The sequence below is a fragment of the Clostridium sp. 1001283B150225_161107_B6 genome (assembly GCF_015556325.1).
Taxonomy (GTDB): domain Bacteria; phylum Bacillota; class Clostridia; order Lachnospirales; family Lachnospiraceae; genus Enterocloster.
Window position 1 is genome coordinate 57,192 of sequence record NZ_JADNMD010000015.1, and the last position, 56,926, is coordinate 114,117.

The following is a 56,926-nucleotide window of genomic DNA, read 5'->3' on the forward strand; positions in this document are numbered from 1 at the left end:
GACGGTAAGGGCCGTGTGCTGATCCCCAAGGCGCTGCGGGATGCGGCGAAGATGGAATACGGCGATATTGTGCGGCTTGGCCTTGCGGATGGAAAAGTGACGGTACGCAAGGTGGATATCGTGGAGGCGGGCGACCAGTCCCCGGAGGCGGTGGAGGCCTATGTGCGGGCGGCATTCAAATCCATGCCGGACACTACCAGGCTGGAGCTGATCGGCGAACTGAGCGCCCTGCTCCAGAGGAAGGAGTGACAATACCATGAAAACTTTTTCTGCACAGGACTGTGATCAGACCGGCTTTGCTTTTTCACTGAAAGGAAAGGTTGTCGTCCTGTCCCAAACCGTGCTGCCCGAAGATCATCCGGGGCAGCTTTTCTTTTGCACGGGCGGGAATGGGGCGAATGCCAATCCCATGGGCCGTTCTGTGTTTCTGGTGTCCTTATCCACCGGGGAGCCATGCCGGTTTTTCCGCAGTGATGTGGTAGGGACGCTGAGGCCGGGGCTTTTGCCCGATGACGCCAGGCTCCAGCTCTCCCAGATCCGCCCTTCCGGGGCGCTGGATCTTTCCACCCACGAACCCCAGTATTCCGGCTACAGTTTTTTGGAGGATGGCCGGTATGCGGCGGGGGTCTGGCTGTGTAGCCCGCAGGAGGTCAGGGACTATGTGGAGATGCAGAAGCCTTACCAGCATAGGGTGCTGATCTGCGACCGGGATGATTTTGCTGTGATGGAGGTCATAAACGGGCAGATGATTTATCCAGACAAACAGGCGCTGGAGGAATTGAAAAGCGGGCAGGAATTGGACGGGGCGGAGGGAATGAAGATGACATAAGTCTGACAGTACAAAAACCAGAAGGAGAAATATGAAGCATTATGAAAGGGTTGACTCGGCTCTAAGGCAGGCTGAAAAGACAATCAGGATGGCGCTGGAGGCCACCTGCGATTCAGAGGCAGAAAAGGCTGCCTTAAAAGAATCCTTAGAGCTGATAAAGCAGGCGAGAAAAGCATGCCAGATGGCACAAAAAGAATCCATACAGTCATTTTTTACACAAGGGATGAACATGCAGTAGAGAGTACTAACCAACTATGCGGGATACGGGGCGGCTGCCAGCCCCGCCTGCATCCATAACCTTGACGGGAAGGGGTGAAATCCCATGAAACCAATCTATATCGAAAACGGCATCATTGTTTACTACGGCAGCCGGGTGGGCCGTGTGGCAGATGGCTGTGCCGTGGCAGACCCCATGTTTCAGGGGGCGGAGCTGAACGATTTTCTTACAAAGCAGCGGGGCATCCGGGAGGTCAGATGGAAAGAGGGGATGTTCGACCGGCTGATGAGTGGTTCCGGAAATATCCGTGAGGTGCAGGCATTGAAAGACTGCCGTGTCTGGCAGCTTAAACCGGAGGTGGATATCCGCATGAAATTCATCAGCTACGATGAGCTGTGCCGGGACTTCGGACCGCCTGACCCAGCCAATTACCAGAAGGTGTTTGACGGCGCGGTGGAAACCAACGATTTAGAGGCGCTCTACACCAAATTCAACCTCGACCATCCGGCCAGCTATACCGGACACTCCCTCTCCATGAGCGATGTGCTGGAGCTGTACGATGAAACCGGCAGCACCTTTCACTACGTTGACCGTTTTGGCTTTAAGCAGGTGTCGTTTGAGCAGCCCGGCCAGCAGATGGCGCACACCCAGACCATGCAGCTCTAAGCAGACGGGATTCACGGTCTGCTTTTTATGCTGAATAGACACAGAAAGGACGCTTTTCCAATGAAAAAGCAGAACAAAAGGAGGAACCAATACCATGCCAACACTGGATATCCGAATCACTTCCATGTACCCGCCCGGACAACAGGGCGGGACAAGGGCCTATGCCTCGGCAACCATCGACGGATGCTTTGCCGTCCGGGGAATCAAAATTGTCGAGGGCGGTAGGGACGGCCTGTTTGTTTCTATGCCCAGCCGCAAAACACAGGATGGTTACAAGGAGGTCTGCTTCCCTGTGACCGCAGAGTTCCGGGAGCAGCTCCACAGCGCTGTGCTGGATGCCTATCAGCAGGCAATCACGATGGCGCAGGCAACGCCCGCCCCGCAGGCTGCACAGGAACAGGCAGCACCCGCACCCGGTCAGCAGATGGCCGGAATGTAACTGTCCACCCCACGATCAAAATCTAAAATTTAAGGAGGAAAATCAAAATGAAGAAGATCAAGAATCAGGTCATGAAATTCCGTACTGCTGTCACAATGAAAGCCTTGCAGGCAAAGGGCAAGCTGATGGAAACCTCCGGCGAGGGCTACGTTGACACGGCTGTGAAAATATTGATAGCTGTGGTGCTGGGGGCGCTGTTGCTGGCGGGTCTTTATGCATTATTCAACGAGCAAGTCATGCCCACCCTTACCCGTCGTATTCAGGAAATGTTCAACTATGCCGGTTAATCCGGCAGTCCTGGTAAGTGAGGCGGCTGCGGCATTCACTCCCATGCTTCTGCCAGTGCAGGCGGCGCTGCTGTTCTCCCTGATGTTGGCGGTTTCCCTTTGGGATATCCGCTGCCGGGAGATTCCTGACGGGCTGCAGGCTGCCATTGGGGCGCTGATATTTCTGCGCTTTTCCCCTGCAAACCTGCTGGGTATTCTGGCGGCGATGCCTTATCTGGTGGTGGCGCTGTTTTGCAGGCGGGGCGGCATCGGAGGCGGGGATATTAAGCTGGCGGCGGCCACAGGCATGGTGCTGGGACTGCCGGCCAGCCTGATGGCCTCCCTGCTGGGGCTTGCCGTTTTTGTGGTTTATGGCACGGTCTGTTCCTGTATCAGACGGCTCTGCGGACAGGGGGAGCGCATCCCCCTGCCGGTAGGGCCGTTCCTTGCGGCTGGTACACTGGCCGCCTATTGTATGAAGATTGGAGGATTTATCCTATGAAAAAGAAATTCATCATTACCCTCTGCACCGCTGTTCCCGTGGCCGTTCTGGCTGCCTTTTTCTGCCGTCGCCGCAAGAAGTATCCGGCGCAGTAACCAATCCGGGCGGGCTTTGATTTGGGGTCTGCCCCTCACTTTGAAAATAAGGAGGACAATCGTTTATGAGTTTTCTGAAAAATAGAACTGTCATCGGGGTAATCTGTATCATCCTGTCCCTTGTGATCTGCTTTGCCGTTACGCCGCTGTTTAACCAGAGCATCAGCGAAAAGGCGGAAATTGTCCGTGTGGTCAAGGCAGTCAAAACCGGTGAGGAAATCACCGCTGATAAGGTGAAAACCGTAGAGGTGGGCGGCTACAACTTGCCGGAGGATGTGGTAAAGAGCCTGGATACTGTCGTGGGCAGGTTTGCCTCCGCAGACCTCGTCCCCGGCGATTACATCATCGCATCCAAAATCGCGGACGAACCTGCCGCCGAAAATGCCTATCTGTACAGTCTGACAGGGGAAAAACAGGCGATTTCCGTTTCGGTGAAAGCCTTTGCCAACGGTCTTTCCGGTAAGCTGCAGAGCGGGGATATCGTTTCAGTCATTGCACCGGACTATAAAAAGCAGGGCGCAACGGTCATTCCTGCCGAGCTGCAGTATGTAGAGGTCATCGCTGTTACAGCCACCAGTGGCTATGATGCCAATACCGGAGAACAGGACGAGGACAGTGAAAAGGAGCTTCCCGGAACCGTTACACTTTTGGTTACTCCAGAGCAGAGCAAAGTCCTTGCGGAGCTGGAAGCAGACGGCAAGCTGCACCTCTCCCTTGCCTATCGCGGCGATGCAGCGAACAGCGTGAAATTCATTGAAGCGCAGGAAGCCGTGCTGACAGAGCTGTATCCGCCTGTTGAGGAAGAAACAACTCAGACTGAACCGGAAGCACAGCCGGAAACTACGGAAACGGAGGCGTCTGACCCTGCTGAACCTACTGCAGAAAGTGAGGTGGAATAAGCCTTGAATTTTCTGAAAAACAGTATTTTCCATCGAAACGCAGGGGAAGATGTGCAGGAGCAGGAACCGGAAAATGATAATCAGGTGTTGGCGGTCTGGGGCAGCCCCGGCTCCGGGAAAACGGTGACGGCGGTTAAGCTGGCGGTGCGCCTTGCCATGCAAAAGCGAGATGTGGCTCTTCTGCTGTGTGACATGAACACCCCCATGCTTCCCTGCATCTGTCCACCGGGGGAACTGGAGGAAGAACATTCCCTTGGCAGTGTTCTTGCAGCCAGCCATGTGTCGGAATCCCTTGTGCGCCATAACTGTATCACGCATAAAAAATTCCGACACCTGACCATTCTTGGAATGCGGAAGGGTGAGAACGAGTACACCTATCCGGTTTATGAGCGCCAGCAGGCCGAGGAACTGCTGAACTGTCTGCGCAGCATTGCGCCCTATATCATCATTGATTGCAGCAGCCATATTGCAAACGATATTCTTTCCGCCATTGCACTGATGGAATCGGATGCGGTGCTGCGGCTGGTGAACTGTGACCTGAAAAGCATCAGCTACCTGTCCAGTCAGCTTCCGTTGCTGAAAGAAAATCAATGGGATGCGGAAAAGCAGTACAAGGTAGCCAGCAATGTGCGTCCCAATGAAGCCAGCGACCATATTGAGCAGGTGCTGGGCAGTGTGACCTTTCAGCTTCCCCATTCAGAGGAAGTGGCGGCGCAGGTTCTGGAGGGAAATCTCATGAAGGAATTGAGCCTGAAAGACAGCCGTGGCTATCGTAAAACGCTGGAATCCATCACAAAGGAGGTGTTCGGATGTTAGGAGAAAAGCGCAGCAAATCCGCATTCTATGGGGATTCTGTGGATGCTGTTCCGGAAGAAATCCCTGTGCCGGAACAGAAAAAAGCAGAGTCCGCAGCGGAAAAGTTTACTGATTTGCAATTCGGCCCGAACTATCCTTCCCCGGATAGATGGCAGCCACCGGAGCCGGAAGAAGCTGTTTTGTTGTCGGAATCGGAACCAGCCATGCAGGAATCCCACGCACCGGCAAGGGCGAAAGCCCTCCGAACCCATGACCTGTTCTTTGCTGCCGGAGATACTCATCGTGATTTCACCTCGGTACTGCGGGAGGTGCAGGCGTACCTTTCCAAAGAGTACAGTAATCTGGTCACCGGGGATGGCAGCGAAGAAGTCAAAGCACAGATTCGCCGCTATGCAGGGAAATACATTCAGGATCACCGCATCGCTGTGGAGGGCATGTCCACCGATGAGCTGATTGGCGGCATTTATTCTGAGATGGCTGAGTTCGGCTTTCTCACCAAGTATATCTACGGCGAGGGCATTGAAGAAATTGATGTCAACGCATGGGATGATGTGGAGGTGCAGTATTCGGGCGGCGTTACCAAAAAGCTGACTGAACACTTTGACAGCCCGGAACACGCCATCAATGTGGTGCGCCGAATGCTTCATGTCTCCGGTATGGTACTGGATGATGCCAGTCCAAGCGTGCTTGGCCATTTAAGTAAGAACATCCGCATTGCGGTGTTGAAATCACCCATCGTGGATGAAGATGTGGGTGTGGCGGCGTCCATCCGAATCGTCAATCCCCAGAGCATGAAAAAAGAGGACTTTGTGAACGGCGGTACTGCCACCGGCGAAATGCTGGATTTTCTTTCGGAGTGCATTCGCTATGGTATATCCGTGTGCGTGGCAGGCGCGACCAGCTCCGGTAAAACCACTCTGCTGGGGTGGCTCTTAACCACAATTCCGGACAGTAAGCGCATTTACACCATCGAAAACGGTTCCCGTGAGCTGGCTTTGGTGCGCAGACGGGATGGTCAGGTGGTCAATTCGGTCATCCATACTCTGACACGCGATAGCGAGCATGAGCGCCAGCGGGTGGATCAGATTGCGCTGCTGGATATGGCGCTGCGTTTTAATCCGGATGTGATTGTAGTCGGTGAGATGCGCGGCCCGGAAGCCAATGCAGCACAGGAGGCAGCCAGAACCGGTGTGGCAGTGGTGACCACCATCCACTCCATGAGCTGCGATGCAACATACCGCCGTATGGTTTCTCTCTGCAAACGAGCTATTGATATGAGCGATGAAACACTGATGGGATTTGTGACCGAAGCGTACCCAATCGTGGCTTTCTGTAAACAGCTTGAGAACAAAGACCGCCGTTTGATGGAAATCATGGAATGTGAGATTCTGCCAGACGGCACAAGAAAGTTCCGTCCGCTGTTTCAGTATCAGATTTCGGAAAACCGCATTGAAAACGGCAAATTCATCATCACCGGCGAACATCGGCAGGTCAGCCCCATCTCGGACAGCCTCGCCCGCCGCCTGATGGAAAACGGAATGCCGCAGGATCTGTTGAAAAAACTCTGCGCGCCGCAGGGAAAGGAGGAAAAAACTGCATGACTGTAATACAACTGTTAGCCTGCGCCGGATTGATTGTCGGCGCATTTCTGCTGCTCGGACTGAAGCCGGTGGAATTTACGGACAACCTGTTCGCATTTCTGCTTCGTCCCAAGGGCAGCATTCGAGAAGATATCAAGTCCTCCACCGGGCGAAAAAAGGTTGGCCCGCTGCGCAGAGAAATCCGGGAAGCGCAGGATGTGCTGGAAATGACCGGACGCAGCAGCCGCTTTTCTTTGGTGTGTGCGGCGTCCCTTGCCATGTTTTGCATGGGCGGTTCCATCGCTATTTTACTGGGCAACTTTTTCATGGCTCCGGTACTGGCGGTAGGTTTTATGTTCCTGCCGTTCTGGTATGTGAAGCTGACGGCAAACCACTATAAGCGTGATATCGCTTCCGAGCTGGAAACAGCTCTGTCTGTTGTGACAACCGCCTACCTGCGTACCGAAGATATTGTGACAGCAGTGGAGGAAAACATCGCCTATCTGAATCCGCCCGTTTCCAAGGTGTTCAAGGACTTTTTGATGCAGATCAAGCTGGTGAATCCTGATGTGGAAGCTGCCATCAAAGCAATGCGCAGCCGGATCGACAATGAGGTGTTCCGCGAATGGTGCGATGCCATCTGCGACTGTCAGCACGACCGAAGCCTGAAAACCACCCTGACACCCATTGTGGCAAAGCTCTCCGATATGCGTAATGTGAACGCAGAGCTGGAATATATGATTGCCGAGCCGCGCAAGGAATTCCTCATCATGGTTATCTTTGTCATCGGCAATATCCCGCTGATGTATCTGCTGAATAAGGACTGGTATCATGTGTTGATGCACACGCCGTTGGGACAGGTGATTCTGGCCATCACAGCGGCGGTCATCTTTGTGTCAGCGGGCTTTGTCGTTAAGCTGACTCGTCCCATTGAGTACAGGAGGTGAGCGCCATGACGGGACTATTGTTTTTATTTGGGCTGTTTCTGGCAAGCGGCCTGTTCTTTTTGGCTGCCTCCTTCCTGAAACTTCCTACCATCGGTGCAGCCAAAGCCATGCTTGGAACGGTCAGACAGGACAAAAAGAGTACCAAAACCATCGAAACCTATCTGATGACCGTGTCGGTGCGGCTGGCCAAGTATATCCACATGGACGAATACAAGCGCAGCAGAGTCAACAATGTGTTGCAGGCCAGCGGCATGAATCTAACCCCGGAGGTCTATCAGGCATACGCCTTTGTCAAAGCCGGAGCTATTCTTCTGGGCGTTATTCCTTGTGTGTTTCTATTGCCGCTATTGTCGCCGGTTGTTGTCATTCTGGCTGTACTCATGTACTTCAAGGAGAGCCAGAAAGCCGATGAGCGTCTGAAAGCAAAGAGAGATGAAATTGAGGGTGAGCTGTCTCGTCTGGTTGCAACCATCGAACAGGAACTGAAAGCCAGCCGCAATGTCATCGGGATGCTGGAACGGTTTAAGGGAAACGCTGGCCCGGCTTTGACAGGCGAACTGGATGTGCTTCTGGCCGATATGCGTTCCTCCAACTATGAGGCGGCGCTTACACGTTTTGAAGCAAGGCTCAATTCCCCCATGCTGTCCGATGCGGTGCGCGGCCTGATTGGTGTGCTGCGCGGCGATGACAGTGCGGTATATTTTCAGATGCTGGCGCACGATTTCAAGCAGTTGGAGCTGCAGCGACTGAAAGCCAAGGCACAGAAAATCCCGCCGAAGATTCGGGTATTCTCGTTTGCCATGCTGATGTGTTTTCTGATTACCTACCTGGCAATCATCTGCTATGTGGCAGTGACCAGCCTGGGCGGGATGTTTTAATGGGGGGGGGGGGTGGCCATGTGATGAAACGGATCGGACAGGTCCTAAAAGAAAAACGGGCGGAAGGATACGTGGACATCGTGGTGCTGGTGCTGTGCGCGGTGCTGGTACTGGCGCTGGCTGTCAGGGTGCTTCCGGTGTTCATTGCCAAACAGCAGCTCGATACCTTTGCCACGGAGCTGATGCGGGAAGCGGAGATATCCGGGCGGATTGATACGGAGACGGACCGACGCGCCGCCATCCTCCAGGAGAAAACCGGTTTGACTCCGGATATTTCGTGGTCGGCAGACGGCAGGGTCCAGCTGAATGAGAAAATGACGGTCACCCTGACCCTGCGCCGGGAAATCGGGCTGTTTGGCGGATTTGGCTCCTTTCCGGTCACCCTGCGGGCGCAGTCGGTGGGAAAATCGGAGGTTTATTGGAAGTGAGGTGGATGCCTTTGGCGAAAAAGATAAGATGGCTGTTAAAGGACAGGCAGGGAGCGTCGTTCCCTTTCATGATTGCCGTCACGCTGTCGCTGGTCATCATTTTCTGCGGTGTCAGCGAGTATTTCCGGCTCCAGGTTATTGCGGCTGGGGTAAAGGAAGCGGTGGAGGATGCCGTCATCTCCGCCGTGAACGATAACTACGCCGGGGTCTACCATGGTGTGCGGGAGGGATATTCCGGGGGTTATATGCCGGACGGAGAGGAAGGATGGGAAATGGCGGTCAGTGAGGGAGATATCTATGCATATCTGGACAGCGTCATCGGCACGGAACCTGCCGGCGGCAGGCGCGTCAAGTATGCAGGGGATTCCGGCCGTGTGGTGGAATATGTGGTGGATGGTCTGGACGTGACGATCCGCAATGCGCCGCTGGCTCCCTCCGACCCGCAGAATGCCCAGCGTTTCGAGGCAGACGCGGTAATTCGGCTGGAGGCGCCGGTGCGGTTTGGCGGCAGGCTTCTTCCCTCCATGCACATCACCTTAAAGGTGCAGGCCGGATATATCGAGGTGTTTTGAGAAACTTAGGGAAGAAACAGGGAAATCGCTGGACTTTGGGAAATTTATATAGTATGTTGTGAGCAAAACCAGGCGGAAGCTCCCACCCAACAAGGAGGAATGCAATATGAAAATGACAGAGAAAACAAAGAAAATGCTTGCAATCGGCTGTGGCGCGGTCATCTGCATCGGGCTGGTGGCAGCCATCAGTATGCAGTTTGGAAATCCCCCTGCCGGCGAGGATACGCTCCCGCGGGAAAGTTCCACGGCCAACGAAGCCGTGATTGCTCCAAGCAGGAATATAGAAGAAACCGAACAATCAGATAAGGAAGAATCACTGGTCATCCAGCCGGATACGGAGCCAGCAGGCAGTACGGAACCGAGCCAGCCTGTGGACAGCCGCCCGGCCCAGACGGATCAGACAGAGCAGGCAATCCAGCCGGAAGTTACAAAACCGGAGGAGCCGGAGCAAGCGGCCAGAACAGATCCGGCACAGAAACCGGATGGGACGAAAGTAGAAACTCCGCCGGAACCGGTGGCGCATGAAGAAGTGGTAAAACCACAGGAAACGGAAGCTGCTGCAGGACAGCCACAGGGTGGAGAAACGAGGGACGGTCAGGTGTATCTGCCGGGGTTTGGCTGGGTGCCAATTACCGGAACAACGGAAATTTTTGCGGAAGATATGTATGAGAATGGAAATAAGATTGGAGATATGGGAAATTAGATGAAGCATGATAAAGAAAAAATGAAAGCTGCAGAGTTGGCATGGTCTTTGGACTGTGCCTTTTCTTTTGGGGAAGGAGGCAGTGTTTGAAGCGGATAGGAATTCTTCTGGCGGCGATACTCTTGCTGTGTGGAGCGCTGTGTCAAACGGCGTATGCTATTGGCGAGGGGAATGTGGACAATGGCGGCGGCAGCATGGGAGAGGGAACCAGCTCCAACTTTTGGTCTGCCGGTAATGAGGGAGTAAGGGTAACTGTGGTTCGGGCTTCGGATCATACGCCAGTAACTGCGCCCATCGACCTGACCAATAAAAATCCAGCTATTCAAGTACATTTTGTTAAAACGTGCAAGCTGGAATATAGCAGTGGGGCGGGATTAACGCCATCTGCCTCAGACTATATTTTTGTGAGACCGACGCAGGCGCTGCCCAAGATCCTAAGCTCCAAAAGCCTGGGAATGGCAAGCATTGCGGAGATCAAAAGCTATTTTACAGACGAGCAGGTGGTGCGCAGTATCGCAAATATAACCGGCGTGGAGTTTGAGGTACTGGTAAATGGGGAATACCGGCTTTTGCTGGAACCGGTCATTTATGTGACCTTTCAGGATACCAGGCTTGCCATGACGGCCACGGAGGCAGCCCTGTATGACGAGGTAACAGGCGGTGCGGTCCGCGCGCGGCTCCCAACCGTCGCGTTCCAGAACCTGCCCCTTTCCATGTTTCTGGAGGTGGCGGATTTAGGCTATCCGGTATGGAACGGACCCACCTCCGGCGTCCGCTCCAATCATGAGGTAAAGACAGCCCTGGGGCTTGGGGTGGTGCGGTTTCATGAAGCGCCGCCGGAAGAACCGGAGGTCAGCGTCTATGATTATGAATACCGCGCCAATACAGAGGTCATCACGGCAGTCCGCGTCAGCGGCGGCCAGAGCGACCCGGATCATCCCGTATCCGTGACCTTTAATGTCAATGGACGCAGCTATCGGGTAAATCATGTCTATTACCCGGAAGGCGACAGCCAGCTTGCGTGGATCCGCTGGACAACGCCGGATACGCCGCAGGAGATGACCATCACAGTCCGTGTCCGCGGAGGAGGTTCGGCGGAGAAGGGAACCATTCGGGTCAACATCGTGGATCTGGATGAAAATCCGCCGCCTGACCCTAACGCAGATGACCGTAACTATGGATTTGTCCGACCGTCCGTACCCGGCAATGCACAGGTTACTTCCGCAAGCTGGGGTGTGTGGCGTCCCTGGTGGTATGCCTACTGGGTATGGCACAGTGGAGATGACGACGATGATGGCTACTGGTGCGACCATGGCTGGTGGGAGTTCGACTTTGACCGTTACTCCGCCAGCCTCAGCGGCTCCATGACCATCACGCCAGATGAGAAATCCCCCACAGCCAGCGGAAAGACGCTGAAGTCCGGTTATGGAATTGCGGAAAAGGTTACCACCCATGTCAGCACTAACCAAAGCTCTGCCGTAACGGCAGCGCAGAATGCAGTCACCTACTTTCCGGAATTTCAGTATCAGGGCTTCTGGCGGCTGCTGGAACGAATGGGCGGAGGTTATGACATGACCCACGAATTTAAACAGAACCGTTACAGCACCTACAACCGGCGCACCCACTTCACGCCCATCTGGTATCCGGACGGCAGCTACACCCCCTATACCTGGCTCATCGACTGCTGGACGCCTGCGGGGATGCTTTCCATGAACCTTACCGATTCGGTAACAATCAGCGGGAACCTGTGGAGCGACTGGCATATCGCGCCGCAGAAACCGGAGTAAGGAGGGATTCCCAATGGCTTATGAACGAATTGCAAGGCCGCAAGGGCCACTGTACCATTACACTGCCCGCAGCCATCTGGACGGCATCCTGCAGGACGGGAGAATCCGCCGCATGGGCGATACGGAATGCTGGTTCTGCACGTCGCTTGCGGATACACTCACGCTGATGCAAAGCACCGTAATGATGGAGGGGAAACCTTATTACGGGCTGGGCGGCGTTCTGAAACATTATCCTGCCTTTGTGCCGGAGGATTATGTGATTCTCAAACTGGAACCCCGCTACCAGAGCGGAGAATGGGTACGCTGGAATCAGGAACTGCCTGCCGATGCACCGCCAGAGCTGTTGGAGGCCGGGAGAAGGTTCAGTAACCTGAAGGCCGGATACCGGGGCGATCTGAAGTTCCGGGAACATCCGGAAATCATCGAGGTGGCTCCGCTGCTGTTGGAGCAGAAGCACCGGCAGAACCTCACTATGTAACAATTCAACATCAGAAAAAGAACAAGGACTGCAAGGCCGTGATACCGGTTTTGTGGCCTTTTCTTTTTCCAACCTCAAAACGAAGGGAGAAACCAAATGAAAATGAAACGGATTGCCATGCTTTTCTGTGCGTCTGCACTGACCGCCTGCCTGCTCTGTGTTCCGGCCTATGCCGCCTCCGGCGATGTGGCAGGGGCGATTGAGGGAACGTGGACGACGGCATCCCAGCAGATTAAGACGGTGGTGGACAATGTGGTGTTCCCCGCCATTGACCTGATCCTCGCCGTGTTTTTCTTCGCCAAGCTGGGTACGGCGTATTTTGACTACCGCAAGCACGGGCAGTTTGAGTGGGCAGCTCCCGCCATCCTGTTCGCCTGCCTGGTGTTCACCCTGACTGCCCCGCTCTATGTGTGGCAGATCCTTGGGATGTAAGGGAGGAAACGCAATGGGATGCTTGCGGCGGACGGTTCCAGACTGGAGCTGTTTTCTAAAACGGAGCCGGAAGCAGATTTATCCCGTAAGCAAATGGAAGAAAACACAGGGATGCATATGGGGTAAAAGGACGGAAGGAGAAAATACAATGACTTTTTTTGAACAGGAGCTTCACAAACTTTTTGACCGGAACGAGGTGCTATCGGATGTCCGCATTGTGGGCAACACCTGCTACGGCAGGCTGACCGACAGCATCCGGGTAAAAGCGAGTTTCCAGACCGGCATGATTGCAAATCAGTATGACCGCCTGAAGGTAACCCTCCTCAACCGGAACGAGGGGACAATCGACAGCCTGGTGGTGCGTTTCAAGGATTTATGGGGCATAAAAGCCACCGACAATCCAAACTTCCGGGAGGGCGTCAGCCCCCATATCTGGGATGGATACGGGAAAGCATGCTGGTATGTGTATCAGCCACGCAAGGCGGATTACCAGAGGCTCGCCGAGGCGGTGGACACCTACCTGTCGGTATTTCAGGAGCCTGCGCAGGAGCGGCAGATGGGGCAGAAGATGGGCTGACTGTGTTTCTTTTGCAGGATTTACAACTGTGATGCGTATTTTTCCGCCTCCATTACTACTCAGAGAGGGAGTGAGCGTAAAGCGTGTTTATATGGGATTTCGTCGCCGAAACCGTACTGGGGCAGATCATCGACTGGATCTATGGCCAGATTGTAGGGTTCCTCGGCGACTTTTTTATGCAGATGGGCAATATGGGCGCCGACCTGTTCGAGATGAGCTGGGTGCAGTCCATCGTGCTGTTTTTTTCTTATCTGGCCTGGGCGCTGTATGCCACCGGGCTGGTGGTGTCCGCCTTTGAATGCGGCATCGAATACCAGACCGGACGGGGCAGCATCAGGGAAAGCGCCTTAAACGCCATCAAAGGGTTTATGGCGGTCAGCCTGTTTACTGTGGTCCCGGTGGAGCTTTATAAGCTCTGCGTTTCCCTGCAGGGCAGCTTTACCGCCGGCATCACCGGTTTAGGCGAGGACTTCGGGACGGTGGCCTCCGGCATTATTACCTCGCTGCAGGATGCCGGGACATGGGAGCAGGCAGCGGCCGCCGGGGCGTTTGGAGGGCTGACCAGCATTACAAGCCCCATCCTGATGATTTTTATTCTGATCCTCATGGGCTATGCCATCATCAAGGTGTTTTTCGCCAACCTGAAACGGGGCGGCATCCTGCTGATCCAGATTGCGGTGGGCAGTTTGTATATGTTCAGCGTCCCCCGTGGATATCTGGACGGCTTTATCAGTTGGTGCAAGCAGGTCATTGGCCTGTGCCTGACCACTTTTTTACAGGCGACCATCCTGATTGCCGGGCTGATGGTGGTCAAGGACCATGCCCTGCTGGGGCTTGGCCTGATGCTGTCCGCCGGGGAAATCCCCCGTATTGCCGGACAGTTCGGTCTGGACACCGGCACCCGTGCCAACGTGATGGGAGCCGTGTATGCGGCGCAGGGAGCGGTCAACCTGACCAGAACCATTGTACAGGCAGTCGCAAAATAAGAAAGAGGCGGTGATTAAATGAGAAGCAGTAAACGGGAGAATACAGTATCCTCCTGCGCCGGGGATGCAGAGATGTCAGAATCGCGGCAGGGCATGGTGATGCGATGCTGACGGTGGGCAGCCTGTTCGACGGGATTGGAGGCTTCCCGCTGGCGGCAGTCCATAATGGGGTCACGCCCCTGTGGGCAAGCGAGATTGAACCGTTTCCCATAGCGGTGACCAAAATCAGGTTCCCTGATATGCGCCATGTGGGGGACATCACAAAACTGGACGGCGGGAAACTGCCCCCTGTGGATGTGATCTGCGGCGGCTCGCCCTGCCAGGATTTATCCGTGGCCGGGAAACGTCAGGGGCTTGCGGGAGAACGCTCCGGCCTGTTCATGGAACAGGTAAGAATCGTAAAAGAAATGAGGGATGCGGATGAGCGGAGAAATGTACCAGCTCACCTTGTTCGACCTCGATACATGGTGTGGGAAAACGTCCCTGGAGCATTCTCCTCGGCAGACGGCGAGGATTTCCGGGCGGTCCTCGAAGAAATTGTCCGCGTTAAGGATGGCTCCTGTCATGTTCCTCGACCTGACTCCGGGCGCTGGGAATCTGCTGGGGGAATCGTTCTGGGAGATGAGTTCAGCCTGGCTTGGAGAGTCATCGACGCTCAATACTGGGGAGTCGCCCAGCGCCGCCGTCGTATCTTCCTTGTCGCAGATTTTGGAGGACTCACCGCGCCTGAAATACTATTTAAGCAGGACAGCCTGTTTGGGAATCCTGCGGAGGTCGGAAAAGAGGGGCAAGGAACTGCCGCCCCAGCTCAGGGAGGCGCTGATGCTGCAGGCGGGAATCATGACATAACAGCAGAAAAAGAAACAAGGGATATCTTTGCATTTCATATCAACCAGAGGGAGGAAACCATTGACCTGGGCGGCGTTTCCGGCGCATTGCTGGCAACCCGCAATATGCAGATGCAGACGTTTATTACAGAGAAGGAAGCAAAACCGCTGCTGTGCCTGAATGATCAGGGCGGCAGCGTGATGGCATGTTCTGATGATGTGTCAGGGACGCTCCGGGCGCAGGGGCATGGGCATCAGCCGTTGGTGTTCGACAACCATGGGCAGGATGCCAGGTTTTCAGGACCAGTCAGGGCATCGCAAACCGTGTCCGCCGGTTTTGGGATGGGCGGCAACAATCAGCCCCTGGTGCTTGCCACCCAGCAGGGCGGCGCAGAACTTGGGGTCGGGGTCTGCCCTGCGATCACGGCATCTGCGGGGATGAGCGGCAACAATCAGCCCGTCCTGTTTGAAAACCACGGGATTGACGCCCGCTACACCGGCCCCCACCCGGTCGCGCCGACGATGTCCGCCCGGTACGGCACTGGCGGAAACAATGTGCCGCTGGTTGGAAAGGCCGTTGCCTTTAGCCTGGACTCCAAGGAATCTAACAGCATGAAATCCGCCAATCCGTATTCGGGATGCCGGGAAACAGAGGTTGCCAGGACAATCGACACGGCCAACCCGGATCCCAGCAAGAATCAGGGAGGGATTGCTATCCTGCAGGAGAGCTTCTGTATTGCGGGAAATATTATTGACCGCCAGCCGGAAAACGGCGGCAACGGGTGCGGTTATCAGACAGACATTGCGTACACGCTGACGGGCATGGACCGCCATGCCGTGTTTTCCCGCCAGAGAAGCGATGAATTTCTGGAAAATGAAGTATCCGCGACTCAGAGCGCCAGGCAGCACAAAGACGCCACGGACTTAATCAGCCAGCCCTACCAGCAGGTCGTCGGAGCGCTGTGCATGGATGACGGCAAGGGGATCAATAATCAGCATGTGGGGCAGGATAAATGCATCGTGGAAAACCGGAACCTGATCCGCCGCCTGACTCCGCTGGAATGTGAGCGGCTCCAGGGATTGCCCGATGGCTGGACAGACATCCCCGGCGCATCGGACAGCGCCCGCTATAAGGCGCTGGGCAACAGCGTGGCAATCCCATGCGTGGACTTCGTCCTGCGTGGCATTGCTTATTTTTTACGCAAAATCAGGGGGGAATAGCCTGATTTTTCTATAACATTGGTACATCTGCTTTACCTTGGCAGAAATCCTTGTTGGGTATCGTCATAGCTTTTTCCTGCCGGTGCCGATATACTTGGCTTGTAAAAAATCAGCGAAAGGAGTATGCCGCGTGGAAAAACGAAAAAATCTCTGTGCCATGATTCCGGAATCCCTGCATATGCAGGTACGGACAGAGCAGGAAAGACTGGAGCTGACACTGCCGCAGTATGTGGAAATGGTACTGAAGGAACATTTTGAGATGGGAGGAAAGGCGATGGATGGAAAGACAAGGACACTGGCGTTCCAGGTATCGGAGGAACTGTTCGGACGGCTCAAGGAGCATCTGAAAAAACAGGGTCTGAGCCAGAAAGATTTTGTGGTCAGCCTGATTGAACAGGCGCTGGCAGAAGCGGAAACGGCTCATGCCGGAAAGGAAGATGAGCAGAAATAACCGGTTATCATGAAACCGCCGAGGCGCTGGAAGTCCGGCGGTTTCTCTTTGGAGGTGAGCATTTGTGTATATTTACCCTGACAATTTAAAGTCCAAAGCTACCCTGTGGCTCTGGCAGCTCAAGGATATCGGCATCATCGGCGTGTGTGGGGTGATTTCGATTCTGGCACTGACGCAGGCGGGATTCCTCCCGCCCATTGTCCTGACGGCGCTGTTTGCCTTTCTGACAATCCGCTTTGAGGACACCAGCATTCTGGACTTTATCAAATATGCCTGCGGGTTCTTTTTCACCCGCCAGCAGTTCTACGAATGGAGGATGACGCGATGAGCAAAAAAGCGGAAAAAAATAAAGCAGAAAAGAACAAGGCCCGTGAGAAAGCCTCCACCCGCCAGCTCATCGGGGCGAGGGCGGTGACAGAATACAGCCTCGTCACCCACGGACAGGGGGAACTGGTGTATTTTATCGTCAAGCCCTCCAACATCTCGGTACTGTCCGAGGCCAGCGTGGGGGCAAGGATCTATGCCCTGATGACGGTGCTGAAGGGTGTGGCGGAAATCGAGATGCTGTGCTTAAACAGCCGGGAGAGCTTCGAGGACAACAAGCGGTTTTTGCGCTCCCGCATGGATAAGGAGGATAACCCGGTGGTGCGAAAGCTCCTTGAAAAAGACCAGACCCACCTTGACCGGATACAGGTGCAGATGGCGACCGCCCGCGAATTCCTGATTCTCATCCGCCTGAAGGACGAAAAGGAGTCTGAGGTGTTCCCCTACCTTTCCCGTATCGAAAAGTCCCTCAAGGAACAGGGATTTTCCGTAAAACGGGCCGACCGGGAGGATATCAAGCGCATTCTGGCTGTGTATTATGAGCAGAATGTGACCACGGAGAAGTTTGAGGACTTCGATGGGGAGCGGTGGATCATCTCGGAGGATTAATGGGAAGATTAACGATTAACGGAATGGATATCCTGCCGCTGAAAGCCCTACTTTTTTTCGCTCCGATGTGGTATAATGTGAACACTTGGCGAGGTGCTTTCGAGCCATGGTATACTTTAAGAAGCAAATCGAGAGGATGGTGACGCTGTGGATGTGTTAGAGAAGGTGGACTGCTTTCAAACGGAAATCAACGCTTTACGCCCGCTGCAGGGCGAAATGCTGGAACAGATAAAGGACTATTACCGGATTGGGCTGACGTGGACGTCCAACGCGCTGGAGGGGAACTCCCTGACGGAGAGTGAGACAAAGGTGCTTTTGGAGGACGGCCTGACTGTGGGCGGGAGGCCGCTGCGGGATATGCTGGAGGCGGTGGATCACGCGAGAGCCTACGATTTCATGTTCTCCCTGCTGGGGAGCCGCCGCATTGATGAGCTGGCGGTTCTGGGCATGCACGAGCTGTTCTACCGGAACATCGAGCCGGAGTATGCGGGGCGGTACCGGGATATGAAAGTGATCATTACCGGCTCCCACTATCCGACCACGGCTCCGGAGAAATTGGAGCGTGAAATGAACCGCCTGTTTGAATGGGCGGCGCAGGAGCGAGACAAACTCCATCCGGTGGAATTTGCCGCCGAGCTTCATAAGCGTTTCGTGTTTATCCATCCCTTCAAAGACGGCAACGGCAGGGTGGCCCGCCTGCTGATGAACCTGGCGCTGATACAGGACGGCTACCTTCCGGCTGTGATTCCGCCGGTTCTGCGCATGGATTACATCTCCCTGCTGGAACGGGCGCACCGGGACAGCCATGATTTTATAGAGTTTATCGCGGAGCGGGAACTGGAATCCCAAAAGGAAATCCTGCGCCTGTTTCAAATCCCGTTTCCCAAGCCGGGACAGGGACCGGCCGGCATGGAATTAAAATAAAACAGAAAAAAGAAAACGGCAATGCGTCGGATGCAGAAATGTGTCCGGCGCTTTCTTTCTGCCAAAAATCAAAGGAGGTTACCCATTGAAGCGAACAAAAATCGCCGCACAGGCGCCAGTGGAGGATGTGCGTATTCAGGAGTTTCTGGATATGATTGCACCCTCCGTGATTAAATTTGAAACCGACCACTTCATCTGCGGCAACACCTACCGCTGTGTGTGGGCACTCAGAGAGTACCCGACCGCCACCGATGAGCAGGCCATCCTGTCCCACCTGGGCGAAAAGGACGGCGTCACCCTGCGGATCTATACCCGCCATGTGACCCCGGTGGAGGAACGGAAAATCATCAGCAATGCCGCCAACAAAAACCGTATGGACCGGAGCAATACCAATGACCTGCAGCAGACGGTGCTGGCGGAGAGCAACCTGCAGGACGTGACCACCATTGTGGCACAGATGCACCGGAACCGGGAGCCGTTGCTCCATGCGGCGGTCTATCTGGAGCTGTGCGCCCACGACATCGACCAGTTAAAACTGTTACAGACCGAGGTGCTGACCGAGCTGATCCGCTCCAAGTTAAATGTGGACCGTCTCATGCTCCGCCAGCAGCAGGGCTTCCAGTGCGTGATGCCCACGGGCTGGAACCTGTTCCGGGATCAGTTCGAGCGTGTCCTGCCTGCCAGCAGCGTGGCGAACCTGTACCCCTTCAACTACTCCGGCAAGACCGACCCGCAGGGCTTTTACATCGGGCGGGATAAGTTTGGCAGCAACGTGCTGGTGGATTTTAACCGCCGCGCTGATGACAAGACCAACGCCAACATCCTGATCCTTGGCAACAGCGGGCAGGGCAAGAGCTACCTGCTCAAGCTCCTGCTGACCAACCTGCGGGAATCCGGCATGAAGGTGTGCGCCCTCGACCCGGAAATGGAATACGAAGATCTGACCAATAACCTTGGCGGCTGTTTTATTGACCTGATGAGCGGAGAATATCTCATCAACCCGCTGGAACCGAAAACGTGGGACGACAGCGGCGGCCCGGAGGATCTGGATGCGCCCCAGACCTTCCGCATCCGTTCCCGGCTCTCCCAGCACATCAGCTTTCTGAAAGATTTTTTCCGTACCTATAAGGACTTTACCGACCGGGAAATCGACGTGATTGAGATCATGCTCCAGAAGCTGTATGCCAAGTGGGGACTCCATGACCAGTGTGACTTTGAACGTCTGGGACCGGAGGATTACCCCATTCTGTCCGACCTTTACGCCTTTATCGAAGTGGAGTATAAGGGCTTTGACGGGAGCAGGCGGCAGCTCTACACCGCCGAAATGCTCCAGAGCATCCTGCTGGGCTTAAACTCCATGTGTGTGGGCGCGGAGAGCAAGTTCTTCAACGGGCATACCAATATCACGGATTCCAGCTTCGTGACATTCGGTGTAAAGGGATTGCTGCAGGCCAGCAGGAGCTTAAAGAACGCCCTGCTGTTCAACGTGCTTTCTTTCATGTCGGATGAGCTTTTGACCGGGGGGAACACCGTTGCCAGCCTGGATGAATTTTACCTGTTCCTTTCCAATCTGACGGCTGTGGAGTATGTACGCAACTTCATGAAGCGTGTCCGTAAGAAGGACTCGGCGGTCATTATCGCCAGCCAGAACCTGGAGGATTTCAACCTGGACGGCGTCCGGGAGTACACAAAGCCCCTGTTCTCCATCCCCACCCACCAGTTTCTGTTCAATGCGGGCAGCATCGACGCCAGGTTTTATACGGACACCCTGCAGCTGGAGGACAGCGAATACAACCTGATCCGTTACCCCCAGCGGGGCGTGTGCCTCTACAAATGCGGCAATGAGCGGTACAACCTGATGGTGAACGCCCCGGAGCATAAGGCGAGGCTGTTCGGGAAAGCAGGCGGGCGTTAAGCGGGAGGTGAATGCACATGGACATGAAAGAACAGCGGTTCGGCATCGAGATTGAGATGACCGGTATCACCCGTGAGAAGGCCGCCCAGGTGTGCGCCGCCTATTTTGGTACCTCGTCGCAGTACATCGGCTCTGGGTATAGCGCCTATGCGGCATTGGACAATTGGGGGCGGCAGTGGAAGTTTATGAGTGACGCCAGCATCGATGCCCAACGGAAGGACGGAGGTGAAAGAGTGCCTGCCAGCGCAGAATACCGGACCGAGATGGTCAGCCCAATCTGCCGGTATGAGGACATCATTCCCATCCAGGAGATGATCCGCAAACTAAAGGAGAATGGAGCCATCACCAATGGGAGCTGCGGCATCCATGTGCATATTGACGCGTCTCCGTTCGATGCCCGGACACTTCGTAACATCACCAATATCATGGCTTCCAAAGAGGACTTGATTTATAAGGCCCTTGGCGTTTCCGTTGCCCGCCAGCATCGCTGGTGCCAGCCCGTGGAACAGCGTTTCCTGGAAGAACTCAACAGACGCAGGCCCCGCTCCATGCAGGACGTGGAACGGATCTGGTATGACGGCGACAGCCGCAGGCACACCCATTATGATGACAGCCGCTACCACTGCCTGAATCTGCACAGCGTGTTTCAGAAAGGCACGGTGGAGTTCCGCCTGTTCAATGGGACGCTCCACGCCGGGAAAATCAAGGCGTATATCCAGTTCTGTCTGGCCATTGGGGCGCAGGCATTGAACCAGAGCTGTGCCAGCCGGAGGAAAACCCAGACCACCAATGAGAAGTATACCTTCCGCACCTGGCTGCTGCGGCTGGGACTGAACGGCGATGAATTCGCCACCGCCCGCCAGCACCTGCTGGCCAATCTTCCCGGCTGTATCGCATGGCGTGACCCGGCGCAGGCCGAGGCGCAGAAAGAACGGTTAAGGCAGAAAAAAGAAAAGGAGCAGCGGGAGCGGGCCATGGAAGCCGCGCCGCAGGAACCCATCATAGAACTGGCAGAGCAGGCCGGAGTTTCAGAAGAAGCCCCGGCTTTTGTGATGCGGATGTAACCCTGCATTATGCATGAGGAAGGAGAACAAGATGAGCAGAAAACCAACGCTGTATATCGCCTATGGCAGCAACCTGAACCTGCCGCAGATGGCAGTCCGCTGCCCCACCGCGGAGGTGGCGGGAAAGAGTGAACTGAAGGATTATGAGCTGCTGTTCCGGGGAGGACGCCGGGGCGCGGTGGCTACGGTGGAGCCCAGGGAGGGCGGCTCCGTGCCCGTGCTGTTATGGAAAATCCATCCGGCAGACGAGGCTTCGCTCGACCGCTATGAGGGGTACCCCCGCCTTTATGAGAAGCAGATGATGGAGGTGGAGCTGGACGGTCAGAGGGTGTCGGCCATGGTCTATGTCATGACGCCCGGCCATGAGTTCGGTATCCCCTCGGACTATTACGCCGATGTGATTTTACAGGGCTATGAGTCGGCAGGCTTTGATACGGATATCTTATCCGATGCCATCGACCGCGCCTATGAGCTTGCGCTCTCGCAGGCGCAGCACGGCGGGGACGGCCAGCAGACGCTGTTTGGCCTGGGCGGCTGGATGCATCAAAAATAAAACCGCATCGTTCCGGATGCGGCCTACTTGTTGGACAGTCGTATGGATTTTGTGTAAGCTGCCAATAAATCTTCCACCAGGGGAAGATACTTCGGGTCAAGCCCGGAAAGCAGTTCGGCGGCTTTGAAAAAATCAAATGTGGATTGGCTTCCGAACAGAATATAATCTGCGGAAAGCCCCAGCGTCCTACAGAGCTTTATGAGCGTGGAAGCGGAAAACCCTTTGACGCCCAGTTCCACATCAGCAAGAAACGATGGGGACATCTCCGCCTGCTCCGCCACATACTCCCGGCTGTAACCAAGAGCCTCCCGTTTTTCACGGATACGCTGCCCAATGGCAGAATCAAAGTCTTTTTTCATGTTCTCACCGCCTTTGTCCTCAATAAAGATAGTTTAACCCACTCTATTGAAGTTAAACATCAGCAAATGAGTTGAACAAATTACCTCTAAAGAGTATAATTAGCACCAGCAAAAGAGGCAAAGGAGGACTCGAAAAATGGATATCAGCAAGACCTGTTGTTTTACCGGACACCGCCCCCAGCGGCTGACCTTTCAATTTGACGAGCAGCACCCGGATTGTGTGCGGCTGAAAGAACGGCTCCGGCAGGAAATCCTGTGGCTGGCGACGGAAAAGGGCTTTGTCAACTTTATTACGGGCATGGCTCTTGGCATTGACCAAATCTGTGCAGAGCTGGTGCTGGAACTGAAGAAAACCCAGCCGCAGGTGACGCTGGAGTGTGCCATTCCCTATGAAGAACAGGCAGCGAACTGGACGATTCCCCAGAGAGAGCGGTACTTTGACATCATTGCCGCCAGCGATAAGGAGAACCAGCTTCAGGGCGTATACACCAGGGACTGCATGGGCAAACGGAACCGCTATATGGTGGAGAACAGCGGCTATGTGCTGGCAGTCTGGGACGGAGCCGCCCGCAGCAGCGCAGGCCGGACCGTCCGCTATGCTGAGGAATTGGGCAGATATATCACGGTCATTCACCCGAAAACACTGGAGATTACCAGAGATAATTTAACAGACAGGGCAAAGTGATAAGCCTCCCGGACGGGGGCTTACCAGCCCTGTGTCCGAAAGGAGGAATCGCCTATGGCATCGCCTGGTGCTGTGCTGGCGGCGAAAGCCGCCCTTTTCCTGGCATCGGATAAGCGTACATGGACAGCCATCGCCTCGGTGGCGGCCGCCGTGCTGACCCCGTTTATTTTAATCATCGTGGTCATGTTAAGCGCCTTATCCGGTACGGCCAGCCACAACAATGCCGCTGTGGATCTTGCATTCCACGGCGGCTATTTATCTTCCCAGCTCCCCGCTGATTACCGAATGTACATTGAAAAGATGCGGGAGAGCTTTACCACTCTGGACGCCGCCCTGTCAGAAATCAACGGCATGGCGGAGGATGGGACGGTGGACGCCTATGAGGTAAAAGCTATTTTTTACTCTCTGTTCTTCGGCGCGGACCAGTCCGGAATGAACGGCGGGGACCATCGCCGGTTCGCCGACTGCTTCGTTACCTATGAGGAACGGGAGGACGGGGACGGCGAACCCTACACTGTGGCCGTCCCCATCGCGGACATGGAAACGGTGTACGAAAACCTGGCCGCAGAACTGGGAATGGCCATTACCCCGGAGAATAGGTCCAATGCCAGCCGCATCTATGTGCTGGCAAAATGCGGGCAGGTTTCGCCGGAGCATGGGCTGCCGCCCGGAGCGGCCATGGGCGATGGCAGCTATGCCGCGCTGATTGCGGAAGCAGAAAAATACCTTGGATACCCCTATGTGTGGGGCGGTTCCACGCCGCAGACCTCCTTTGACTGCTCCGGGTTTGTGTGTTGGGTCTATACCCGGTCCGGTGTTTACAACCTGCCCCGCGCCACTGCCATGGGCATCTACAACCAGTGCGCCATCGTTCCAAGGGACGAAGCCCGGCCGGGGGATTTGATTTTCTTTACTAAGACCTACGCCAGCTCCGGACCGGTAAGCCACGTTGGAATCTATACTGGCGGGAATCAAATGATTCACTGCGGTTCCCCAATCCAGTACGCGGACATCGACAGCAACTACTGGCGGCAGCATTTTTTCGCCATAGGAAGGCTTCCTGCTGATTGATTTTTAGTACATTGTGGTATCGACTTGCGGCCGCTTGTGTAGTATGTTCGGTGGTGGAAAGGAGGTGGAAGCGATGGAAGGACTGGATGAGATGGCAAGGGAACTTCTGGCTGAGCGCATTCGGAATATCCGGGAACGGTTTGCCAGAGGACAGGGGCAGGACTGGCTGGATAGAACGAAGAAGAATGTGGAGCGGATGGATGAAATCCTGCGTTCCCTGCCGGAAGAAGAACGGGACTGGCTGGACAATCACCTGACAGATGGCATGGTGGCGGCAGAAGATGAGTGCGCCGCCCTCTATCTGGAAGGTCTGAAAGATGGCGTTAAGCTGTTTAAGCAGCTTTCGTAGAAAGACAAACCAGCGGCAGACCGCCAGAGGATTGGCGGCTGTTGCTGTTCCCATAAAAATATAGATGCAGATAAGGAGGATTCTCTCATGAAAAACACAACGCTGACCCTCTCGTTCAATACGGAAAAGCTGGATGCCCTGACCTTCCATATGGGGAAACGGGACGCTAATCTGCAGGAGGAATTGAACGAAACGGTTCAAAAGCTCTATGAGAAATATGTGCCGCAGGCCACCCGTGAGTACATCGATGATAAGGTTTCCCGCGACGGAGCCGCCAGAGAACGCCCCCGCCGTCCGGCCAGACCGGCTGCCCGTTTCGTGGAGAGTACAGCACAGGAAGGCGGCGTATAAGTCATGCGGCGGGACGAAAACCGCCCGTTCCCCCGTGTCCGCCCCTGTGAGGCTTTGTGTGGGCTTTTCCGGGGCAGGGCGGCATCCGTGTACCCCTGCGGCGGGTTTTGCCAGCGTTGGGGCAGTGTGGCCGCATCTTCCGGAAAAGAGCCGGGAAAGCCTGTAACGGCTGGTTTCCAGAGAGAAATGGCAGGGTCGAAACGTGTGCAGGTTAAAGGGCGGGTGGCTTTGAAAAGCCCCCTCGCCCGGAAAACACCGTCCGGCAAAGCCGGTCGGGAATACCTCCTACCACCCGGAAATATCTGTTTCTCCAAAACGGGTGGCTTGTCACCGGGAAACAGCCGGTACAGGGAGAGAAAACAGGTGGCTTGACAAAATACCATCAGGAAGGGGGCGACTTATGAGCGGAAATGCCGACAAGACCAAATTTTCCATCCGGGTCAATACGGAGCTTCTGGAGCTTGCGGATGTCTATATCCGGGATTCCACCGTGCAGAACCGCACCGAACTGATTGAAGATGCGCTGCGATTTTATCTTGGTTTCCTCACTTCGCAGAAAGCGGAGGATTACCTTTTGCAATCCCTCTCCTCCGTGATGACGGGAACCGTGCAGGACAGTGAGAACCGGATTGCCCGGATGGAATTTAAAATTGCTGTGGAGCTGAGTAAGCTGTCACAGGTGATCGCCTACACACATGATGTTGACGAGGAAGCTCTGCGGAAGTTACACTTAAAATGTCTGGAGGAAGTCAGACGCATCAACGGAGCGGTCGATTTTGAAAGTGCATACAAATATCAAAAACGCGAAACCTAAAAAGTGAGAAATGATTTGTTGGGTTTGGATATGGACTGTCACACCGCATTCGTTTATGGTGTGTGAAAAAAAGGAGTATTCTCAATGGACAAGAATGAAATTTTTGAAATGGTCATCACCGAGATGACAGAACGTGCCGTGATGGAGTACAGAAAAGGCTGTGATGAAGAAGAAAGCCAAAGGTACAGGGAACTGGGTGAACTGTCCCTGCAGCGCCAGAAGATACTCGATAAACTTTCACCGGAGGATCGTCAGGCACTGGAGAATTATCATGTGAAGAACAGCCTGATTGCCGACCACGAGTGCAGGCATCTCTATGTGCAGGGCGCAAAGGACTGTGTGGAACTGCTGAAAAAGCTGGGCGCACTGTAACGGCATAGAAAAAACAAGGCTCCTGAACTTTTCATGGCTCAGGGGCCTTGCTGCGTTTTGCCTATTTCAGTTTCATACCGTCCTTGAATGCGTTGCCAACCTTTTCGCCCAGCTTCAGGTAAGTGTTATTAACCGGGTCGAAAGTGATCGGCTCCAGTTTATCCGGATCGATTTTCCCGTTTGCGTTTAGTATGCGTTCATCCGCGCTGACGTTGACGATCTCACCTACCAGACGGCAGGACTCTTCGTCATAGCTGATTAGTCTGCATTCCAGCACCATCGGCAGCTCGTCAATCAGCGGCGCGTCCACGAATTCGGATTTTGTGGTGTGGAAACCTGCTTTCGCCAGCTTGTCAGGCACATCGTTGGCCGATACGATTCCAACATAATCACATTCCACCACATGGGCGGCGTCGGCCATACTTACCGTGAACGCCTGACGTGCCAGAATGTTCTTTACCGTTTTATGTCCGGCGCTTAAGCACATGGAGATCTCGGTGCTTTCGCTGATGCCGCCCCATGCGGCATTCATGGCGTCGGCGGTACCGTTCTCGTCATAGGAGGCGATGATCAGTACCGGCTGCGGATAGGTATAAGGCTTTGCTCCAAAATTTTTTCTCAAGATAACTGCCTCCTTATTATTTTCATTATGAACTGCACAGGTTTATTTTATCACCGGAACAGGAAAACAGCAATACTCTTAACAGCACGGAAAGGAATCCTGTCATGCCCAAAATCATATTTACTTCCCGGTATCTGCGGGATGCGCCGCCCGCCCAGCTTGAAAATTACGTCCGTTACATCGGAACCCGCGAGGGTGTGGAAAAGGCGGATGAGAGTAAGCTCCTCCTCCCAGCTACAGGAAATCAGAAAAATTTGATCCGCCAGATTGTCCGCGATATTCCGGCAGCAAAAGAAATGCTGGAGTACGCGGATTTTCTTTTACACCCCACCATAGGAAATGCCTCGGAACTGATCTCCTGTGCGCTGGAGCAGAACCTCGACCTTGTAGCCAAGCGGGAAAACTATGTGGACTACATTGCAAACCGTCCACGCGTGGAGCGTGTCGGCGAGCATGGTCTGTTCACGGACGCGGGTCAGCCTGTGGTGCTGGCGAAGGTACAGAATGAGGTAATCAACCACAAAGGCCCGGTCTGGACACACGTTGTATCCCTGCGGCGGGAGGACGCGGCAAGACTCGGTTATGACAGTGCCGAACAGTGGATGGCTCTGCTGCGATCCAAGCGGGCAATGCTCTGCAAACATATGAAAATCGACAGCGCCAGCCTGCGGTGGTATGCAGCGTTCCATAATGAGGGACACCATCCCCATGTGCATCTTATGGTCTACTCGGCGAAGGACAACGATGGGTATCTCACCGAAAAATCCATCGAAGCCATGCGTTCAGAACTGGCGCACGATATTTTCCGTCAGGATTTTGCACACATCTATGAAAAACAGAATCAGGCCCGCTCGGAATTAAAAACAGGAGCCGCCGAAGTGATGCGGGAACTGATGGATGAGCTGCGATCCGGTGTCCTGGTCAGCCCGGAGATAGAGCAAATGATGGTGCGATTGTCAGAACGCCTGCAGAATACGGGCGGCAAAAAAGTGTACGGGTACCTCAAACGGGATGTGAAGAACCTGATTGATGAGATTGTAGATGAACTGGCAAAGGACAATCGGGTGGATGCGCTGTATCAGGTATGGGGAAACTGGCAGAAGGAAATCCTGCAGATTTACCAGAAGAATGCACCTCCCCTGCCGCCGCTGTCCAGTCAGCCACAATTTAAAAGTATCAAAAACATGGTGATTGCCGAAGCACTGAAGCTGGGCGGTCACCATTTTACATTTGAGGATGAAACGATGCCGGAACCACTGGGGGATGAGAGACTGGAGCAGGAAGCAGCATCGGAAACAGAACCCGAATTTCAGGAAGAAGCAGTGCCAGAGCGACAGGAAGATGGATATACAGGAAGAAGAAATGGCAGAGGCTCCGGACAAAAGTGGTGGAATAACAGGTACAAGGAAGCCGGAAAAAATTTCTATGGCGGCGAAAATCAAGAACCAAACTTCGCGGAAGCCTTCCGCCTGTTTTTGTTGGAAGCGGAATCCGGAAATGCGTTTGCCATGCATGACCTCGGCAGAATGTTCAAAGACGGTCTTGGCCGAGAGATTGATCTGGATGCGGCGCAGAAATGGTATGCGAATGCACTGGAGGCATTTCTGAATGAAGAACAGGTTGCGGAAGAAAAGCAGCGATCCTATCTGCAATACCGTATCGGGAAAATGTTCGCTGCCGGTCTTGGCACGGAGCAGGACTATGGGAAAGCCGCTCTGTGGTTTAGAAAGGCAGTTGATGTGAACCACAAGTACGCGCAATACTCATTGGCAGGATTATATTATCGCGGTCAGGGCGTGGAACAGAACTATGAGCAGGCGCTCCATCTCTACGAGTGTTCCGCCAATCAGGGCAACCCATATGCAGATTATGAACTGGCCAAGATGTACCGGGACGGAATTGGTACAGAGAAAAGCACAGAAAAGTTAGATATACATTTCATACAGGCGTTTCACGGTTTTTTGCAGTTGGAGATGAGAAGCCATGATGACAAGCTGCAATACCGCCTCGGCCAGATGTTTCACACCGGAACCGGTACAGATCAAGACGATGCCGCTGCGGCAGATTATTGGGGGCGTTCCGCTAAACTGGGGAATGTCAACGCACAGTATGCCCTCGGCAGGCTGTGGCTGGAAAATGGCAGCGGCGATCCGGAACAGGCTGTGGCGTGGATTACAAAAGCAGCCGAGGGCGGCAATGCGGCGGCGCAATATGCACTGGGCAAGCTCTACCGTGACGGAGAATATGTACAGAGGGATATCGCAAAGGCGGTGGAGCTGTTCACGCAATCAGCAGAACAAAAAAATGAATACGCAGCCTACCAGCTCGGCAGGCTTTATCTGGCTGGAGAGGATATTCCAAAGGATGTGACCGCTGCCGTGAAATGGCTGTCATTTTCCTCTGACCTTGGAAACCAGTATGCCAAATATGCTCTCGCCAAACTCTATCTGGCTGGGGAGGATGTACCGCAGGATATTGCAGGGGTCGTGGAGCTGTTCACACAGGCAGCAAACCAGAAGAACGAGTATGCAGAATATCAGCTCGGTAAACTGTATCTGACCGGAGAGCATCTGCCAAAGGATGTGGATATCGCCATCCGATGGCTTACCGAATCAGCGGATCAGAATAACCAGTATGCCCAGTATATTCTTGGCAAGCTCTATCTCTGCGGTCACGATGTTCCCCGTGACAGGGAAAAAGCAGTGCTGTTCCTGCAGGCGTCCGCCGCGCAGGGAAATATTTATGCCCAGTTTTTTCTCGATCATCTGGATTCGTTCCGCGACCCTTCCGCTTTCCTTGCGGCGACCCGTCTGCTGCACCGGCTGGAGAACCTGTTCCGGGAGGACTACCGGAAAGCCACAGGCGGCAGCCCGTTCCACATCGACCGGAAACGTCGCCGGAAGCTGGCAGAGAAAAAACAGGCGCAGGGACACAAACGGGATGACCGGGAACCCATACAGCAACAGACTTATTGACAGGAGGTGTTTTCATGTCTGGATATGTTTATTTTACAGACGATCAGAAACAGCGGGCCAATGCCGTGGATCTGGAAGATTTTCTTGTGCGGCAGGGAGAAAAGCTGCTCCGCTCCGGCAGAGAGAAGCGGCTGGCCAGCGACCACAGCATCACGGTAAGGGGAAATGAGTGGTACGATCATGCCAGTGAGAAAGGCGGTCTTGCCATTGACTTTGTGCAGATGTTCTACGGCAGGAGCTTCCCGGATGCCGTGACGATGTTGTTGAACGGCGAACAGGGACAGGCATATCGCCCCAGTGAGCAGCGCAGGCCGGAGCCGCCGAAACCATTCGCGCTGCCAGAGGCGAATCGGGATATGCGCCGGGTGTTTGCATACCTGACCAAAACGCGCTGCCTTGACCGGGATGTGGTTTCAGTGTTTACCAGAGCAAAGCTGATCTATGAGGATGCACAGTATCACAACGCCGTGTTCGTGGGCATTGATTCAAACGGTGTTGCCCGCCACGCGCATAAGCGGGGAACGTACACCCAGGGAGAACCGTTCAAGGGAAATGTGGACGGCTGCGATCCCCGGTACAGCTTTCACTTCACTGGAAAGAGTGATACGGTCTATGTGTTTGAAGCACCCATTGATCTGCTGTCATTTATCTCTCTGTACCAGAGGGACTGGCAGCAACACAGCTATGTATCTCTCTGTGGTGTGTCGGAACGCGCTCTGCTTCAACTCTTAGTTGATAATCCGCAGGTACAGAAGATTGGCCTTTGTCTTGATAACGACAAGGCAGGCATTCAGGCAAGAGAACGAATCAAAGGAATTTTGACAGAGCGGGGATACGGAAACGTGTTCTCGCTCTTTTCGCAGCAAAAGGACTGGAACGAGGATTTGCAGGTACGGCAGGGGCAGATGGTCGTGCCTGAGAAAGAACCGCATCGGACAATGCAAATGGTCTGAAGGGAGGGAGAAAATGCAGACACATCAAATCGTTTTATTGATATGCGTCGGTCTTGGGATGTTCGCCGTCATCGGCGGGCTTTCCCTGCTGGCACATTACTACACCCTAAACGGGATCAAGTCCAAGACCGTGGGCGACGGTCAGCATGGCACAGCGCGGTTCGCCACTGAGAAAGAAATCAAAGATACCTACGCTGCAGTTCCCTACGAACCGGAACGCTGGCGGCGGGGCGAAGCACTGCCAAGAGAGCAGGGGCTGGTGGTCGGCTGCAAGAAGCATGGCATGGCAGTCATCGCACTGGTGGACAGCGGTGATATCCACTGCCTGATGATTGGCGCGGCGGGTGTCGGCAAGACCGCCAACTTTTTATATCCCAACATCGAGTATGCCTGTGCCTCCGGCATGAGCTGGCTCTGCACCGACACCAAGGGCGACCTGTTCCGCAACTACGCCGGAATTGCCAAAGACTGCTACGGCTATAAAATTTCCGTGCTGGATCTGCGAAACCCCACCCGTTCCGATGGGGATAACATTCTGACTCTGGTCAACAAATATATGGATGAGTATCTGGCACACCCGGAGAATCTGACCGCCAAGGCAAAAGCGGAAAAGTATGCGAAGATCACCGCCAAAACTATCATCTGCTCTGACGGAGCCGAGGCCAGCAGCTATGGACAAAATGCATTTTTCTACGATGCCGCCGAGGGTCTGCTGGCTTCGGTCATCCTGCTGATTGCGGAATATTGTCCTCCGGAGAAACGGCACATTATTTCCGTATTCAAGCTGATCCAAGACCTGCTGGCTCCTTCGCCAGTGAAGAATCGCAGCCTGTTCCAGCTTCTGATGGATAAGCTGCCGCCCACCCACAAGGCCAAATGGTTTGCCGGTGCGGCGCTGAACTCCGCCGATCAGGCGATGGCTTCTGTTCTTTCCACCGCCATGTCCCGATTGAATGCGTTCTTGGATTCTGAGATGGAGCAGATCCTGTGTTTCGACAGCGCACTGGATACAGAAACCTTCTGTACCAGCAAGTCGGCCATCTTCATTGTGCTGCCAGAAGAAGATAACACCAAATATTTCATGGTATCCCTGTTCCTGCAGCAGCTCTATCGGGAGATGTTGACCATCGCCGATGAGCATGGAGGGAAGCTGCCGAACCGCGTCATGGTGTTTGCGGATGAAATCGGAACGATACCGAAAATTGAGTCGATGGAGATGATGTTCTCCGCCGGACGTTCCCGCCGGATCAGTATGGTGCCGATTATCCAAAGTTTTGCACAGCTTCAGAAGAACTATGGAAAAGAAGGTTCCAGCATCATCATTGACAACTGTCAGGATATTCTGTTCGGCGGTTTTGCACCCAACTCGGAAAGTGCTGACATTCTCTCCAAGGCCCTGGGCAACCGGACAGTGATGAGCGGCTCCATTTCCAGAGGAAAGAACGATCCCAGCCAGAGCCTGCAGATGATGAGCCGGCCGCTGATGACGCCGGACGAATTGAAAACACTGCCAAAGGGCCACTTCATTCTAGCAAAAACAGGATGCTGCCCGATGCAGACAAGGTTGCCGCTGTTTCTGAAATGGGGCATTACGTTTGGCGGCGCCTACGAGGTGGAAGAACAGGCCGCAAGATCGGTGGCTTATGCCGACCGCTTCGAGCTGGAACAGGAAATCATGCGCCGCAGGGATGATTGTGACGAGAATGAAGTGGACGAACCGCCGCTCCCGCCAGAATCTGTTTCTAAATCCGGAGGACAGTTCCATGCACCTGCAACAGGACAGAAAGAACATCGCGCCCTGCCACGCAGGATGCCTCTCCGGACAGATTAGGGGGGTGTGTGCCTATGGGATACTTTTCCGCGATCTACGCTGAGGATCTGCCGCACCGGGCTAAGACTGTGTATATGTATCTGAAAGACCACTGTAATAAGGATGGACAGTGCTATCCGTCCATCGGAACGATTGCGAGAGAGCTGCAGCTTTCCCGCAGAACGGTGGAGCGTGCCATTGCGGATTTAATACAGGCAGGTCTGCTGGAGAAGGAGCAGCGTTGGCGCGAGAACGGCGGCAGAAGCAGTCTGCTCTACACACTGAAGAAAGTATAGCCTTAATACGCAAATACGCCGCCAAGGGGCAAGTCTGCCCTTTGGGTGGCGTATGGAATGCGTCAATGTGGCGTATGCAGGGAAGGGATCACTTGAAGAAATCTTTAACAGCAGAAAAAGAAAAAGGAACCACCCGCAAGGGGCAGTTCCCATTATTCTGTTTCCAACATCTGCTTGGCGCTGGCCAGCAGCACCTTTCTGTCCCTGATGGTCAGCAAACGGATGCAGCGGATCAGTTGTTCTGTTTCTCCGTTGTCCATTTCACGGTCTGGGTAGGCGACAGTATCCGCCGAGATTCCCAGCGCCCGGACCAACCGAATCAGTGTGTCTATGCTGACGCTCCGCTCCTCGTTTTCAATTGCCTGTATGTAGCGGGCTGTTTTTCCTACTTGTTCCGCAAGCTCCTCCTGCGTCATGTTCCCCGCAAGCCGAGCCTCTTTGAATATAGACCCCATATAGGATAAATCAAGTTTTTCCACTGGCTGTTCACCTCCAACACCATTGTACAGTTCGGGAGTTGAAAGAGGAACGTATAGACAGTTCTCAAAAAATACGAATAAAGCAGATTTTACAATGAAACGCAATTCCATTTTCTAGTTGACTGACTGCTTGCATTCACTTAAAATCTTAGTATATCACCAGCAGGCAGAATAATGAAAAATGGGGTAGTGCACACAATGGAAATTCGTATATTCCGGTATTTTCTGGCCGTGGTACGGGAAGAAAATATATCACGGGCAGCCGAAGTGCTGCATATCACGCAGCCGGCACTCAGTCGTCATATGGCGCAGCTTGAAGAAGAACTGGGGACACAGCTTTTTGTCAGGGGAAAGCGCCTGGTGCTTACGGATGCGGGTGTGATTCTCCGCAGGAGAGCGGAGGAAGCAGTGGAACTGATTGATAAAATCGAAGGAGAATTTAGCGAGCGGTCGGAGCTGGGCGGTGTGATTTCCATAGGAAGCGGCGCGCTGAAATCCTCTGGTCCCTTGGCCGAAGCCATGCTTGATTTCAACAGGCTATATCCCAATGTCCAGTTTGAAATCTATACAAATAATGCTGAGCACATTAAGATGCGGCTGGATAAGGGACTGCTGGATTTTGGACTTTTAATGGAGCCGGTCGATATTGAACGGTATGATTATATCCGCATGAAGGAGCGGGAACGCTGGGGCATTTTTATGCGCAGGGATAACCGGCTGGCAGGCAAAGAGTTTATCACAAAGGAGGATTTGGCAGGAGTTCCTCTGGTGACGCCCCAGAGGAACTCTGTCCGGAAAGAAATAGAAAGCTGGCTGGGAGAGGACTTCTCCAGTCTGACTACATTTGCGACCTGCAATGTGATTACCAATGGTACCATGCTGATTAACAATGAAACCGTATGTTTCCTGACGATTGAAGGTTCCATTGATTTGATGGAGGGAACGGAATTTATATTCATCCCCCTGTATCCGGAATTGTCCATGACATCGGTGTTTGCATGGAAGAAATATCAGCCGGTTACCAGAGCAGCAGGGAAGTTTCTGGAGCATTTCAAAAGTATGCTAAAATAACATATATTTATATAAATTATACGCATTGGACATAGAATAAGAAAACAGATAAACTATTCATGTAAGTGGAAAACAGGACTTCATCCACACATGAATAGTTTTTTTGATTTGCGATAAAACATGCAGTTGACAAAGGAGGCCAGAAAAATTCGTGAACATTCAGGAAATAAGCAGGAGATTTCAAATTCCGGAGGATAAAATCCAGTGGTATGAATCCCTTGACTTGATAAAAGGGATTCGGCAGGAAGATGGTAGTAAAGATTATAAGGAAGAGCAGTTCCGGGATATGGGACTGATTTCCATTTTTCTGGATGCCGGATTTACAGCCCCTGAAATAAAAAGGTATATGGGACTCTCGCGGGAGGAGGGCAAGGTGGAACGAATACGCATCCTGCGCAGCCGACGGGGAGAACTTCTTGAAGAGATTCATAAAATGCAGAAGACATTGGACTGTATTGACTATTTAATCTGGCAGCAGAAAAATGAATCCGCAAAATAATGGTGGAGGGAATTGAGGAGAAATGGATAATATCTGGATTACAGTAGTACAAATTTTTATATTGACGGTTGAAGTTGGGGTGGGGTATGTTTTTGCCCAAAAAAGACTCATCAGTTCAAAGTCATTAAATGTTTTGACTGTTTTATGTACAAAAATCGCATTGCCATGCAGTGTGGTTCTGTCCGTTTCAGGACTGGATCATTCATTTGCATTTTGGAGAGGGATTTCCATTAATTTGGGGGTCATGATGATTGTCATGATTATTCAGATTCTGGTATCATCCATGATGTTCCAAACAAAGGGTGATAAAGAACGGGCTGTGTACCGTATGGCTTGTATCTACGGAAATTCGGCATTCATGGGAATTCCATTAGTAACGGCGGTTCTTGGTCCGGATGCTGTAATCTATGCGGTGCTGATGGTCATATTTGATACGATATTTTTATTTGCCCATGCAGCACTCTCCGTGGACGGAAGTAAGATAACAGTTCGTTTTTTATGCTCAAAATTGTTTAACACAGTAACGGTTTCCCTTTTGATTGGAATAGCGCTTTGTCTGTCTGGAATTCGGGTTCCAGTTCAGGTCAGTACGTGCCTGAGTGATTTTAGCGGCATGCTTACTCCTTTGGCTATGATTATAATAGGAATACAGCTGGCAGATCAGGACATGAAGGATATTTTCGTCCAAAAGAGTTTTTATACGGTATCTGTAATCAAGCTGATTGTTTGGCCGGTTATTATTTTATCATGTATGCTGCCGATGCGTGGAATCCTTGCGCCGGCCGGCATTTGTGCGATGATTATCTGTAAGGCGACACCACAATCGGCGGTGTTGGGGGTGCTGGCGGACAGCAATGGTCTGAATGGTAAAGCGGCAGCGGGAATGATTGGGCTGACGACCTTGCTGTCCATCCTAACACTTCCGATTGTTACTGCGACAAGCAGTATCTTGTTTCCGGTTTAGTTAACGAAAACAGCAGAGGAGAATATTATGGGGCTGGAATTAAACATTGGGCAGAGGCAAACGATTTCACAGAATATGATTCAGCAAATGCAGATCCTGCGGATGAGTTCGCAGGAATTGGAAGAATATTTAAAAGAGGTTTCTTTAGAAAATCCTGTGGTCGAACTAGAAGAAACGTCAATCAGAGATAGGGATCAGGAACGCCTGAAAAAGCTGGAATGGCTGGATCAGTTTGATGAACAGAACCGGATTTATTACAGTCAGGAAAAGGAAGATTCCGATGCCAATGACATTATGAATATAGGCGGGCAGGAGGAAGAATCTCTTGAGGACAGCATAAAAGCGCAGCTACTTGGACAGCCTTTTTCCAGACAGCAGATGCGTATTTTTGAATATCTGATAAAATGCCTGGATTCCAGAGGCTTTTTTGTGGATTCCATCAGAGAAACGGCAAGTTTTTTGGGAGAGAAGGAAAAGAAGGTGACAGAGTGCCTGGAAATTCTCAAACAGCTTGACCCGGCAGGGGTATGTGCAAACGGTCTCAGAGAATGCCTGCTCATCCAACTGTCAAGGCTGGAGAGGGAGGGCGAGAATCTTTTTGTGGAAAAACAAATCGTGGAACAGTATCTGGAGCCGTTGGGGAAAAACCAACTGCCGGTAATTGCAAGGAACATGGAGCTGCCAGTTGAAAGAATCCAAAGGGCAAAGGAAAAAATTCAATCTTTAAACCCAAAGCCATCCAGGGGATATTCGGATCATGAACGGTTCGGATACACGATTCCGGATGTGACGGTGATAAAATTTAAGGATTATTTTGAAATCCTGGTGAATGGCGGCCATGGACCAGAACTCAGAATCAACAAAGAATACAAGAATATGGTAAATGACAAAGAATGCAATGGAGAGGTAAAGCATTATCTTGCTGAAAAAGTCAGGCAGATCGAACAGATCCAGAACTGTATAAGCCACCGCGGTTCTACGCTGTCAGAATTGACAAAGTTCTTGGTGGAGTATCATAAAGAATTTTTTTTATATGGAAGAAAACAGCTCATGCCGCTTTATCTGTATACTGCCGCAGAAAAACTGGGAGTTCATGAATCAACCATCAGCCGCGCCGTAAAAGGAAAATATCTGTATTGCTGTTGGGGAATGTATCCTTTGGATTATTTCTTTTCCAGAGAGGTTTGCGGGGATCAGTCTGCAAAGGTCATAACAGCGGATGATATTAAAGCCCGGATAAAAATACTGATTGGACAGGAGGACGCAAAGAAACCGTTTAGTGATCAAAAATTGAAAGAACAGCTTGAAAGAAATGGAATCCGAATATCCAGAAGAACCGTGACAAAGTATAGGGAGGAGATACAGATTCCGGATTACCGGATGAGAAAGACCTATTAAGGGCAGGACTGCCGGGTGTGTCGTTTCCTGGTAAGACACGCTCTAAAAACGGGCATGAAAATTGCATTACTTTTATAATGAATATATTTTTCATTGAAGGAGGTTTAATCATATGAAACCGTTAGAAGGAATCCGTATTCTTGATTTCACACAGTTTTTTTCAGGTCCGATCTGCACCCTGATGCTAAGCGATTATGGAGCGGAGGTAATCAAACTGGAAAATCCGCCGTTGGGGGACAGCACCCGCTATGGAAAGGTAATAGTCGGGGATGCAAGCACTCACTATGCCACCAGAAACCGTGGAAAAAAATCGGCAGTCATCAATATGAAGGCTGAAAACCAGAAACAGTTTTTTTTAGAGCTTGTCAAAACCGCAGATGCCGTAGTAGAAAATTTTAAGCCGGGGACAATGGAGAAATTCGGAGTTACATATGAACTGCTCCAGTCCATTAACCCTAAAATCGTATATACCCGGATTTCTGGATATGGGCAGGAGGGACCCTTTGCAAGCCATGCGGCATATGATGCAACGGTTCAGGCCGAATCCGGTGTTATGAGCATTACCGGACCGGAGGGCGGCGGACCGACCAAATGTGGGGGTTCTATTGCAGATTACTGTGGAGGACTGATGGCATGTATCGGAACCCTGACAGGAATCCTGGATGCTCAGCGAAACGGACATGGCCGCTGCATCGATGTATCAATGATGGATTCGCTCCTGCTTTTACAGGAAAACATGTTAAGCTCCTATCTGCTGACGAAAAAGACTCCCAAGCCTAACGGGAATCGTTATCCGGCAGCAAGCCCCATTGGTGACTACATCTGTAAGGACGGCATTCCGATTATGCTGAATATTGCCACAGATGCCCAGTTCAAGGCATTTGCGGAGGTGTTAGATCAACCTCAGTGGCTGGAGGACCCGGATTTTGCCTCCATGTCCCTCCGTGCAGACAATTTCCGTAAGGTAGAGTCTGAGGTGCTTCGCGTATTTTCGACCATGACCAGTACAGAGGTAGCCGAACGCCTGCAGAGCCGTAAGCTCGTATACGGAAGCATCAATAACTATGAAGGCGTTGTGAACCATCCACAGGTTAAATTCCGCAAAACCTTTGTCCAGGCCACGTATCCGGACGGAACCAGTTTTTCAGTACCAGGCAATCCGCTGCTTATCAGCGGGATGGAACGGGAGATGGATTATGAAGCGGTTCCGTTAGGGTATAACACTATTGAGGTGTTTTCGGAAGTGGCAGATCTGGAGGTTGTACATAAGGTCATGGATCCGGTACTTACGGATATAACGGAAAAGAAGCCACAGAAATAATACCGTGAGTTTAAGAGGAGGGGGAAGCAATGGCGAGATTTACAACAAATTTTGAAAGTGAAGCATTGAAAAGACCAATAACAATCGAAGCAGTGCTGCCGGCCGATCATATGGTATTAAGGACACAGCCGCTTCCTAAAAAGAATATGCCATATAAAACGCTGTACTTATTGGAGGGTGTGACGGGTAACGCAAGCGGTATATTTAATTATTCAAAGCTGATGGGGCTGGCTGAGGATTACAATCTTGCAGTGGTCTGCATTGGTGGAGAAAATAAATGGTGGAGCAGTATGACTGCCATGAATGAAAATTTTGGAGATATGGTTACCCGTGATGTGGTGAATTTTACGCGCAGGGTGTTCTGCCTGTCCGACCGAAGAGAGGATACGTTTATCGGTGGATTTTCTATGGGTGGTTACGGGGCATTTGTCAACGGATTTAGGCACCCTGAATTGTTTAGCAGGATTATTGCGGTTAATTCGGCGCTACAGAAGGTTCCTATTATGACTTCTGTAAATGAGCCTACCTGGGATATGTTTCTTAGGGATAATTACGAGGCCATGTTCAATTTTCAGGATGTGGCGGAATATGAAAATAGTGATAATGACTATGAGTTTTTGGCTGAAACAGTAGCAAAGACAGAAATGGGCAATCTGCCAAAGATTTTTATGGCCTGTGGGAAACAGGATGGTTTGTATGACGGAAATACGGCTTATCGCGATTTGCTGAAGAATTTAGGTTATGAGGTAGATTGGCTGGAGTTTGAGGGAAACCATAGTTGGTATTCGTTTGACATTGGTATGGAAGGTGCTGTGAAATGGCTGCCGTTAGAAAACTTCCGGGAGAATATTTTTTATTACGGTAAGGATGCTCACATTGACGGTACAAACTTTGCACACTGGAGTACCATGTATAATGTGGAAGCAGACAGCGGAAAAGAGTAGCAGCAAAAAAATCTCCAGCATGGTTTTCTAAAAACAGCTGGAGATTTTTGAAAATCAGGTCGGAAACTCACCGGAATCCATGCCCAGACGTTCCATGTTCCGGTACAGGGTTTTTCGGGTAATACCGAGAATCTGGGCGGCAGCGCTACGGTTGCCGTGACACTGTTCCAAAGCAAGAAGGATGTCATCTTTTGTCAGAGAGCCTCGTTTATGCTGCTTGGGTGCAAAGCTCTTTGGTAAATCAGATGGCGGCACAGCAGGTGTCTCTGATTTCACAGTAGCCGCCGGAACCGAGACAAACGCCGGTTCCGTAATAAAAGCCGGCTCCGGAGAAGGGGGTGGCACCAGGGGAGCCGGGATTTCCGCAACATACCGGGGAGATGTCAATTGCTGAAGGCTGATATTTTCCATAATATGCTCCGGCAGAATGACATGGTTCGGATAAAGCTGAACCAGATTTTCCATGACATTCTGCAGTTCACGCACATTGCCGGTCCAGTAGCAGGAGAGCAGGTATTGCTCTGCCTCCGGAGAAAATCGTTGAAGATCGTCCCGGCCGATCCGGCAGCTGATGGATTGCAGAAAATGATTGGCCAGCAGCAGGATGTCATTGCCCCGTTTGCGCAGAGGAGGCAGGTTCAGCTTGAGGGTTCCCAGACGGAAAAACAAGTCTGACCGGAACATGCGCTGTTCAATCATCTGTGCCATATCCGCGTTGGTCGCTGAGATGATCTTGACATCAATATCAATGAGGCGGTTACTTCCAAGCCGCATAAGCTGCTTTTGTTCCACCACACGGAGAAGGGAAGCCTGAAGATCCAGTGGCAGGTCGCCAATCTCATCAAGGAAAATAGTCCCCCCGTTGGCCAGCTCGAATTTCCCCATATTGCCGTTCTTTTTTGCGCCGGTAAATGCGCCGCTGTCATAGCCAAATAGTTCGCTGGCAATCAAATCCCTGGGAAGGGCGGCACAGTTTACGGCTATGAAAGGTTTGTTCCGCCGCCGGCTGGCATTATGGATGGCCTGTGCAAAGACATCCTTGCCAACACCGCTTTCTCCCAGAATCATGACATTGCTGTCGGTGTTTGCAATCATGGTGGCTCGCTGTTTGGCAGATTTCATAGGATTGCTGTCACCGATAATGTTGGAGAAGGAGAGCACGGCTGTATTGCCCATCTTCCGCGAAATACTGCGGCTTTCCATTTGCGGAGTTGAAATATAGGCGATGATTCCCGCCGCATTCAGACTGGGCTGATAAAACGTATCACAGAACAGCGTGCAGCAGGTGGTTTTTCCGCCGACCGGGCAGAAATTCATTGGAGTGTCGGAAATATTGTGTGGATATTTTAAAAGCTCATAAAACGCCTGATTTTCTTCTGGCTTTAACAGCCGGCCAAGTTGCGTGAAATTGATATTCTCCACAGGAATATTCAGCGCCTGAAAGAACATGTCGTTGGCATACAGAACCGTTGCGTCTTTTTGTGACATGCGGGTATCTACGATCAGCATGCCGGTTCTGGACCGTTCATAAAGACGGAACGAGAGCTGATTAAAATGCAGGGTCATCTCCAAATCGTGGGTCAGGGTTATGGCCGTGAACAGATAATCGTCGTGGGCCAGATTATCTGGAACAAGCAGGGCGATACCGCCGAGCCGGTCCGGAAGATGGTAGGAGTTGCTGACTTCAATCTGCTCAAAATGAACCGGGGAAAAATAAATAGTTAAATCCTTTAAAGCCGGATGGCTATGGCTGGTCCCACAGGAAATAAAAGGCCTGTCGCAGCGGAAGCCTTCTGTAACAGCATTAAAACCGGAGGTTTCTTCTGTCCAGACACTTCGGGAGACGATGCCACGCTTCTGGAAAAAATCCCGGTATGTCTCATTGCAATACAGCTGAATCAGATAACCATCGGAATCAAAATAAGCGATGGATACCTGACACGGAGTTCCCAGGCGTTCCAATATGCACTGGATATTTCGATCCAAATAAGAAAAATTCCGGATGTTGTTCTGGCAATGTCTCTGGAACTCAGATTCTTTAGCGAGAAATAGTGGATGGTCTTTCATGAAGCATGGTCCTTTCTTCATCAGTAGAGTTGGGTATGTGAATAGTATAACACACTTTTTTAACTGTGTCGAACAAAAACGACACAGTGTGTCCTTGAAATGACACAGTCAAGTCGTGTAAATGTCCTGTATGTGAGCAGAAACAAGGAGAAAAAACAGGCATGGAACTTGCAGTAATAAATAAATGAAAACAAATAGCAGGAAGGAGTTTTTGAGAATGAATATTTGTGTATGTATCAAACAGGTACCGGATACTACGGAAATTAAGATTGATCCGGTGAAACACACATTAATCCGGGATGGAGTACCGAGTATTGTAAACCCCTATGACACGTATGCACTGGAAAATGCTGCGAGGATTAAGGATGCACAGCCGGATACAAAGATTGTTGTAATCAGCATGGGGCCTGAGCAGGCGAAAAACGCTTTAAAGGAATGTCTTTCGATTGCGGCGGACAAGGCGTATCTGATTACGGACCGTAAGTTTGGAGGTTCCGATACTCTGGCGACCAGTTATATTCTGTCGGAGAGCATCAAATACATAGAAGGAATAGAAGGGAAATTTGATGCGATCTTTTGCGGAAAGCAGGCCATTGACGGAGATACGGCCCAGGTCGGTCCAGAAATTGCTGAACATCTTGATTACCCTCAGGTCACCTATGCTCTGGAATCATTCTTAGAGGGCGACAGCCTGAGAGTCATCCAGCAGGGTCCGGAGGACAAACGTGTCATTGGCGTAAAGCTTCCCTGTGTTGTAACTTTTACACAGGCAGCTTTCGATGTACGTTACCCCAATGTACGCAGACGGATGGCGGCTAATCGGGCGGAGATTCCAGGCGTCACCAGCGTGGAACTGTCAGAGATTGATCTGGACCGCTGCGGATTGAAGGGTTCGCCGACCCGTGTAAAAAGTACATTTGTGCCAGTACATGAGAATCACCTGACTATGATAAAAGAAGATACGATTCAGGAGTCTTCCAGAAAACTGATAGAGCTTCTTGACAATGCTCATGTGATTTAAGGCTGAAGGAGGAGAAAAGATGGAAGCAATGACCAAAGATCTTTGGGTATTTATTGAGACAAAAGAGGATGGTTCTGCCAGAAATGTGGGATTGGAATTGTTGAATCCCGGACGTCGTCTGGCGGATAAACAGGGCGGAAGGCTGGTGGCAGTGGTAATCGGATTTCAGGCAGATAACGCTGTTAGGGAAGCCGGGGCACAGGGAGCCGATCAGATTCTGGTGGTCGATGGTGAGGAATACGCCCACTATACAACAGATGCTTATGTGAATGCCATGGAGCATCTGATTCGGAAATACGGACCGACAACACTGTTAATTGGGGCTACCAGTTATGGCCGTGACATGGGACCGCGCTTATCGGCAAGATTAAAAAGCGGTCTTACGGCAGACTGTACAGCTCTTGACATTGAGGAAGATACCGGAAATATGGCATGGACCCGTCCGGCCTTTGGCGGCAATCTGATGGCGACGATCATATGCCCCGATGGTCGCCCGCAGATAGGCACCTGTCGTCCCGGTGTGTTTAAGAAGCAGCCGTCCACAGAAAGCCATGCGGAGATTGTGAGAGAAGATTATCATGTGCCGGTAGAGCAAATCCGTACCCGGCTGTTGGAAATTATCCATGATACAGCAGAGGCAGTAGTGGATTTGGAGGGTGCGGAAATTATCGTTTCAGGCGGGCGCGGCGTCGGTGGACCGGAAGGTTTTGGCGTAGTGAAAGACCTGGCGGATGCGTTGGGCGGTGTAATGGGCGCATCCCGTGCAGCGGTGGACAGCGGTTGGATTCCCTATGCACATCAGGTGGGGCAGACCGGAAAAACTGTGGCGCCGAAGCTGTATATTGCATGCGGCATTTCCGGAGCAATCCAGCATCTGGCGGGCATGAGCGGTTCCGAGTGTATTGTGGCTATTAATAAAGATCCGAATGCCCCTATCTTTGAAGTGGCTCATTACGGAATTGTAGGAAATCTTCATGAGGTACTTCCGTTACTTACAGCTGAGGTGAAAAAGCTGAAAGCGTAAAACAGCAAATAAAAAGGAAGGAGAAAAACGATATGGTCAATTATTTATTAGCAACCGATGAGCAGAAGGAATTGGCAAATGGCGCGCGTGAAATCTTAGAGAGGGAGCTGAAACCGCAGATTGAAGTGCTGGAGCACGCGGATGGGGGAAGAGGGCAGTATCCGTTAGACGTACATGAGAAGCTGGCGGCAGCCGGATATTTCGGGATGAATATTCCGGAAGTCTGGGGCGGTCTGGGACTGGATATTGTTACACAGGCATTGATTGCTGAGGAGATGGCAAAGGTAGACGCCGGTTTTACTTTCAGCTTTTATAACATGGGAACCTATTTCCCAATGATTGAAAAGAGCGGGCTGACGGATGCGGAGAAACAGGACTGGGCCGACCGGATCATGAGCGGAGAGGCGAGAGGCTGTTTTTGCATTACAGAGGCGGATGCCGGTTCCGATGCGACGGCAATGCGTACCACAGCGGTAAAAGACGGCGATGAATGGGTCATCAGCGGAACTAAGTGCTTTGCATCCAATGCACCGGTATCCAACTACTTCCTGGTAGCTGCATGGACCAACAAAGAGGCAAGAGCCAGCGAGGGAATCACCTTTTTCCTGGTAGAAAAGGAACGGGGCGTACAGATTGGCAAGAAGGAAAATAAGATGGGCCTGAAGCTGTCGGAAACCTCGGATGTGATTTTTGACGAGGTAAGGGTTCCGGAAGACCATGTAATCGGAGAAGTCGGAAAGGGACTGGCCCTCAGCTTAAAGTTGATCAGCAATGAAGGACGCGCTATCGGTATGTCCTTTAACCTGGGGCTGGCTCAGGCTGCACTGGATACGGCGGTGGATTATGCAAAAGAGAGAAGACAGTTCAAAAAGAGAATCATCGACCATGAAGGTCTGTCTTTCATGATTGCAGACATGAAGGCAAGGACGGAAGCTAGCAGGGGACTGCTTTATTATACCCTGAGTGCCATGAGAGACGGAAAAGACGCCGGAACCATGGGCTCTGTCTGCAAAATGTATATTTCAGACTGTACCATGCAGACCACTGTGGATGCGGTTCAGGTTCTGGGCGGATACGGCTATATGAAAGATTATCCGGTTGAAAAATATATGCGCGATGCAAAGATCTTCCAGATTTTCTCAGGAACCAATCAGATTCAGCGAAGAACCATAGCCAGGGCACTGGCGGGAAAAGACCCTCAGGCAGTAAGAAAGTAACTACGGCGCCAGATAAGGAGACAATGACAATGGATGCAAATATGTTTGATTCGATCATAGGGCAGGGGATGGGTCCCCGCACCATGAAATATACCTGGAGGGATGTATCCCTCTATGCGCTGGGGGTTGGAGCCACCAGTAAGGATCTGCCATACTTTTTTGAAAAATATAAGGACGGGATGAAGGCGCTTCCCACCTTTTCACTGCTGCCGTATATCAATACGGTCAACATGGAGCCGATTCGGCATGTGCCTTATGGGCCAAATGAAATCGTAAGCGATTTTATCAAAGAAAAGTTGGGACATTTTCCAAACCGGCTGCATATGGCTATGGAACTGGAAATCCACGGCTCCATTGATGCTTATCAGGGGACATTCCTGACGGAAGACCGCTTAAATGCAGTGTACGACCGCGGGGAGGGGAAGGGGGTTGTGGCGGATTGTGCCATGGAGGTCTACGACCTTGCGGGACGTCATATCAGCACCCTTCACAGTTACCATTACCATGCGGCTTTCGGCGGATACGGCGGAAAAAAATTTGATTCCAGGAAGATTACTTATCCGGACAGAAAACCGGACTATGAAGTGACGGAATATATGCCGGAGAACCTGGCCTGCCTGTACCGTTTATCCGGTGATACCTATGAGGTTCATGTAAATCAGGAGCTGGCCGAAAGCTATGGGTATGAAAAACCATTTTTGCAGGGACTCTGTACCTATGGTTTTGCGACCCGGATGGCGATTCAGAGCGCGATTCCTTATGAGCCGGAGCGTGTTACCAAGGTCTATGCGCAGATGCGTAATGTATGTTTCCCCGGACGGAACGTGACATTTAAAGGCTGGGAACTGGAAAAAGGGAAAATCGTGTTTCAGTTGTCAGATGAACAGGGACGCCTGCTTCTGGGAAATGGAATATTTGAGTACCGATAATTTTTGTACAGGACAGATGAGGAGTGTGATACGGATGAAGCCCTTAGAAGGAATCCGGATACTTGACTTTACACAGTTTCTGTCCGGACCACTGTGTACGATGATTTTGGCAGATTTCGGCGCAGAGGTAATCAAGATTGAGAATCCGCCTGCCGGCGATTATTCCCGTTATGGGAATGTGGTAAAGAATAAAAGCAGCTCCCACTACGCCACCAGGAACCGTGGAAAAAAGTCCATTGTCCTGAATATGAAGGATGAGCGGCAGAAAGTCATGTTTTTAAAGCTGGTGGAAACAGCCGATGCGGTAGTGGAAAATTTCAAGCCGGGTACCATGGAGAAATTCGGGATTACCTATGAGGTGTTAAAGAAAATCAATCCAAGAATTGTATATACCTCTATATCAGGGTATGGACAGGATGGTCCCTATGCCCGGCGGGCAGCTTTTGACGCTACCATACAGGCAGAGGCCGGGATCATGAGCATTACTGGTGAACCGGGTCAGAAACCACTTAAATGCGGAGCGGCCATCGGTGATTGTGCAGGAGGACTTTTCGGATGCATCGGTACGTTGATTGGAATCATGGATGCAAAGAAATGTGGACAGGGCAGGCGTGTGGATGCGTCTATGCTGGATTCTCTGGTGTTCATGCAGGAAAATCTGTTCAGCGTTTACATGGATACCGGAGTGATTCCTACCCCCACAGGAAACCGGTATCCAGAAGCAAGCCCTATTGGCGATTTCCGTTGTAAGGATGGTGAATTTATCATGCTGAACCTGGCAACGGACAGCCAATGGGAGAAACTTGCAATTGCCCTTGGGAAAAAACAATGGCTCAGCGATCCGGAACTAAAGGGGATGCGCACGCGCGCAGATCATTACAAAAAGGTGGAAGGACTGGTGGGCGCGGCAATTGCCGAGTATACCAGCAAGGAAATGGAAGAAATACTTCAGAAAAACGGATGTGCTTATGGAAAGATAAATAACTATGAGCAGGTAGTCAACCATCCGCAGATTATCCACAGAAATCTGATGGTGGATGCGGTGTATCCGGATGGAACCAGTTTCCGTGTTCCTGGAGAACCGTTACATATGAGTGGTGTCGAACGCGTAGAAGCCTTTCCTGTGGTTCCTTTAGGGTATCATACCCTGGAGGTTCTGGCGGAGGTGGAGGATGACGGGCGTGTTCGGGAGATTATGGGGCCGGTATTAAAGGCGTCAGAGGAAAAGACGGAATCATTATACCGGGAACCGTAATGAGATAGGGAGGAAAAAGAAATGGGAAGTGTGGCACTCAGTACGATAGGGGTACTGCTTGCAACGGCCGCAGTCATTTATCTTGCTTATGCAGGCTATGAGCCGTTGATCTGTTTCCCAATCTGCAGCATTTTTATTTGCCTGACTTCGGGAATCAACATTACGGAGGGGATCGTAGGTACTTACTGTACCGCTTTTGGAACGATGGTCGGGAAAATGCTTTTTACATATTTATGGGCGACCATGTTAGGCAAGGTCATGACGACCTCCGGACTGGGAGCAGCTCTGGCAGAATGGCTGGCGAAGATCATACCGGTGGAACTGGCCCCCACGACCATGTGTATTACCGGAATTCTGTTAAGTCTTTCCGGTATGTCCATCGGAGCCTATCTGGTTATTTTCCCGATTGGTCTGGTACTGTGTTCCAAGGCAAACTATTCCAAGGATATTATTCTGGGCTCCATTTTTGCAGGGTCCTGGACTTTTATCCTGGCGGCTCCTTTAATGCCGTCCAATAATAATTATCTGGTGCAGTCCTATTTGGGGACGACGCCGTCTGCAGGATTCATTCCCGGTATGGTGGGCTGCTGCACAATGCTCCTTTTAAACTGTTTGTATCTGCAGTGGCAGGCGCGGAAATGGCAGAGAGATGGACGCGGATTTGAGGACTGGTCGGACTTGGAGCAGGCAGGGGCGGACGGAGAAAAGCAGATGCCGCCAGTGTGGAAAGCGTTTGTTCCGATTCTGTTGGTGATGGTTTTGTACAATCTTGTGAAGCTGTCGCTTCCGCTTTGCTTGGGAGTTGGCGCATTGTGCTGCTGTGTATTGGAATTCAGACGCTATACTGTCAAAGAATGGTTTACACAATTGACTGAGGGAATGTTAGCCGGCACAAAGGCACTGATGAATATCGGTACCAAGGGAGCTCTGGGCGGAGTGGTTGCCCTGACTCCGTGCTATGCGGCGCTGATGGCAGGGATTGACAAACTGGATGTATCACCGTATCTGACCGCATTCATTGCTGCAAATATCATGGCGCTGGTACTAGGGTCGGCATCTTCAGCCTGCGGTACCCTGACGCCAGCCATGCAGCCGGTATTTGAAGGCTGGTCTGCAGCCGGAGCTGCAGATATGGGCAATCTGCACCGAATGGTAGTGATGGGATCAATTGGTCTGGATTCTCTGCCACATAACGGAACCATCCTGGCCACATGCGAGATGTTTAGGACCACAATGAAAAAATCATACGGACCTGTATTCGTTACCTGTGTCCTGATGCCGATTTTAACGGGCTTAGTGATAGCGTTGCCGTTAGCAATGGCAGGTCTGAAATAGAAATCAGGATGAAATATAAGGAGGAAAGAAGCAATGAGTAAAGAGAAAGTTGGATTTATCGGCTTGGGAACCATGGGTTTTGCCATGTGCTACGGCCTTTATAAAAAAGGGTTTTCTATGGTGTTGCCCACCTACCGCCGTGAGGTTGACCAGAGCGGCAGCTTTATTCCGCTGGCACCGGACAAAGAGACAAAGACCGCCCTCTATGACGAGATGCTGGCCAATGGATGTGAGGGGGCAGTGAACTCCGCAGAGCTTTTCAAAAAGAGTGATTATATACTGATCAGCATGCCTACATCCAAACAGGTGGAGATGAATGTTATGGGAGAAGAGGGGATCCTTGAGAATGCCCGCCCCGGCACAGTCGTAATTGACCTTACCAGTGCGGATGCGGTCAGCACCAGAAAACTAAGCGCCCTGTTGGGGGAAAAGGGTATCGAAATGCTGGATGCGCCTATCAGCGGAGGCCAGGCAGGGGCTATCAACCAGACACTATCCGTTATGGTCGGAGGAAAAAAAGAAATTTATGAAAAGTCCCGCCATATTTTGGAAACCATTGGAAAGCCGGAGAAGGTCATCTATGTGGGACCAAGCGGTGCAGGCGATACCATAAAGAGTGTAAATAATTTCCTGTCCTGTGCCTGCCTTCTGGCGACGACCGAGGGTGTGATGGTTGCCGCAAAAGCGGGAATCGATCCCAAAACAGCCATTCAGGTAATTGGGTCCAGTGGGGGATCATCCAATGCCTCGCTTTATAAATACCCGAATTTGATTTTTACTGGTCAGGGGATGAATATGCCAGTGGATCTGATGTGGAAGGATATTGCGCTCTATGTGGCAGCTGCGAAGGACGGAAAAGTTCCGGCATTTATCGGCAACACAGTAAATCAACTGTTTGGGCTTCCTTCGGTAGAGGGCAAGGGCAGTATGGACTTTGTGGAAGTGGTTCGGATGTATGAGCAGTGGTGTGGGATACCGGTAATTGGCATAAATGAGGAGGAAAAATAACATGGGTAACTCAAAAACAGCGAACCGTGCGCTGGTAGTGGCAATCCTGCTTAATCTGGCCTGTGGTTTTCAATATTGTTGGAGCCTTCTGGGACAGTCCATCATCTCAGAATATGGCTGGACGGCAACCCAAGCAGCGCTTCCCTATACTGTACTTACCATTGTGACCTCTGTTTGGGCCATCTTTGCAGGGAGGCTGGGTGAATATGTAGCGCCGAAAGCGACAATAGCCTTTGGAGGCCTGTGCATGGGACTTGGCCTGATTATAAGCAGCAGGACAACATCACCGGTCATCATGGTCCTTTCTGTGGGTGGTTTCCTTGGTCTGGCATCAACATCAATTACGTCGAATACCTCACCGAATGCCATGAAGTGGTTTCCGGCGAGCAAAAAAGGTCTGATTGTAGGCGCTGTTACCATGGGGATGGGCCTTTCTTCCCTGTATATGGCGCCTGTTATCAACAGCTTACTGGCAGGAGTCGGATTAAGCAATACGTTCCTCTATATGGGTATTGCTGCAATTATCATTATCTGTGGTCTGGCGATACTTTTCCCGACACCGCCTTCCACACAGGAGCTGATTGACAGACGGAAGGCCGAACGGCAGGGAAAAGTGATACAAAAGAGTGCAGAGGAAATGGAAGAAGAAAAAACAGCGGCGCGAAAAATGGAGGAAGAAGACGCCGGAACCATTTACCAGAATAAAGTCATGCCCAATATGGCGCTTAGAACAAAGGAATTCTGGGCAATTTTCTTTATCTATATTGCGTGCTGGATGCCGGGACAGATGATTACTTCATCGGTTGCCAATATCTGCAGAGTACAGGCAAACTGGCAGGATGGATTTATTGCAGTTATGGCTATGGCAATTGGAAACGGTGCAGGAAGATTGTGTTCAGCCGGACTGTCGGACCGTCTCGGAGTGGTAAAGACATACCGGATGTTATTTGCAGTCCAGGCAGTTAACCTGCTGCTGTTTTCCATTTACCGCTCTCCGGTACTTATGTTTATCGGAGTGGTAATTCTGGGTTTCTGTGTCGGCTCCGGGGTTCCGCTGCAAATTGCGTTGACGGCTCAGGTATATGGCCGGAAATTTTTGGGAAGCATCAGCGGAATGATTCAGCCGGCATTTGGAATCGCCGGATTTGTAGGCCCGGTACTGGCTGGCCGGATTTTGGATACGACAGGAAGCTATCATCTTTCGTATCTGTTTAATGCAGTTGTAATGGTGGTTGGTATTGGACTTACCTTTATCATAAGGGAAAAGAAAAGCATAGCAAAATAGAGATAATAAAGAAAAAGGAGGATTTACTTATGAGACAGTATTTATTGGAGGGAAAGACCGCAATCGTTACAGGAGCCAGCTATGGGATCGGTTATGCAATTGCAGAGCTGTATGTGCAGGAGGGAGCAAATGTGGTCATGACGGCCAGAGGACAGGACAGTCTGGATAAGGCTGTAGAGAAAATCCGTGAAAAGGCACAACATGGAAATAGGGTCATTGGGATTGCCGGGGATGTTGCTTCCACAGAAGTTGCAAAGATGACAATTGAAAAGACCGTATCAGAATTTGGAAAGGTAGATATTCTGGTAAATAATGCCGGGGTAGGGGAACAGTGGAGGATTGACACAATACCGGATGATATTGTAGATCGAACCATTGCAGTCAATTTCCGTGGGCCGGTTGTGTGGACAAGAGAGGTTCTTCAGTATATGCTTCCACAGAAAAGCGGATCTATTATCAATGTTTCTTCTGTGAATGGAGTCAGACCTATGTGCGGTTCCGTCTACGCTTCCACTAAGGGAGGCGTAAATATACTGACGAAGAATACAGCAATCCGTTGCGTGGGGACCGGGGTAAGATGCAACTCCCTTTGTCCAGGTTATACCATCACTCCCATGTCCCAGACCCAGGAAAAGGGTGCTGGACTGGCGCCGGCAGGAAAGGATATGCTTCCGATCCTGCATACAAGAACCGTAAGAGAAAGCGATACCATGCATGTGGCCTGTCAGCCCGAGGATCAGGCGAACCTGGCGCTGTTCCTGGCAAGCGATTTATCAAAGGCGATACAGGGACAGATCATTACCGTTGATAACGGCGCTTATCTGTAAAGCAACATGGATTGGGGCTGCTGTGGCATGGTTACGGCGGCTCTGAATGAAAATGGAGGATGCCATGCAGAAACGAGGGGAGAATGTCAAGATATAAAGCGTCCATGTCGCTGAAGAAGGAGCAGATTGACCGGTTATACCAGGGAAGTATTGATATGCATGTCCATGTGGCGCCGGACCCTGACTGGGACCGCCGATTAGATACCTATGAAACGGCACAGGCTGCGGAAGCCGGGGGAATGCGGGCTTTCGTGGCAAAGAGTTTCTATTATCCGACCACTACAGAAGCACGGATTGTTACAAACAGGATGGAGCAGGTGCAGGCTGTGGGCAGTGTGACCATCGGTTACGGAACCACCGGCGGTCTGGAGTATGCGGCGGAAACAATCGAACATCATGCAAAAATTGGATGTAAGGTGGTCTGGTTTCCGGCTTTTGATGCCATGCACTGCCGAAAAGGGATCGGCAGAGAGGGAGGCATCCAGATTTTGGATGAGCATGGTGAACTAAAGCAGGAAGCCAGAGATGTGCTTGAGGTTGTCCGGGATTATGGAATGACGGTATGTAAAGGGCATATGTCTTATCCGGAGACTGAGGCGCTGTTTATAGAGGCGGCCAATATGGGAATTTCCAAAATGGTGGATACACATCCTCTTTCGGATTCCTGGGGGCTGTTTACCCGGGAGCAGATCCTCCGCCTTTCGTCACTCGGCGCATATACGGAAATTGTATTCGGAAACCTGATGCCCCGGCTGGGAGCGATGGACCCAGCGGACTATGTGGATCTGGTCCATGAAATCGGGGCCGAGAAAATGATTATGAGTACAGATCTGGCTCAGTGTATGGACCCGACTCCAGCGGAGGGCATGCGGTTCTTTATAGGAACCATGTTACAGTTTGGATGTACTGACGAGGAAGTGGAGCGGATGGTAAAGCGGAATCCCTCCAGATTGTTGGAAATTTGAGTGTTTTATTAAAAGATGAGAGGTAAAGGTATGAGTAAAAAATATGAAGAGCTGGCCCGCGATATTATCAAAGGGGTCGGAGGCGGGGAAAACGTCAATAATGTATATCACTGCCAGACCAGACTGAGATTTACACTGGCAGATGAAAGCAAGGCGGAGAAAGATGTGCTGGAACAACTGGAAGGCGTCGCAAAGGTCATGATAAGCAGTGGTGTGTTCCAGGTGGTGATTGGAACACATGTGGCTGAAGTATTTGAGGAGATTGAAAAACTGGTGAAGCCCGTGGCTCAGGGAGAGAGTACAGAACCGGATGAAAAGAAAGGAATTGTCGGAACTTTCATTGACTTTATATCAGGAAGCTTCATGCCGATTATACCAGCTCTATCCGGAGCCGGTATGGTAAAAGCAGTGCTGGCGCTTTTGATGGTGTTTAAGCTGATTTCAGCGGAATCGCAGACCTATTATATCCTGAATTTCTTTTCGGATGCTGCGTTTTACTTCCTGCCCATCCTGCTGGCGTATACATCAGCACAGAAGCTGCGTTGCAATCCAATTTTGGCTGCAACTGTTGCAGGCATTATGATGCATCCTAACTGGATGGGCCTGGTAGCAGCAGGTGAACCAGTTCTGCTCTTTGGAGTGGTACCGTTTACGCTTGCATCTTACACGGCAACGGTCATTCCGATTCTGATTGTTGTGTTTGTGCAGTCTTATGTTGAGAAATTTTTAAATAAAAAAATACCTTCTTCCGTGAGGATTGTATTTGTCCCGCTTTTAGTATTCCTGATCATGGGTACTCTTGCCATGTCCGTGCTGGGACCGATTGGAACCTTCGTGGGCGGTTATCTTGCAATGCTGTTTGATTTCCTGAGCACCAATGCAAGCTGGGCTCCGGCCGTACTGGTGGGCGGCCTGCTGCCAATCATGGTAATGTTTGGCTTACATACGGCTGTGGGACCTCTGGGGGCAATGCAGATGGCAGAGCTGGGATTTGACAGCATCTTCGGACCGGGATGCGTATGCTCCAATATCGCTCAGGCTACCTCGGCGCTGGTGGTAAGCCTCCGTACAAAAGACAAAAAATTCAAGCAGATTGCAACCTCCGGTTCAATCACGGCATTTATGGGGATTACGGAGCCGGCGTTATACGGTGTGAACCTGCCAAAAAAATATCCGTTGGTGGCTTCTATGATTGGCGGCGGCCTGGGTGGTCTGTACGCAGGACTTACCCATACGCACCGGTTTGCCACCGGGTCATCCGGATTACCGGCAGTGCTTTTATATATTGGCGATAATACCATGACATATTTTTACAATATCATTATTGCTCTTATAATTACGATTGTGGTTACGGCTGTGGTGACCTATGTGTTGAGCTTAAAATTTGAAAAAACGGAGGCGGAGGGTGCCGCTTTGGAAGAAACACCGATTGAGGCGGCGCCGGTTCAGAGCAGCAGTTGTGAAGTATACAGCCCGATGAAAGGCCGGATACTGCCCTTGTCAAAAGCAAAAGACGAGGTATTTGCTTCTGAAGTTTTAGGTAAGGGAGTTGTGATTGAGGCGGAGGACGGCCAGGTAGTGGCTCCGTTTAACGGTACGGTGGCGACGCTGTTCCCAACGAAGCATGCCGTTGGTATTGTTTCAGAGGATGGAGCCGAGATTCTGATCCATATTGGGATCGATACGGTTCAGCTTAACGGGGAATGTTTTGAATCCTATGTGGAACAGGGCGAAAAGGTTAAACAGGGCCAGCTGCTGGTCTCTGCAGATTTAAAAGCAATCAGTGAAAAAGGATATTGTACGCAGATTCCGGTCATCATCACCAATACCCCGCAGTATTCTACTATTCGGACCGAAGAAAAGGAGCAGGCGGATTTTGGGGATGTGATCATGACATTAGAAAAGTAGGAGGCTGTTTATGGCATTAAGAAAAGACTTTTTATGGGGAGGTGCAACTGCTGCCAATCAATGTGAAGGCGGATATGATCAGGGCGGCAGAGGACTGTCCAATGTAGATGTGATTCCGACCGGGAGAGATCGGAAGGCCATCAGCGCCGGGAAGATGAAAATGCTGGATTTTGACGAAGAACATTTTTATCCGGCAAAAGAATCCATTGATATGTATCATCACTATAAAGAAGATATTGCACTTCTGGCAGAGATGGGAATCAAATGTTTTCGCATGTCGATTTCCTGGTCCAGAATCTTCCCGAACGGTGATGATGAAATGCCGAATGAAGAAGGGCTGCAGTTTTATGAAGATATTTTCCGGGAGTTGAAAAAATATCAGATTGAGCCTCTGGTCACGTTAGCTCATTTTGATGTGCCGATGCATTTGGTGAAAGAATACGGTTCCTGGAGAAACCGGAAAATGGTTGATTTCTATAAGAACTATGTGAATGTGGTACTAAAACGCTATCGGGACTATGTGAAATACTGGCTGACTTTTAACGAAATTAATATGCTGCTTCATGCATCATTTATGGGGGCCGGAATCTGCTTTGAAGAAGGAGAAAATGAGCTGCAGGTGAAATACCAGGCTGCTCATAATCAGTTGGTAGCAAGCGCTCTTGCCACCGGGATTGCCCATGAGATTAACCCCGATAATATGGTGGGGTGCATGCTCGCAGGCGGAAACAATTATCCTTATTCCTGCCGCCCGGAAGACTACTATAAGGCAATCACTCAAGATAGGGAAGGATATTTCTTTATTGATGTCCAATCCAGAGGGTATTATCCGTCTTATGCGTTAAAGAAGTTTGAACGGGAAAATATTCGGATTCAAATGGAACCAGATGATCTGGAAATCCTGAAGAAAAACACGGTTGACTTTATTTCGTTCTCATACTATTCCTCCCGAGTGGTGGCGACAGATCCGGGAGCGGGTCAGGAGACGGCAGGAAATATATATGGGTCTATTAAGAATCCATATTTGAAATCCAGCGAATGGGGATGGCAGATTGATCCACTGGGGCTGCGTAACTCCCTTAATATGTTATATGACCGCTATCAGAAGCCGCTGTTTATTGTTGAAAATGGTCTGGGGGCCAAGGATATACCAGATGAGAATGGATATGTGGAAGATGATTACCGGATTGATTATATCCGGGAGCATATTAAGGCATTTAAGGCTGCGGTGGAGGTGGATGGGGTCGATCTTTTGGGGTATACGACCTGGGGCTGCATTGACCTGGTTGCGGCCAGCACGGGGCAGATGTCGAAACGATATGGTTTTGTCTACGTGGATTTGGATGACGCAGGAAACGGAACCAGAAAGCGCAGCAAGAAGAAATCATTTGGCTGGTATAAAGAAGTGATTGCCTCTAATGGGGAGAACCTGGGGTAAACTAAATTTGTGGAAACTGGTATAGCGGGTGCGGGAATTATTTCACACCCGCTATTATAAACTAGATTATGCAACTTGGGTAAAAAGATAAGCCTCTTGACAGAAACTTATCTCATTGTTTTTTTTACTTGATTTACAAATTTCTCCACAGTTTCAGAAGGGTTTGGGGCATACAATAGTCCATATGGAGAACTGTATTCCCACTCAACAGGAATGCTAACTAATGCTGGATGGATATCCTGCCAGCACTCCAAAATAAGAAGAACTTTATTTGTTTCTACACAACGATTGAAGACAGAAATATCATAAAAATGTGGTGTATCTTCAATCTGTATGGCAGGATGATTTTGACTCAAATCTTCTCGAATAATATCATTCGTTTCTGAATCCCCCTTTTTTACCATCATCAAAGTTTCCCCATGCAAATCTGTAAGTTTTAAAACTTTTTTATGGGCTAAATGATGCTCTCTCGAAACAGCACACATTTTTTTATAGCGACCAAGTGGAAGCATATTGCATTGATTTAGCCAGAGTTTGGAATCACAGACAGCAAGCAGGAAATCAAATTTTTCTCCCAACTGTCCGATTTCAGAGAGAATTCCTTCGTGGTTATCTTCAAAGGGTACAAGATGCAATTTGTAATCAGGAAATTCCGGGCTAACACGATACCACAGATCCATGAACGGCTTTGCCGGATTTAACATGGAAGTGCCGACACGGAAAGTTGTATCATTTGTATTCATGGCTTTTCGTGCATTTTCGATAGAGCGTTTGGAATAGTCAAATAAAAATTTCGCGTCTTTATAAATACAATCCCCAGCAGGCGTTAACTGTACGCCATGCGGGGTACGTATTAAAAGCTTCAAATTTAGATGTTTTTCTAAAGAATTGATTTGTTTCATAACAGCGGTGGAAGAGATAAAAAGTTTTTCTGCGGCTTTCGTAAAACTACCGCAATCTGCAACACACACAAATGCCGTCAAGTACGGGTTAAACATAATGTACTCTCCTGTCGTTTTGCATAAACTATAAGTTAATACAATGGTAACATACCGGAGATTCCATGTCAAGAGAATTTCGGCTATAATGAGATTTGAGAAAAGGAAGGAGGAGTAAATATGGCTTGTTTAATTGCCTATTTTTCTCGTAAAAATCAAAATTATGTAAACGGTACAATCCGGGATCTCAAAATTGGGAATACAGAAATTGCTGCTTGTATGATTCAAAAGTTTACAGAAGGAGATTTATTTAAAATAGAGCCTATTCAGGAATACTCCAAAGATTATAACGTGTGTATCGCACAGGCTCAGGCAGATCAACGCCGGGGCG

63 protein-coding genes and 1 pseudogene (2 of these 64 only partly in view) are annotated in these 56,926 nt (G+C 51.2%); 59 read left to right on the top strand and 5 right to left on the bottom strand.

Features of this window, described 5'->3' with window-relative positions; translation table 11 throughout:
• The 28 genes from I2H39_RS25115 to I2H39_RS25250 form a co-directional block, all read left to right on the top strand.
• On the top strand, positions 1-249 hold the 3' portion of the coding sequence (locus I2H39_RS25115; protein WP_195627779.1) for an AbrB family transcriptional regulator. The gene continues 27 nt to the left of window position 1, outside the view; only the last 249 of its 276 coding nucleotides appear in the window; its start codon lies off the left edge, out of view; it ends in the stop codon at positions 247-249.
• Positions 250-256: 7 nt separating this feature from the next.
• On the top strand, positions 257-829 hold the full coding sequence (locus I2H39_RS25120) for a hypothetical protein (RefSeq protein WP_195627780.1): 573 nt from the start codon (positions 257-259) through the stop codon (positions 827-829).
• Between the two features lie 31 nt (positions 830-860).
• Positions 861-1,067 carry a hypothetical protein gene (locus I2H39_RS25125; RefSeq protein ID WP_195627781.1) on the top strand — a complete coding sequence of 69 codons (207 nt, stop codon included), beginning with the start codon at positions 861-863 and terminating at the stop codon, positions 1,065-1,067.
• Between the two features lie 84 nt (positions 1,068-1,151).
• Entirely contained in the window at positions 1,152-1,712 is a 561-nt protein-coding gene (locus I2H39_RS25130) for a YodL domain-containing protein (RefSeq protein ID WP_195627782.1), read from the top strand.
• A 94-nt stretch (positions 1,713-1,806) separates the two neighbouring features.
• On the top strand, positions 1,807-2,151 hold the full coding sequence (locus I2H39_RS25135) for a SpoVG family protein (protein ID WP_195627783.1): 345 nt from the start codon (positions 1,807-1,809) through the stop codon (positions 2,149-2,151).
• 95 nt (positions 2,152-2,246) lie between these two features.
• On the top strand, positions 2,247-2,438 hold the full coding sequence (locus tag I2H39_RS25140) for a DUF6133 family protein (RefSeq protein ID WP_347708607.1): 192 nt from the start codon (positions 2,247-2,249) through the stop codon (positions 2,436-2,438).
• Positions 2,428-2,919, top strand: a complete 492-nt coding sequence (locus I2H39_RS25145) for a prepilin peptidase (RefSeq protein WP_195627785.1) — start codon at positions 2,428-2,430, stop codon at positions 2,917-2,919. The genes I2H39_RS25140 and I2H39_RS25145 overlap by 11 nt, the downstream gene beginning before the upstream one ends.
• Before the next feature lie 160 nt (positions 2,920-3,079).
• Positions 3,080-3,913 carry a Flp pilus assembly protein CpaB gene (gene cpaB / locus I2H39_RS25150; protein ID WP_195627786.1) on the top strand — a complete coding sequence of 278 codons (834 nt, stop codon included), beginning with the start codon at positions 3,080-3,082 and terminating at the stop codon, positions 3,911-3,913.
• A 3-nt stretch (positions 3,914-3,916) separates the two neighbouring features.
• Complete coding sequence (locus tag I2H39_RS25155) at positions 3,917-4,729, top strand: AAA family ATPase (protein ID WP_195627787.1); 813 nt, start codon at positions 3,917-3,919, stop codon at positions 4,727-4,729.
• 203 nt (positions 4,730-4,932) lie between these two features.
• Positions 4,933-6,330, top strand: a complete 1,398-nt coding sequence (locus I2H39_RS25160; RefSeq protein ID WP_347708608.1) for an ATPase, T2SS/T4P/T4SS family — start codon at positions 4,933-4,935, stop codon at positions 6,328-6,330.
• Complete coding sequence (locus I2H39_RS25165; RefSeq protein ID WP_195627789.1) at positions 6,327-7,256, top strand: hypothetical protein; 930 nt, start codon at positions 6,327-6,329, stop codon at positions 7,254-7,256. Before I2H39_RS25160 ends, I2H39_RS25165 begins: the two co-directional genes overlap by 4 nt.
• A 5-nt stretch (positions 7,257-7,261) precedes the next feature.
• Positions 7,262-8,134, top strand: coding sequence for a secretion protein F (locus I2H39_RS25170; RefSeq protein ID WP_195627790.1), 873 nt, complete (start codon positions 7,262-7,264; stop codon positions 8,132-8,134).
• Between the two features lie 23 nt (positions 8,135-8,157).
• Positions 8,158-8,562 carry a DUF4320 family protein gene (locus I2H39_RS25175; RefSeq protein WP_195627791.1) on the top strand — a complete coding sequence of 135 codons (405 nt, stop codon included), beginning with the start codon at positions 8,158-8,160 and terminating at the stop codon, positions 8,560-8,562.
• Between the two features lie 5 nt (positions 8,563-8,567).
• Positions 8,568-9,134 carry a hypothetical protein gene (locus I2H39_RS25180; RefSeq protein ID WP_195627792.1) on the top strand — a complete coding sequence of 189 codons (567 nt, stop codon included), beginning with the start codon at positions 8,568-8,570 and terminating at the stop codon, positions 9,132-9,134.
• 106 nt (positions 9,135-9,240) lie between these two features.
• Positions 9,241-9,837, top strand: a complete 597-nt coding sequence (locus I2H39_RS25185) for a DUF6550 family protein (protein ID WP_195627793.1) — start codon at positions 9,241-9,243, stop codon at positions 9,835-9,837.
• A gap of 86 nt (positions 9,838-9,923) precedes the next feature.
• Positions 9,924-11,624, top strand: coding sequence for a hypothetical protein (locus tag I2H39_RS25190; protein ID WP_195627794.1), 1,701 nt, complete (start codon positions 9,924-9,926; stop codon positions 11,622-11,624).
• A 13-nt stretch (positions 11,625-11,637) separates the two neighbouring features.
• Positions 11,638-12,102: a hypothetical protein gene (locus I2H39_RS25195; protein WP_195627795.1), complete on the top strand. Its 465-nt coding sequence runs from the start codon at positions 11,638-11,640 to the stop codon at positions 12,100-12,102.
• A 96-nt stretch (positions 12,103-12,198) separates the two neighbouring features.
• Entirely contained in the window at positions 12,199-12,534 is a 336-nt protein-coding gene (locus I2H39_RS25200; protein ID WP_195627796.1) for a DUF3852 domain-containing protein, read from the top strand.
• Between the two features lie 148 nt (positions 12,535-12,682).
• Positions 12,683-13,111 carry a hypothetical protein gene (locus I2H39_RS25205; RefSeq protein ID WP_195627797.1) on the top strand — a complete coding sequence of 143 codons (429 nt, stop codon included), beginning with the start codon at positions 12,683-12,685 and terminating at the stop codon, positions 13,109-13,111.
• 83 nt (positions 13,112-13,194) lie between these two features.
• Positions 13,195-14,097 carry a conjugal transfer protein TrbL family protein gene (locus tag I2H39_RS25210; RefSeq protein ID WP_195627798.1) on the top strand — a complete coding sequence of 301 codons (903 nt, stop codon included), beginning with the start codon at positions 13,195-13,197 and terminating at the stop codon, positions 14,095-14,097.
• 104 nt (positions 14,098-14,201) lie between these two features.
• Complete coding sequence (locus I2H39_RS25215; protein ID WP_195627799.1) at positions 14,202-16,145, top strand: DNA cytosine methyltransferase; 1,944 nt, start codon at positions 14,202-14,204, stop codon at positions 16,143-16,145.
• Between the two features lie 130 nt (positions 16,146-16,275).
• Positions 16,276-16,596 (top strand): 4-oxalocrotonate tautomerase, encoded by a 321-nt coding sequence (locus tag I2H39_RS25220; protein ID WP_195627800.1) that lies wholly within the window; start codon positions 16,276-16,278, stop codon positions 16,594-16,596.
• Between the two features lie 64 nt (positions 16,597-16,660).
• Complete coding sequence (locus I2H39_RS25225; protein ID WP_195627801.1) at positions 16,661-16,924, top strand: hypothetical protein; 264 nt, start codon at positions 16,661-16,663, stop codon at positions 16,922-16,924.
• Positions 16,921-17,529, top strand: coding sequence for a hypothetical protein (locus I2H39_RS25230; RefSeq protein ID WP_195627802.1), 609 nt, complete (start codon positions 16,921-16,923; stop codon positions 17,527-17,529). Before I2H39_RS25225 ends, I2H39_RS25230 begins: the two co-directional genes overlap by 4 nt.
• 147 nt (positions 17,530-17,676) lie before the next feature.
• A complete protein-coding gene (locus I2H39_RS25235; protein WP_195627803.1) occupies positions 17,677-18,453 on the top strand; it encodes a Fic family protein in 777 nt (258 codons plus the stop codon).
• A gap of 151 nt (positions 18,454-18,604) precedes the next feature.
• The gene (locus tag I2H39_RS25240) at positions 18,605-20,368 is read left to right on the top strand and encodes a DUF87 domain-containing protein (protein ID WP_227147473.1); all 1,764 of its coding nucleotides are present in this window, start codon (positions 18,605-18,607) and stop codon (positions 20,366-20,368) included.
• A 17-nt stretch (positions 20,369-20,385) separates the two neighbouring features.
• Positions 20,386-21,432 carry an amidoligase family protein gene (locus I2H39_RS25245; RefSeq protein ID WP_195627805.1) on the top strand — a complete coding sequence of 349 codons (1,047 nt, stop codon included), beginning with the start codon at positions 20,386-20,388 and terminating at the stop codon, positions 21,430-21,432.
• Positions 21,433-21,463: 31 nt separating this feature from the next.
• Complete coding sequence (locus I2H39_RS25250; protein WP_195627806.1) at positions 21,464-21,985, top strand: gamma-glutamylcyclotransferase family protein; 522 nt, start codon at positions 21,464-21,466, stop codon at positions 21,983-21,985.
• A gap of 23 nt (positions 21,986-22,008) precedes the next feature.
• On the opposite strand, the gene I2H39_RS25255 is transcribed toward I2H39_RS25250, so the two are convergent.
• Positions 22,009-22,344, bottom strand: a complete 336-nt coding sequence (locus tag I2H39_RS25255) for a helix-turn-helix transcriptional regulator (protein ID WP_195627807.1) — start codon at positions 22,342-22,344, stop codon at positions 22,009-22,011.
• A 136-nt stretch (positions 22,345-22,480) separates the two neighbouring features.
• On the opposite strand from I2H39_RS25255, the gene I2H39_RS25260 reads away from it, so the two are divergent.
• From I2H39_RS25260 to I2H39_RS25285, 6 genes and pseudogenes are all read left to right on the top strand, one after another.
• Positions 22,481-23,029 (top strand): SLOG family protein, encoded by a 549-nt coding sequence (locus tag I2H39_RS25260; RefSeq protein ID WP_195627808.1) that lies wholly within the window; start codon positions 22,481-22,483, stop codon positions 23,027-23,029.
• 648 nt (positions 23,030-23,677) lie between these two features.
• Positions 23,678-24,100: pseudogene (locus tag I2H39_RS29705) on the top strand (C40 family peptidase); the annotation flags it as partial.
• Positions 24,101-24,173: 73 nt separating this feature from the next.
• Positions 24,174-24,449 carry a hypothetical protein gene (locus I2H39_RS25270; protein WP_195627810.1) on the top strand — a complete coding sequence of 92 codons (276 nt, stop codon included), beginning with the start codon at positions 24,174-24,176 and terminating at the stop codon, positions 24,447-24,449.
• Positions 24,450-24,536: 87 nt separating this feature from the next.
• Positions 24,537-24,800, top strand: a complete 264-nt coding sequence (locus I2H39_RS25275) for a DUF6103 family protein (RefSeq protein WP_195627811.1) — start codon at positions 24,537-24,539, stop codon at positions 24,798-24,800.
• Positions 24,801-25,200: 400 nt separating this feature from the next.
• On the top strand, positions 25,201-25,614 hold the full coding sequence (locus tag I2H39_RS25280; RefSeq protein ID WP_195627812.1) for a ribbon-helix-helix protein, CopG family: 414 nt from the start codon (positions 25,201-25,203) through the stop codon (positions 25,612-25,614).
• 84 nt (positions 25,615-25,698) lie between these two features.
• Positions 25,699-25,986 carry a hypothetical protein gene (locus tag I2H39_RS25285; protein ID WP_195627813.1) on the top strand — a complete coding sequence of 96 codons (288 nt, stop codon included), beginning with the start codon at positions 25,699-25,701 and terminating at the stop codon, positions 25,984-25,986.
• A gap of 61 nt (positions 25,987-26,047) precedes the next feature.
• Here the strand turns inward: I2H39_RS25285 and I2H39_RS25290 are convergent, their stop codons facing one another.
• The gene (locus I2H39_RS25290; RefSeq protein ID WP_195627814.1) at positions 26,048-26,608 is read right to left on the bottom strand and encodes a flavin reductase; all 561 of its coding nucleotides are present in this window, start codon (positions 26,606-26,608) and stop codon (positions 26,048-26,050) included.
• Between the two features lie 104 nt (positions 26,609-26,712).
• Here I2H39_RS25290 and mobP3 point away from each other — a divergent pair, with 104 nt between their 5' ends.
• From mobP3 to I2H39_RS25310, 4 genes are read left to right on the top strand one after another with little or no spacing between them, the layout of a single operon-like run.
• Entirely contained in the window at positions 26,713-29,583 is a 2,871-nt protein-coding gene (gene mobP3 / locus I2H39_RS25295) for a MobP3 family relaxase (protein WP_195627815.1), read from the top strand.
• Between the two features lie 14 nt (positions 29,584-29,597).
• Positions 29,598-30,536 carry a DUF3991 and toprim domain-containing protein gene (locus tag I2H39_RS25300; RefSeq protein WP_195627816.1) on the top strand — a complete coding sequence of 313 codons (939 nt, stop codon included), beginning with the start codon at positions 29,598-29,600 and terminating at the stop codon, positions 30,534-30,536.
• A 13-nt stretch (positions 30,537-30,549) separates the two neighbouring features.
• Positions 30,550-32,367, top strand: a complete 1,818-nt coding sequence (locus I2H39_RS25305) for a VirD4-like conjugal transfer protein, CD1115 family (RefSeq protein WP_195627817.1) — start codon at positions 30,550-30,552, stop codon at positions 32,365-32,367.
• Positions 32,368-32,381: 14 nt separating this feature from the next.
• Positions 32,382-32,642, top strand: a complete 261-nt coding sequence (locus I2H39_RS25310; protein WP_195627818.1) for a helix-turn-helix domain-containing protein — start codon at positions 32,382-32,384, stop codon at positions 32,640-32,642.
• Positions 32,643-32,794: 152 nt separating this feature from the next.
• Here I2H39_RS25310 and I2H39_RS29360 read toward each other — a convergent pair whose 3' ends face one another.
• Complete coding sequence (locus I2H39_RS29360; protein WP_195627819.1) at positions 32,795-33,121, bottom strand: helix-turn-helix transcriptional regulator; 327 nt, start codon at positions 33,119-33,121, stop codon at positions 32,795-32,797.
• 174 nt (positions 33,122-33,295) lie between these two features.
• On the opposite strand from I2H39_RS29360, the gene I2H39_RS25320 reads away from it, so the two are divergent.
• The 6 genes from I2H39_RS25320 to I2H39_RS25345 all read left to right on the top strand — a co-directional run bounded on the left by I2H39_RS25320 (position 33,296) and on the right by I2H39_RS25345 (position 39,318).
• Entirely contained in the window at positions 33,296-34,192 is an 897-nt protein-coding gene (locus tag I2H39_RS25320; RefSeq protein WP_195627820.1) for a LysR family transcriptional regulator, read from the top strand.
• A 151-nt stretch (positions 34,193-34,343) separates the two neighbouring features.
• The gene (locus I2H39_RS25325; RefSeq protein ID WP_195627821.1) at positions 34,344-34,691 is read left to right on the top strand and encodes a MerR family transcriptional regulator; all 348 of its coding nucleotides are present in this window, start codon (positions 34,344-34,346) and stop codon (positions 34,689-34,691) included.
• A gap of 22 nt (positions 34,692-34,713) precedes the next feature.
• Entirely contained in the window at positions 34,714-35,655 is a 942-nt protein-coding gene (locus I2H39_RS25330) for an AEC family transporter (protein WP_195627822.1), read from the top strand.
• Between the two features lie 27 nt (positions 35,656-35,682).
• Complete coding sequence (gene rpoN / locus I2H39_RS25335) at positions 35,683-37,053, top strand: RNA polymerase factor sigma-54 (RefSeq protein ID WP_195627823.1); 1,371 nt, start codon at positions 35,683-35,685, stop codon at positions 37,051-37,053.
• 112 nt (positions 37,054-37,165) lie between these two features.
• Complete coding sequence (locus I2H39_RS25340) at positions 37,166-38,374, top strand: CoA transferase (RefSeq protein ID WP_195627824.1); 1,209 nt, start codon at positions 37,166-37,168, stop codon at positions 38,372-38,374.
• Between the two features lie 29 nt (positions 38,375-38,403).
• Positions 38,404-39,318 (top strand): alpha/beta hydrolase-fold protein, encoded by a 915-nt coding sequence (locus tag I2H39_RS25345; protein ID WP_195627825.1) that lies wholly within the window; start codon positions 38,404-38,406, stop codon positions 39,316-39,318.
• Positions 39,319-39,372: 54 nt separating this feature from the next.
• Here the strand turns inward: I2H39_RS25345 and I2H39_RS25350 are convergent, their stop codons facing one another.
• Positions 39,373-40,884, bottom strand: coding sequence for a sigma 54-interacting transcriptional regulator (locus I2H39_RS25350; protein WP_240305823.1), 1,512 nt, complete (start codon positions 40,882-40,884; stop codon positions 39,373-39,375).
• A 9-nt stretch (positions 40,885-40,893) separates the two neighbouring features.
• On the opposite strand from I2H39_RS25350, the gene I2H39_RS28955 reads away from it, so the two are divergent.
• From I2H39_RS28955 to I2H39_RS25410, 14 genes are all read left to right on the top strand, one after another.
• Positions 40,894-41,043 carry a hypothetical protein gene (locus I2H39_RS28955; RefSeq protein ID WP_207746967.1) on the top strand — a complete coding sequence of 50 codons (150 nt, stop codon included), beginning with the start codon at positions 40,894-40,896 and terminating at the stop codon, positions 41,041-41,043.
• Positions 41,044-41,058: 15 nt separating this feature from the next.
• Positions 41,059-41,370 (top strand): hypothetical protein, encoded by a 312-nt coding sequence (locus I2H39_RS28960; protein ID WP_207746969.1) that lies wholly within the window; start codon positions 41,059-41,061, stop codon positions 41,368-41,370.
• A gap of 232 nt (positions 41,371-41,602) precedes the next feature.
• Positions 41,603-42,406 carry an electron transfer flavoprotein subunit beta/FixA family protein gene (locus tag I2H39_RS25355; RefSeq protein WP_195627827.1) on the top strand — a complete coding sequence of 268 codons (804 nt, stop codon included), beginning with the start codon at positions 41,603-41,605 and terminating at the stop codon, positions 42,404-42,406.
• A 19-nt stretch (positions 42,407-42,425) separates the two neighbouring features.
• Entirely contained in the window at positions 42,426-43,430 is a 1,005-nt protein-coding gene (locus tag I2H39_RS25360; protein ID WP_195627828.1) for an electron transfer flavoprotein subunit alpha/FixB family protein, read from the top strand.
• A 32-nt stretch (positions 43,431-43,462) separates the two neighbouring features.
• Positions 43,463-44,647 (top strand): acyl-CoA dehydrogenase family protein, encoded by a 1,185-nt coding sequence (locus tag I2H39_RS25365; RefSeq protein ID WP_195627829.1) that lies wholly within the window; start codon positions 43,463-43,465, stop codon positions 44,645-44,647.
• Between the two features lie 29 nt (positions 44,648-44,676).
• Positions 44,677-45,576 carry a MaoC/PaaZ C-terminal domain-containing protein gene (locus I2H39_RS25370; protein ID WP_227147465.1) on the top strand — a complete coding sequence of 300 codons (900 nt, stop codon included), beginning with the start codon at positions 44,677-44,679 and terminating at the stop codon, positions 45,574-45,576.
• Positions 45,577-45,610: 34 nt separating this feature from the next.
• Complete coding sequence (locus I2H39_RS25375; RefSeq protein WP_195627831.1) at positions 45,611-46,831, top strand: CoA transferase; 1,221 nt, start codon at positions 45,611-45,613, stop codon at positions 46,829-46,831.
• A 21-nt stretch (positions 46,832-46,852) separates the two neighbouring features.
• On the top strand, positions 46,853-48,166 hold the full coding sequence (locus I2H39_RS25380) for a GntP family permease (RefSeq protein WP_195627832.1): 1,314 nt from the start codon (positions 46,853-46,855) through the stop codon (positions 48,164-48,166).
• A 33-nt stretch (positions 48,167-48,199) separates the two neighbouring features.
• Positions 48,200-49,174 (top strand): NAD(P)-dependent oxidoreductase, encoded by a 975-nt coding sequence (locus I2H39_RS25385; protein ID WP_195627833.1) that lies wholly within the window; start codon positions 48,200-48,202, stop codon positions 49,172-49,174.
• A 1-nt stretch (position 49,175) separates the two neighbouring features.
• A complete protein-coding gene (locus tag I2H39_RS25390) occupies positions 49,176-50,459 on the top strand; it encodes an MFS transporter (protein ID WP_195627834.1) in 1,284 nt (427 codons plus the stop codon).
• Positions 50,460-50,488: 29 nt separating this feature from the next.
• On the top strand, positions 50,489-51,286 hold the full coding sequence (locus I2H39_RS25395) for an SDR family oxidoreductase (RefSeq protein ID WP_195627835.1): 798 nt from the start codon (positions 50,489-50,491) through the stop codon (positions 51,284-51,286).
• A gap of 83 nt (positions 51,287-51,369) precedes the next feature.
• Positions 51,370-52,251 (top strand): DUF6282 family protein, encoded by an 882-nt coding sequence (locus I2H39_RS25400; protein WP_195627836.1) that lies wholly within the window; start codon positions 51,370-51,372, stop codon positions 52,249-52,251.
• A 30-nt stretch (positions 52,252-52,281) separates the two neighbouring features.
• Positions 52,282-54,159 carry a beta-glucoside-specific PTS transporter subunit IIABC gene (locus I2H39_RS25405; RefSeq protein WP_195627837.1) on the top strand — a complete coding sequence of 626 codons (1,878 nt, stop codon included), beginning with the start codon at positions 52,282-52,284 and terminating at the stop codon, positions 54,157-54,159.
• A gap of 10 nt (positions 54,160-54,169) precedes the next feature.
• The gene (locus I2H39_RS25410; RefSeq protein ID WP_195627838.1) at positions 54,170-55,597 is read left to right on the top strand and encodes a 6-phospho-beta-glucosidase; all 1,428 of its coding nucleotides are present in this window, start codon (positions 54,170-54,172) and stop codon (positions 55,595-55,597) included.
• A 107-nt stretch (positions 55,598-55,704) separates the two neighbouring features.
• On the opposite strand, the gene I2H39_RS25415 is transcribed toward I2H39_RS25410, so the two are convergent.
• Positions 55,705-56,595, bottom strand: coding sequence for a LysR family transcriptional regulator (locus I2H39_RS25415; RefSeq protein ID WP_195627839.1), 891 nt, complete (start codon positions 56,593-56,595; stop codon positions 55,705-55,707).
• 120 nt (positions 56,596-56,715) lie between these two features.
• Between I2H39_RS25415 and I2H39_RS25420 the strand changes: the two genes are divergently transcribed.
• Positions 56,716-56,926 carry the 5' end (the start) of a flavodoxin gene (locus tag I2H39_RS25420; protein ID WP_195627840.1) on the top strand. The gene runs 320 nt beyond the window's last position, so the window shows 211 of its 531 coding nt (coding positions 1-211); it begins with the start codon at positions 56,716-56,718; its stop codon lies off the right edge, out of view.

Coding starts and splice junctions, on each gene's coding strand:
- I2H39_RS25120 (WP_195627780.1), top strand. CDS start 257: ATGAAAACTTTTTCTGCACAGGACTGTGATCAGACCGGCTTTGCTTTT.
- I2H39_RS25125 (WP_195627781.1), top strand. CDS start 861: ATGAAGCATTATGAAAGGGTTGACTCGGCTCTAAGGCAGGCTGAAAAG.
- I2H39_RS25130 (WP_195627782.1), top strand. CDS start 1,152: ATGAAACCAATCTATATCGAAAACGGCATCATTGTTTACTACGGCAGC.
- I2H39_RS25135 (WP_195627783.1), top strand. CDS start 1,807: ATGCCAACACTGGATATCCGAATCACTTCCATGTACCCGCCCGGACAA.
- I2H39_RS25140 (WP_347708607.1), top strand. CDS start 2,247: ATGAAAGCCTTGCAGGCAAAGGGCAAGCTGATGGAAACCTCCGGCGAG.
- I2H39_RS25145 (WP_195627785.1), top strand. CDS start 2,428: ATGCCGGTTAATCCGGCAGTCCTGGTAAGTGAGGCGGCTGCGGCATTC.
- cpaB (WP_195627786.1), top strand. CDS start 3,080: ATGAGTTTTCTGAAAAATAGAACTGTCATCGGGGTAATCTGTATCATC.
- I2H39_RS25160 (WP_347708608.1), top strand. CDS start 4,933: ATGCAGGAATCCCACGCACCGGCAAGGGCGAAAGCCCTCCGAACCCAT.
- I2H39_RS25165 (WP_195627789.1), top strand. CDS start 6,327: ATGACTGTAATACAACTGTTAGCCTGCGCCGGATTGATTGTCGGCGCA.
- I2H39_RS25170 (WP_195627790.1), top strand. CDS start 7,262: ATGACGGGACTATTGTTTTTATTTGGGCTGTTTCTGGCAAGCGGCCTG.
- I2H39_RS25175 (WP_195627791.1), top strand. CDS start 8,158: ATGAAACGGATCGGACAGGTCCTAAAAGAAAAACGGGCGGAAGGATAC.
- I2H39_RS25180 (WP_195627792.1), top strand. CDS start 8,568: ATGCCTTTGGCGAAAAAGATAAGATGGCTGTTAAAGGACAGGCAGGGA.
- I2H39_RS25185 (WP_195627793.1), top strand. CDS start 9,241: ATGAAAATGACAGAGAAAACAAAGAAAATGCTTGCAATCGGCTGTGGC.
- I2H39_RS25195 (WP_195627795.1), top strand. CDS start 11,638: ATGGCTTATGAACGAATTGCAAGGCCGCAAGGGCCACTGTACCATTAC.
- I2H39_RS25200 (WP_195627796.1), top strand. CDS start 12,199: ATGAAAATGAAACGGATTGCCATGCTTTTCTGTGCGTCTGCACTGACC.
- I2H39_RS25205 (WP_195627797.1), top strand. CDS start 12,683: ATGACTTTTTTTGAACAGGAGCTTCACAAACTTTTTGACCGGAACGAG.
- I2H39_RS25215 (WP_195627799.1), top strand. CDS start 14,202: ATGCTGACGGTGGGCAGCCTGTTCGACGGGATTGGAGGCTTCCCGCTG.
- I2H39_RS25230 (WP_195627802.1), top strand. CDS start 16,921: ATGAGCAAAAAAGCGGAAAAAAATAAAGCAGAAAAGAACAAGGCCCGT.
- I2H39_RS25240 (WP_227147473.1), top strand. CDS start 18,605: ATGATTGCACCCTCCGTGATTAAATTTGAAACCGACCACTTCATCTGC.
- I2H39_RS25245 (WP_195627805.1), top strand. CDS start 20,386: ATGGACATGAAAGAACAGCGGTTCGGCATCGAGATTGAGATGACCGGT.
- I2H39_RS25250 (WP_195627806.1), top strand. CDS start 21,464: ATGAGCAGAAAACCAACGCTGTATATCGCCTATGGCAGCAACCTGAAC.
- I2H39_RS25255 (WP_195627807.1), bottom strand. CDS start 22,344: ATGAAAAAAGACTTTGATTCTGCCATTGGGCAGCGTATCCGTGAAAAA.
- I2H39_RS25260 (WP_195627808.1), top strand. CDS start 22,481: ATGGATATCAGCAAGACCTGTTGTTTTACCGGACACCGCCCCCAGCGG.
- I2H39_RS25270 (WP_195627810.1), top strand. CDS start 24,174: ATGGAAGGACTGGATGAGATGGCAAGGGAACTTCTGGCTGAGCGCATT.
- I2H39_RS25275 (WP_195627811.1), top strand. CDS start 24,537: ATGAAAAACACAACGCTGACCCTCTCGTTCAATACGGAAAAGCTGGAT.
- I2H39_RS25280 (WP_195627812.1), top strand. CDS start 25,201: ATGAGCGGAAATGCCGACAAGACCAAATTTTCCATCCGGGTCAATACG.
- I2H39_RS25285 (WP_195627813.1), top strand. CDS start 25,699: ATGGACAAGAATGAAATTTTTGAAATGGTCATCACCGAGATGACAGAA.
- mobP3 (WP_195627815.1), top strand. CDS start 26,713: ATGCCCAAAATCATATTTACTTCCCGGTATCTGCGGGATGCGCCGCCC.
- I2H39_RS25300 (WP_195627816.1), top strand. CDS start 29,598: ATGTCTGGATATGTTTATTTTACAGACGATCAGAAACAGCGGGCCAAT.
- I2H39_RS25305 (WP_195627817.1), top strand. CDS start 30,550: ATGCAGACACATCAAATCGTTTTATTGATATGCGTCGGTCTTGGGATG.
- I2H39_RS25310 (WP_195627818.1), top strand. CDS start 32,382: ATGGGATACTTTTCCGCGATCTACGCTGAGGATCTGCCGCACCGGGCT.
- I2H39_RS25320 (WP_195627820.1), top strand. CDS start 33,296: ATGAAAAATGGGGTAGTGCACACAATGGAAATTCGTATATTCCGGTAT.
- I2H39_RS25330 (WP_195627822.1), top strand. CDS start 34,714: ATGGATAATATCTGGATTACAGTAGTACAAATTTTTATATTGACGGTT.
- rpoN (WP_195627823.1), top strand. CDS start 35,683: ATGGGGCTGGAATTAAACATTGGGCAGAGGCAAACGATTTCACAGAAT.
- I2H39_RS25340 (WP_195627824.1), top strand. CDS start 37,166: ATGAAACCGTTAGAAGGAATCCGTATTCTTGATTTCACACAGTTTTTT.
- I2H39_RS25345 (WP_195627825.1), top strand. CDS start 38,404: ATGGCGAGATTTACAACAAATTTTGAAAGTGAAGCATTGAAAAGACCA.
- I2H39_RS25350 (WP_240305823.1), bottom strand. CDS start 40,884: ATGACCCTGCATTTTAATCAGCTCTCGTTCCGTCTTTATGAACGGTCC.
- I2H39_RS28960 (WP_207746969.1), top strand. CDS start 41,059: ATGGCTATGGCTGGTCCCACAGGAAATAAAAGGCCTGTCGCAGCGGAA.
- I2H39_RS25355 (WP_195627827.1), top strand. CDS start 41,603: ATGAATATTTGTGTATGTATCAAACAGGTACCGGATACTACGGAAATT.
- I2H39_RS25360 (WP_195627828.1), top strand. CDS start 42,426: ATGGAAGCAATGACCAAAGATCTTTGGGTATTTATTGAGACAAAAGAG.
- I2H39_RS25365 (WP_195627829.1), top strand. CDS start 43,463: ATGGTCAATTATTTATTAGCAACCGATGAGCAGAAGGAATTGGCAAAT.
- I2H39_RS25370 (WP_227147465.1), top strand. CDS start 44,677: ATGGATGCAAATATGTTTGATTCGATCATAGGGCAGGGGATGGGTCCC.
- I2H39_RS25375 (WP_195627831.1), top strand. CDS start 45,611: ATGAAGCCCTTAGAAGGAATCCGGATACTTGACTTTACACAGTTTCTG.
- I2H39_RS25380 (WP_195627832.1), top strand. CDS start 46,853: ATGGGAAGTGTGGCACTCAGTACGATAGGGGTACTGCTTGCAACGGCC.
- I2H39_RS25385 (WP_195627833.1), top strand. CDS start 48,200: ATGAGTAAAGAGAAAGTTGGATTTATCGGCTTGGGAACCATGGGTTTT.
- I2H39_RS25390 (WP_195627834.1), top strand. CDS start 49,176: ATGGGTAACTCAAAAACAGCGAACCGTGCGCTGGTAGTGGCAATCCTG.
- I2H39_RS25395 (WP_195627835.1), top strand. CDS start 50,489: ATGAGACAGTATTTATTGGAGGGAAAGACCGCAATCGTTACAGGAGCC.
- I2H39_RS25400 (WP_195627836.1), top strand. CDS start 51,370: ATGTCAAGATATAAAGCGTCCATGTCGCTGAAGAAGGAGCAGATTGAC.
- I2H39_RS25405 (WP_195627837.1), top strand. CDS start 52,282: ATGAGTAAAAAATATGAAGAGCTGGCCCGCGATATTATCAAAGGGGTC.
- I2H39_RS25410 (WP_195627838.1), top strand. CDS start 54,170: ATGGCATTAAGAAAAGACTTTTTATGGGGAGGTGCAACTGCTGCCAAT.
- I2H39_RS25415 (WP_195627839.1), bottom strand. CDS start 56,595: ATGTTTAACCCGTACTTGACGGCATTTGTGTGTGTTGCAGATTGCGGT.